Source organism: Bradyrhizobium genosp. SA-3, from assembly GCF_004212635.1.
Classification (GTDB): domain Bacteria; phylum Pseudomonadota; class Alphaproteobacteria; order Rhizobiales; family Xanthobacteraceae; genus Bradyrhizobium.
Genome location: NZ_PSRT01000032.1, coordinates 1 through 57,671 on the forward strand (window position 1 = coordinate 1; position 57,671 = coordinate 57,671).

The window sequence follows — 57,671 nt, forward strand, 5'->3', positions numbered from 1 at the left end:
CATGTCGCCGCGGCGATAGGCTGCCTCAACCTTATCGGACACCGTGTGCGCCAGGGCCATTTCGGACGTCTCGTTCGGGCAGCCGGTCTGCTCGGTGCACCAGTCCTTGAAGGTCGACCGGAAGCCGTGCAGCACGGCGTCTCTGTGGAGCTTGGAATCCGAGCGCGGCCGCCCCTGCTCGCCAACCGGCCCCGAAAGCGTCTCCAAACCCGCCTCGATGGCTGCGATATCCTGCTCGACTCGGGCGATCGACGAGCGGTCGTCGAAGCCCGTCCTTGAGTTCGAGCCCACCGCCAAGCCCCGTGCCGACCGCCCCTCCGGCCTCCGCCTTGCTGCGGCGCACCGAAAGCCTGCGCCGCGCTGGACACGAGGTGCCTAGCGGTACCCAGCGGCCGACTTAGACCTTTTGACTGAGGACCGCGGATCTCCCGCGCGGAAACGGCGCTTGCCCTCGCGCGTGGGTTGCGCTTGCATAGCCCCTTTCGACGGGGGGCATTTCAACATGCGCGTTTTGGTGATTGTGGCGGCCTGCGCCACGGTGGCTGGCTGCATGACAGCCGGCGAGACTGTTTCGTTCAAGGCGTCTAATCCGCAGCAACAAGCTCTCATGCGGGATGGACAGCCTGCCCTCGTCTCTCGGCAGAAAAGCTCTGTGGTGCTCGTTCGACCAGCGTCCCGTCAGTTACAAGCGAACGGCCGGCCCGTGTTTGTGGTGGGCATCAATAATCTGAGCCGACAGCCTGTCGAGTTTCGAGTCGGGCAAGTAGAGGCCGTTCAACATGCCGCCTGATCGGACTTCGAAATGAAAATCGTGACCTATGAGATGCTGGTTCAGGAGGAAAAGAACAGGCAGGTTGCCGCTGCGCTTCTGACAGGCGTGGCGGCCGGCGCCAACGCATACAGCGCCTCTCGCGCTGGTTACGGCAGCTACACGACACCGAGCGGCCGAACCGGCACCTTCTACAGTCCGACGGCCGCGGCCATCGCTCAAGGCAACGCAGCTGCTCAGAATGAAGCCATGATTTCCGCCACCATCGAGACAGGTCAGCGCAACATGGCCGTGCTCGAGCAAGCGGTAATCAAAGACAACACGCTCCTGCCCGGCGAATGGTATGGAGGCCAACTGCACCTTGCGCCGCCGACGGATCAGGGCGGAGCCCAAAAGAGCTACACGATCGTGATCACCGTGGGGCCCGATCGCCACGTCATTGACGTCGCTCAAGGGCCGGCTGGGGCATAACTGTTCGGACGCGGGCGATGTGCGAAGGATTGAGACCAAAATCCTCAACCGGGCTCTAGCTGGGGTAAAGGCGTACGCGCGAACTTCTCTCCTCTGAGGGAGAACGAGTGGGTAGCCGCCACCGGATCGGCCCCGGGAAGCTATTGGCGATGCTCAAGGCGCGCTCCTCGTCCGTTTCGAGAGCGATCTTCTGGGCGAGCATGACGTCGCCCTCGACCAAGCCACCCAGCGGGACGAAGCACCACCCGGTTCCGAGCCGCTCGTATTCGTCGACTTCGTTGACGTTACCGGACGTTCCCCGCCGGATGCGGTAGCGCTTCCCGGTATCGCATCCTACGACGTCGAAGTACCCCCTCGCATCGAACTGGACACTTTGCTGGGGCGAAAACCAAGAACGCAGCAGTCGCAGCGCACGACCCTGAATCGTTTTCTCGTCCTTAGCTGCTTGATAAAGCTTTCCAACAGCCAGGCTTCGAAGTGTCCACCGGCCGATGCGACCAAACTTTCTCTTCACTTGGTGATCACCCACCGACAAGCCGCGGAAAGAACAACGTCTCTTCGGCGGTCGGATCGAACGTCGTGATCTGGGTTACCTCACCCGGCCCGCTCCGCACCGCAGCGGTGTATCCTTTGCCGCTAAATTTCAGAAAAAGCCTCTCCGCTTCTGCCAAGGCATCTGCACTGGAGTTGTCGAAGAAGTGCCGGCTATCGCCGCTGTGATCCATCACGATTTGCACTGCCATGCTGAGGCTCCCGATTACACCTCAGAAGGAATGTGGAAGCCGAGACCTCGTTCCTAAACTCGCAAACGCCCGTGAGAGTTTTCATCACGCTGCATCATTCAGCGCGGGTTCGAGCCCTAGTTTTTGCTTGATTGAACGTACCAAAATCAGACTCTGAAGTTCGCTCCCTTCGTTCGCTTCCGATTTGCCGGCGCGCTTGGCTAGTTGGTCGTAGCTCTTGGCGGCCTTGCGGAGTGTTCCCCTGGTCTGCGGATGCTCCGCATTGTCGGCCTTGGTGCGGAATTTCTCCGCCTGCATTCGCCAATACTTTGCCTTTCGATACCGCTCGAGCCCCATCTGGCCACTCCCTGCACTGCTGAGTTCGCCAAACCAAGTATAACTTAGGACAATGTCAGCGAGAGAGGCAAAGGCGGACCAGTGAAGCTGCCTTAGAATGACAGATCGTCCCGAAAAATTTCGCCGCTCTGGATCATGCGGCTGCGCTCGTCCGCAAGAAGCCGGTAGCACGCGGCAAGATCAGCATAACGGCGCTTCAGCGAAGGCTGAGACGCCTCTTCGGCCTGCCGCTCGAACTCAAGTGCCCGGTTTTGATGCTCAATGACGCTTCTCATGCCAGCCACCCGATGTGCAGTGTAGCCGCTGGAATAGCGAAAAGCACTACATCTATTAACCTCAGGTCTGCAGAGCTGCTCTCCAGAGAAGCCCCAGCTCCAGGGGCGGCGAAGCTGGGGCCCGTTGAAGCTGCCCTCAGGAAAGGCAGCAACTGGCCCCGGGGGACGGCATCGGGAAAACTTAGCAATCGGCCAAGCGTTCCAGCGGCGGCGTGGGTCGTCCCAAGTCTCAGCGATCTCTGTCGTTTTTGCCGTTGGGGCTGCCATCTCCGCCGCCGTTTCCCCCGCCATTATTGCCGCGTGCATGATGGTGGTGGGCGTCACCGTCGACGGCACCTGCACCTGAACGCGCGATCGCATCCGAAGTAAGCGAGGTGGACAACAGGAGAGTGATGGCGGACGGCGTCACCGAGCCGATCTAATTAACTCGACTGCGCTCGACCCGGGAGCTAACCTCCCACAATCTGTGAAGCGTGGTTAGCATGCGCTATCCGATTGAGATCGCACCGAGGAACGGGAGCATCGTCGTACTCGAGGACGATGCGACCGGAACGATTGAGGCCGCTTACTGGTCGCCCACAGGTGAATGGATAGGAGAATTCGGGCAACCGAGCGCCTTGAATCCGTCGCATTGGCACCCCTGCTATAGCTTCTTTCAATCCTCATCGCGGAGAGAAGCGCCGCAAACTCCGGCTGCCGGTGAGCCGATGGCCCTTCGTTCGGCGCACGCGCGGCGCGGGTTTGTAATTTCCTGCCTTGCCCTATTGGTCGTCACGATCATGCTCGCCGGCACCTTTGTCCAGCAGGTGCTTCTGCAGCCGTATCTAGAAAAGGAACGTGGTCGCAGTGCCGCGCTTGGGAGCGCCTACGCAACGGCGTCACGCGGCCCCGAGACAACTGGGATAGCAATGTCGCACAACACGAGCGCCGACGAGGCGGAGCGCGCCCAGGCGCTGCAGGCGATGGAACGGGCACCCCCTACTGCGGACGAAAGGCCCGCCGCAAAGCAATCGGAAGACGTTGCGCCAGAGAACAGCAAGCCAGTTAGCAAAGCGGTGGAAGTAGTTCCACCAAACGCGTGGACCGCGAACATGTGAAGGGCGCTGCCGACAAGGCAAAAGGCACCATCAAAGAAGGTGTGGGTAAGCTCAGTGGCGAGAGGGACATGGAAACCGAGGGCAAGATCGACAAGGCCAAGGGATCCGCCCACAACGCCGCTGGCGATATGAAGGATGCAGCGCGGGATGCCGCTGACGCCCTCAAAAAATAATCGTAAGAATGAAGACTATGACCTAGCCGCCTCCGGCGGCTTTTTCTTTGCCACTGAGCGCCCTGGCTGAGTGTGGCGAAGTCCACTTTATCCTAAGATTCGACTTTCAGCAGGACGTAACGCCGTGCCGGTTTGGGGCAGAAGAACGTCGCGCGAGGTCCGCATCGCCCTCCTTACTGGACGTGTTCGCCTAGGCCAACTCGCGACATCGCGGCGGACTACTCAATCGCCACCAAGTTGACGAAGCTTACAATTGGGTTACTAAAAGTGTAACGCACGCGATTAACGTTGCCGTGCTGAGAGTCACAACGACGAGAGCTTGTTCGCTGCGAGCTTGCAGATTGTCATCGTCCATTGATCACCCCGACGCCAAGATCACCCATCGGTTTCCATCTACAGGGAAAGACCGCTTGGCTGTTTCGGCTCTCGAACTGTCGAGTGCGCTCCGAGTTACATTTTCTTTTACAGGCGCTGCGGGCAACAGGCACCAGCTCAGAGGGCAATGTGTGGGAAGTCCGAGCCGGTGCCTTAGGCTTTATGCGTTTGGGAACAAACGCGAGGGAAAAACGTATCTCTCGAACGATAGTTTCCGAGGGCCATTCCGAGGTTCGCCCCTCAGGATTACAGCGGGGCGACCTCGACAAAGCTGGCACGGTGGCATTTGGTGAATACTGGATCATCCATGCGCGATTTGAACGCCTCGGCTATTGGTTAGTTCACATGCACTGAGCGAACAGCAGCTCGCATGAACGCTCGCCCGCAAACCGGGCGGGCTTTTTTTTGGACGGTGAAGGCTCGATACTGCGGTGGCGGCTTCTCCCGATAGAAAAAAGGGCCCGGGGGGGCCCTTTCTTCGTGAGCTCTCCTCTCACTAATTGTAGTCCGAGTATTTGAACTGCGGGAGCGCCTTCAATTGCTCCTTGTTGGCATTCATGACTGCGTGGTCCGGGACCCAATCGTTCGCGTTGCGGTTGGTCGTGTTCGTCGAAGCCGCGCCGGTGGTTGTGTCGCGCGAGGTGGTCGAGGTGCTGCTCGAGCTGGTCCGGACCGGCTCTTCGACAAACTTCAGCTTGTCCATCGAGACGGCGATGTCGTGCTCGCCCATGCCGAGAAAGCCGCCGACGCCGATCACCACCGCATTGATCTTGCCGCTCTTGTCGATGAGCAGTTCGTTGATGTCGCCGAGCTTCTCGCTGGCCTCGTTGTAGACGTTCAGGCCCTTGAGCTTCGAGGCGCGCCAATTGCCCTTGAGGGCCATCTTGGCGTCGGCCGGCTGGGCCGCGGGCGCGGCCCGATCGGCCGGCTGAGTGGATTGCGCGAACGCAGCGCCGCCGATCACGGCAGTGCCAAGCAGAGCAACGGCAAGAAAGCTTTTCATCGATATCTCCTCCAGCGTGAGCCAGCACCCCATCCAGATGCCGGGCCCAACTCCCGCGATTGCCACTTGTTCCCGATCTCAGAATGAGGCCCCGGACGCACTGCGGCTCAAGCGTCCAAGCCGAACGGGAATTCCCTTACGTCATGAAGCGAAGACGAGCCGGCGTAGCGGCCCGCAAGGATCAGGACGCCTTCGCGGGAGCCCGTGCACGTGCCGCTCGGCGCCGATGCAGGCGTTGGCTTCGGCTAACCCTGGTGGAAGCGAAAAGTCGCGGCGGAGGCTCCGCGGACGACAGTTGTTCGACTGGAGCATCGCTTGCCGGATCCGGCTTGCCAGGCCGGGCCTCCATGAACTCTAACCGTCCGCGGCCCTTCTCGGTGATGCGCCAACCCCCGTTCAGGCGCTCGACCAGTCCTTGCGAGAAGATGTCCAGATCCGGCACGCGCGCGGCCAGGCGCTTGGTCCGCTCGGCCCAGTCCCGTCCGCTCGTCGCAAGGATTGCCATGTCGCGCTTGAGGTCCGCCATGACGGCGAATCCGTCGGGATAGCTCACCAGGATCTTGAGCACCGTGACCTGGAAGTTCACGCCCCCGCTCCCTCCCGCTACCGCCACATCGTCGGCGCGCCGTGAGGAGCCTCGCGGCCGACCTCCTTCAGCCTCTCGGGCGAGGTGTCGCCATTCGTCATGCTTCCAAAATCCTCGAAGCCACACGGGTGCGTGCGCCGGTCTCATAGCGCGAAACGTCTTCGCAGACCTCGTCGAGGACGGCCCGCAAAAGCGCGGTCGTGGCCGGATCGAACATGGAAGACCCCCAAAAGAAAAATGATCGAACGCAATCTCACGGGCGCCGAATTCAACAGTGTTAAGCGCTCTAATATTCCGCCAAGTCTACACGCGAAGTCCAGCTCGGCAAGCTCCGAAAGTCGCCGCACCGCACGCGGGTTGGCGTCTTCGTTCGCAATGTTTGTTCCAAGCTCGAAAGTTTTCGAGTGACGCCGCCCTGGCGCCGAGGTGTCCCATGAAGAAGATTGCAATGGTGGCGGCGACGGTCGGCACCGGACGTCGCAGGTCACCACCATCCGCCGGTGAAGAAGTCGTGCCGATCGAAAGCGAGCCGTGGTTCGGCTGGCCTTCTCGCCGATTTCGCCCACCGCTTCGCCTGCGGACGGGCTTCCGCGCGTTTGCGCGCAGGGGACTCTTTCTTCGCATCGGGAGGTGGTGCTGCAGGCATCGAGGCCATCGCCTCTCGAGCCGATTGCTGCGGTTCTTCCCGCATCGGATTAGCCTGCGCCATCTTCGGAACGTCCGTGCGCGGACGCGTGTCGAAGACGATCTTTTCCGGTAGGCTCCTCGTCGACCGGATCCGCATGGCCGTCCTGTCGGGATCGGTCCTGTCCGCACGCTCGACTGGCGTCGGCAGGTACCAGTCCGCCGCGAAGAGCAGCGCTAGCCCGGCCACAAACACGAAGTAGCGGATGATCGGCATGGGACCGCGGCTCGCAAATCAAGGGATCGTTTGTCGGCGGTGCCGGACTTCGGCATGAGGCGGGCCGTCTCCTCCACGCGGCCCGCCTCGGCGGCCTTAGTCCACCTCTTGGACCACGGTGCGTGTCGACGGATCCACCAGCATCACGTGCTCGCCGGAGTAGACGTAGCGATACTTCGTAAGCGAGGGACCCCAGTCGGCAGGCACCGCCTCGAGCTCGACGTCCCGCGGCACTGGCTGGCCGACGACGATCTTCTCGCGGGTCTGCACCGGGCGGATCTTGTGCTCGGTCACGTAGGTACGGATTTTGGTGCGGTATTCCGGCTCAATCTGCACGGCGGCGTGGCCGGCACCGGTGGTTGTGACGACCGTGGACTGGGCCATCGCGCCCGTCGAGATCACCACGGCGGCCGCAGACAGCAGCAACAGCTTCTTCATCAGTATCTCCTTGCCGCTGAATGCGGCCTGCGTGAACCCGCCAATGATGGCAAGGTTCCGCGAGTTGGGGGGTAGGATGATTGCCTGTTTTTCCCGGACGAAGTGCGGAACCTGAAAGGCACGCCTGCAGCGCTGACATGGGCATGTCTGGATGCGCGCGCCGTGGGGCGAGGCGAAGGCGCTGCAGCGGCCCTTGCTTGATGAAGCCCTCAAGATAGTGGCACGAGGCGAATCGAAGGAAGATCAGGCCGCGGCATAAAGCACGTCGAAGCCCGCGCCTACGCCGACCCGGAAACCGAAAGGATGGGCACGCAAGACCGATAATTGAATTGGCTGCGGGGGCGCTCGTTCCTATCGATTGCTGACGTATTAGGAACGATATGCGCAGAGCGGCCATTGTTTTCGCAGCGTCTCACCGGTACAGCTCCCCGCCCTCCCCCGTAGACCTCCTGTCCAGCCGAGCCGCGTCGCCCGTCGAAGGAGCAACGTCGATTATGGGGGCCGCCCCTACCCCGGGAATGCTGAGGCGGTTGCGGCACGCACAACTGTACGGCTATCTGATCGAACGCGATGGCCTGCTATTTCATCCAGGAGGCGACCGTCCACTGTGCGGGTTCTACACTGCAAGGCGTATGCTTAAAGCACGCTGGTTGAAAAAGGTGGGGACTCGATACGAGCTGACTCCGGAAGCTCTGCAGCAATTGCGCTGATCATAAGATCGGCGCGAGCTTGGAGCGATTCGCGATGCGCCTTCTCATCTGAGGAACGTCGAGGTCACTGATTGCATTGAGCTGAGCGCGGCTTCAAGCAGCCGCCTCCACCCTTAGGAGCGAACGGTGTCCTTCGGGCTCGAACGTCTCGATTTTGGTCGCCCCTTCCCAGAGCTCTACAGCGTGCCCGTCAACGAGCTGCTTGGCTCTTTCCCTTGCGGCTGCCTCGTCGCGCACATCGAGGTCAATCCGCAGTTCGATGTGTCCATCAGCACCGATCATGTAAGCGCAATATACGCTCATCATCTTGCTCCAAAACAGCCGTTCCGAAGCCGGAACCATCTTAGACCGATCTAGATTCGCGTCACCATGGGATATTCACTTCGGGGACTGGGACCGGGACCTTTGAGCTTTCTCCGCCATCGCCAACCACTCTTCCCTCAGCTTTAGCCAAGCCTCCTTATCGACCGGGCTTGTGGCCTTCTCTGCCTCATCGAGGCAGTTCTTCGCCAGGCGGAAGTATCTCGCGGCGTCATCGCTCATCGCCGAATAATCTGCCCGCGTAAAGAAGGTGCCATCCAAACGGAAGCCGCAGGCGCCGATCTGGAACGGCCCCTGCGGCCGGTACCGTGCCGTTCCGCACGATCGCCACGGCACCTCCTGATTAACACATAGCTCTGCCAGCGTGCAGTGGCGGCCCGTCCGTCACTCCCTCAGCTGGAGCTGCTACACCCTCAATCACTCGGAGGTCCTCAAGTAGCGCATCTCGAGACTCAGCCGGGTCAATGCTAGATGTGGACTGTAGTTGTGCGAGCAACTGGCGGCGAAGCTCTCGCATATTCTCCAGGGCTTCCCGATTCTTTAGACGTACATAAGCCGAAACGATCGTTTCAACGCTTGTTGCCAATGAGTAGCTCCAAATTGAAAATTCTAAAATAGGTTGCATCGTAACCCGTGCGGGAGATAACCCGCAAGGCGCCGTCATATAGACTTTGGCTCGACAAGATTGCCCTGGCTGCCCAAAAGGACGGCCTCAGTTGATCGGCAGCTGAGGCCGTTGGCTGCGCTCCGGTTTCGGGGGGCGTTGGGGGACGCCGGAGCAAGGAAGAAATTCGCTAGATTGCCACTTGTTCCTGGCTCGTAAACGCCGCGGGAAACCTTATCTTCGGCCCATGCGTATGGCGTACGAGCTCTGCCTGGCGACCGCCGGCAAGCAGGTCCCCGACGGACCGGACTGGATTCATGAAGTAAAGCACGACGGCTATCGGATGCTGGTCATCCGGGAGAACGAGCGCGTGCGCCTGCTCTCTCGCAACGGCACCGACTGGACGAAGCGCTATCCCTGGATTGCTGAGGCCGCGCTGAAGAACAGGCAGAAGCGCTTTGTGATCGATGGCGAGGCCGTGATCCTCGGCGTGGACGGCATCAGCGACTTCAACGCGCTGCACAGCCGGCTCTACGACCATGAGGTGCAGCTCTACGCCTTCGATATCCTCGTCATGGGCGGCGATGATTTGCGCTCGCTGCCCCTTCACCCTGCGCAAAGCAAATCTGCAGCAGCTCTTGGCGCGCGTCCGGACGGGATCAGCGTGGCACCGTTCGAGCGCGGCGAGATCGGGTCCGACCTTTTTCGGGCCGCCTGTCGAATGGGACTTGAGGGCCTGGTCTCCAAGCATCGCGATCGGCCCTATCGGGGCGGTCGGCAGAAGCACTGGATCAAGGTGAAGAACCGGAGCCATCCTGCTATGGACCGCGAGCTTTAGTTAGAAGGCAAAGTTCTAAGATGCAGTTCCGGCCAAGATCTCAGGGTTGGAAGAAACACGAAGATGAACTGCTGCGGGAGCTCGTAGATATCCGCGCCCCCGTCGCCATCATCTGCGAAAAGCTCCAGAGGACCGAAGACGAGCTTCGAAGGCGGCTCGGCCTCCCCATGAAGTGGTTTAAGACAAGCACCGCGTAGGAAGCTATACGGGCTAGTAGCGCCTACGCTCAGACCGTAGGTCGAGATATTTTATCATCGCGAACGTGGCGCACACCGCCAAGACGCAGATACAGCCCGTAATCAATAACCCCGCCAGCATACCTGATCAGTATTCTTACGGGCATCAGGGAGGCAATTCACAATGATTAACAGCGGAAACGCTGAGTTGATCGAGGCTCAAGGAAGCCGAAAACGGCCACCTTCAACAGGTGGGCCAAGGGAGTAGAGACTGTGTGGCTATCCCTTTTCGCCAGCTTGAAGTTGCCGCACTGGCTGATGATCGCAGGGGCCCTCCTAGTAGCGATCGGCTGCATTGGCGTCCTCGTCAACGGAAGGAAGATAGAGGAAGTTGATCCCTCTCCCGACGAACGGATCAATCCTCCGCACCAGCAGATGCCGCCTTTGCCGAGGCTTCTCAACTCCGAAAGAAAACGCCGTCAGCGCGACGATAGCGGGACGGTATAAAAGCCAAGCCCACCAGAGTGTCACCATTCTCGGGGGCGGCACTGCCGAGACGGTGAAGGCACATAGGCCGGGAGTTCTGTAAATCGAGGCCGAAGCGCAACACCAAGCTGGCCTCTTGCCGATCTGTCCCGGTTCCTATTGCGCTCGCCTTGCGGTTGCTTGAAGACTCAAGCACCTTAACGGGGTGGGAGGTCAAGACCTTGACTGAAAAGCACTGGTTTCGACTCACTGTCCTTCTGATGATCCCATCATTCGGGATGAACGCAGCTACGCTGGTTATAGTCGGAGGCTTCCTCGTCGATCCCAAGAAACGAGACGATCTGGATCCGCGCCGCTTTGATACTCAGATTTCCGACCTCATGATTTCGACAGCCAGGAAGATGCGGCAGGAACAGGCAGATTCAAATGCCGAGTTGAGACGTACGATAAGTGAATACCTCGAGAGACTTCCAAAGAAAATCGAGGCCGAGGCGCGGCCCATTCGTTAACCGCAGGTGTGCATGAGCGAGCGCGGAGAGGCCCGCCAGCGCGAACCCGGCGGGCCAGGATCCGAGTCGTGATTCGTTTGCCGTGATTTTGGACTAAAACAGAGTCAGATCAGCGCGTTAGACCGCGATTCCACCGGCGCTCGCCAGATCAGGCGTACCCATCGAGTTGCCAGCTCTGCGATCCCACCTGCTCAAGCAGCCCCTCCATGTCGCCGATGCCCGATTCGGCGGGATCATTTTCAAGGTCTCGCGCGCTGCCGGCGGCCCAATTGGATTGGTCGCCCGACTAATTGCGGCCATCTATGCCATAGCAGCTAGGGTGCCGCTCGACGCTACCAAGCGACGGCTCATAATCGCTGGTATCCGCTCCCTCGTCCTCGCAGTCTTCCTCGCCGCCGCCGCCCTCGCACTGGGCGCCTTCGTCCTCGCACGCATCCTCAAGTTCGGTCATCACGTAGGGGTCGGACGCGTCCAGGAAGGCGATAAGCCGCTCGATTTCGGCCGATGCCTCTTTCCTGAGTCTGGCGAGGCGCTGGAGCGACGTTTGCCGCTCCCGCTGTTGGATAGCCAGCCCGCTCAAAATCGCACGGGTGGAGTCCGTATTAAGTTCTCTGACGTTTTCCGTGGTGGTGCTCACTGGTTTCCGGCTTTCGACAGCCGCGCCCCGTGTCGGACGGGGCAGCCGGGGGTCGAAACCAGCCAGTGAGACTGGTCGGACGCTTTTAGGCTTTCGCCCTGGACAGCACAGTCCGCCCCCGGCCACTTGCCGTCGGAATCCGAATAGGCAATAAGATTCAGGTCGGAGCCGCACCGCCAAGTGCGTCCGTTCCGATATCGGAATACCCATATCGAATTCAGCCGTCACCGCTCGACGCCAATCGAGTGGACATGCATGACCAAGCATGAAGCGGCTTATCACTGGTCCGGGTTTCGACACCCACGGACATGCTGAACCGATTTGCGTTAAAAATCCATCCCCCTTTTGGGGAGACTCCGACTCTCGCCCTGAGGTAGAAGGCCATGGCTGGAGCCTAGAGGAGTGCAAAATCATGTCGAATATCGAAAGCAAATCAATTTCGAACCGGACGATCCTGATCGCTCTCCTGATATTCAATGTGGTTGGAATTGGTCTCTCGGAGATCCAGCGTAGGCAGCTCGGCAATCAGAGCACGGAGGCTGTGCTCGAGCTGCAGGCAATCGAGCGTAAAAGGATCGCAGACGCGGCGGCGGATTGGGAACGAACCTACAAGCTTCTTGCTGAGATCAATCAGCGAGTGAACAACGTCGAAATCGCGCTCCAGTCTGGTCCACTCGCCGGTGAAGTCAGGGATATCTATGAGCGGCTCAAGGCTGTCCAAACCAAGGTGGAGGCGACGACAGTCGCAAAATAAGACCCTGCAATCCAATCGAATCATAAATCCGATCGAGATTTTCAAACCCATCACCGCCCGTGCGCGAAATTGCGCTGCGGAAGGGCGCGCAGGAGTCGAGGCGGGTCAAAGGATGAATGGTGTCAATCCACCGCTAGTCTCGCTTGCGCTCATCCTGCGGTTGCGGAATCGTATTTGCCACAAGGAGGGCGCATGATGGCATTTGCAACGTTTGGCGGCGAAAACGGGCGGCCGCTCTACATTAACCCCGCATTGGTGACGCATGTCATTGAGCTCAATGACCGATTATGCACCGTCTTTTTAGGCGGGCAGCACGCGGTGAATATTCCTCTGCCGGTCCACGTGGTTGTCCGCGGATCTGGAGAAGGCGGCTGAGGTTAGCCGCTAGCGAGTTTATGCATTTATAGCGAATTTCTACTATAATCGGATAACTTTCCTATGGATCCCTTTAGAAACCCGTACGCTCCAGGCGCGGGGACCCCGCCACCTGAGCTTGCGGGCCGCTCCGAGCTTATCGATGAAGCGACGGTAGCCCTTCGACGCACGCAGGTGGGCCTTGTGAGTGCGAGCCGAAGATAGGTCTAACGGGAAGCTCTCTCGCGCGCAGCATTCAGGTCTGCTTTTATGCCTGAGATTGCTGCATCAGCCGGCTGTCGACTTGGGGGCGGTTCATTGAGGTCTCGCGCCCACGGTGCCCCTGATCGAACTGTCGAACCGGAAGTGACCCGATCAGAGCTCACGCAAGCAGAGACAAGTAGGCCAGGAAGGCCGAGCAATACCGCCCGCGTTATCGCCTGGATGCCCATACTCGCCTAACCGAGATGACTCCGAATCGATCCTCCAGATCATCGCCATGAAACGATTTTCCCTGCGCCGCTCTCGATTAGCCGGCAAGCCATCTGCTCGTTGTCCAAGCCTAAATCCGAGACTGAGCGAACGCGGGACCCAAGCCTGCGACCTGGGTTCATCCGGCTGTTGAACGAAACGCGACGAGGCGATAGAGGCCGCAGTCTGGGCTCCAGCGGGGCTCACTCCTCACCGCCTCAGCCGGCGGGCGTGCGCCGCCAGCCGCTACCGGTTGCGGGGCCGCTCGATAGACGCCTCCGGGGCCGACAAGTCCGAGGCATTATCCTGTCAGCGGAGGATCGTACTGACGGCGGATCTCAGGTCGACTAGGACAACTTTATGCCAGTGTACTCACGTCCCTTCTCAGAGACAAAATTCCGAATAGCTCTGCGGCATGATGGAGTGCTGCGACGCTTCATTTCCTATTGGGTTGCGATACGCAGCGACGGATCGCTTTATCTCCTTTTCGACAGGAAGGGCAAAACAGACGACTGGAGCTGGACCGCGGGGCCGGAGGGCAATTCGAACAAGACATTGTCGACAGAGCAAACCAGGGGTTTCCGCCTGAGCTACCATACAACAGGCATGCTAAACCCTCATGGGCTAGACGGAGAGCCGACCTACTTTGAACCGCTATTCGGGATAACGAAGCTCCACGCACTTGTCGCGCTTTCGATTCCGTCTGCCGATCGACTAGACATCTACGATTCCAACGAGGCACCTCAGCGCATCATCGACGTGCCGAATTCCACGAGACTCGACTTTTGCCTTGCAGTGGCTCCTGCAAATTGTGACGATCCAAATTTTACAATTCTGGCCGACAATTTTGGCGGCATGTTCTCTCTTCAGCTGCTGCGCGAGAATATACAAGGACTGATCACCGCCGATATTGCTGAGCATTTTCTTTTTGTGCGGCCCGCTGTTGGACATCACGAAACACAGCAAATTCGAAAAGATGAGGCATTCATCAGGTTTCACCAGACCATCCACGGCCAACGAGACTTAATTATCTATGGTCCGAATGGAGAAGGCACCTACCTGATGATCTTCTCCGTACCCATGAGAAGCGCCCCTGTAGCAACGATCACTCCGCAGCTTCCCAATGGGACCGCGGAGATTATCGAAGCCACGAATGCTTGGCTCAAATATCGGATCAGACAGGGAAACAGGATCGTCAAAGAACCTACCATGATCGATGGGATCCTCAACGCCCGCATGTAAGCAAGGGAAGAGGTAAGGGAATGAATCATTCCACACTCAAGCTACGCCCCCCGCGCGGCCACCTGCTGCATAATCCGTTGGTTCCGCGCGATCAAGACTCTCAGTTGTTCGCCACGATCGGCAGAAGTTGCTCGGCGACGAGCTGCTAGATCAATTGACCCCAAATCATTAAGTGCTGAGTGAGATAAGCCCAATCAGCTGAGCGCCGCATTTAGGAGCCATCATGTTGCAAAAACTGTCTGCCGCGGTGGCCTGGGCTGCTCTTGCATTCATCACCTACGCTAGTCTTTCTCCAATCCGCGATAGGCCGCAACTGAGCAACGTTGCTGATTTAGAGCATCTCGCCGCTTTTGCGGTTTTAGGCTTCGCATTCTGCCTCGCGTACCGTCATAGAATGACATTCGTATGCAGCATCGTGCTTGGTAGCGCAGTCGTGCTCGAGTTTTTGCAAACGCTGACGCCAGATCGTCACGGAAAATTACTGGACGCCTCCGAAAAGATCATTGGCGGCTTGATAGGGATATTCCTGGCCAGTTTAGCTTTGCGCGCAATGAAGCGTGCTGGATGCGCGCCTTCCATCCTTAACAGTCGGTCCGATCACTGAAGCCACGAAGCGGAGCCTAAAACTCCGGGACGGTGCAGGTCACAAGGGCGGCGGTGGTGCTCGACGGCGAATGCCCACCGTACCACCTCGCCGGTGTCACGTTCCTTGCCGCAGGGATGCCTGTTGGTTAGACATCGGCGTCGGCACCAACGGCGGAACAGGCCTAATCGCCCGTCAATCCTATGGATTGAAGGCGGATCGGTGGCCTCGGGAACAAAGCCCGGCCGCCTCGATTGCCGCTCCATGAAGTGGCTCGTAGGCATCGTTGCGGTCCTCCTGCTCTGCCTTGTGGTGTATGCCGGATCGGCTTTCGTTTCCGCGTTGGATCTCGTTTCGGCCGTTCGGAGCGGAGACGCCTCTCAAGTCATGGCCCGAACGGATTTGCCGCGTGTCCGCCATTCCCTGGTCGAACAGGTTGTGTCCACCTACCTCGATCGAATCGCCCAAAAGCGGCCGGTGCGCCCATTCGAGCGAATGGCCATAAACGCGTTCGGCGCAACGATCGCCGATGACCTCGCGATCAAGCTCATGACGCCGGAAAATCTGTCCGCCCTTTTAAAGAGCGGCACTGTTCGCAACAGCGCGGAGAACATCACCTTCGGAACGATGTCGTCATTGGCCGAGCTCGACATCTCAAACATCTTCGTTTTCACCGGACGGATCACCCTGGTGAAGCCTGTCGAGTTTGCGTTGCGGCTTGGCGAGAGTCAGGACGCGGGCAGCGTCAGCATGCATCTCGACGGGACAACCTGGAAGCTCTCGCGGATTGGGCTACCGCCGAAGGTCTTGGCGAATATGGTTGACCGGCTGCCGACGCGGTGAACCCGCCGGCGTTCCCGCGCTCTCGTGGCTGATTGCACTTCGCTGGGCGGTCCTTTCCAACTGAGGCGGCCTTACTGCTTTCTGATACCCGCAATCTCGACGGTGAACCGAACGCGCATGACCGGCCCCGAATCGTCGCGGACCTCGATTGAGGACTCGCTAGGCTTCATTGGCCGCTGGAAGTTCTCCGCAGCCGCGTCGGCCATAGCCCGCGCGGCCTCTGCTCTGCGGCGTCCATGTCGGAGAACTCTAGACCTTCCTCGTCAACCACAAGGCCATCTTGGTCCAGCAAATCGAAGTAATAGCGTGACATTGTCATAGGATCGGCCCTGCCGCTGGGCGATCAATTAACGCAAATTTCGTTCCTAAGCTAGAACAGTCGAAAACTCATCGTCCTCAATAACCGAAGGCTTTTTCGGAGAAGCCCGGTTCAGCCGTTTCCTGCCGACTCGCAGGATGCCGCGAGCTAGGACCTCGTCCCGTCGCCCACCTTGACCGCAGGCGATGGCGGCCCCTCAATTTGGTCACTGCGATATTCCTCCCCGTCAATCGGGGACGACCGGCCGCCTGCACGGCCGGCCTGTGCCCAGTGGGGGCCTAGGTGGACCTGAGCACGCCGTTCATTCCGTTCGGATAGAAGCCGCCTTTGCTGACGCCCTGCTTCTCGGTCAAATAGACGATATGCAGCACCTCCTGCGGGGTGCGGCGAAAGGCAATGGCATCGGGTGTTGACGGAACGACGTTGGCTTTGCCGTTCATCCGGATGCCCTGGTCCTTGTCCTGACCACCATCGAGCTGGTCGCGGGCGTCGGAAATGCCGTTGGCCGCATTCCAGGCCTTTTCACCCATCAAATACAGCTGCGAGCGCGCCATCCCCATGTGGTACGCCTCGACAGCCAAAATGCCCGCCGCAGCTTCGACGAACTCCTTGCTCTTAATCAGCGGCGCTGCCCCGGCATACGCCGTCACGCCGACGTCCTCAAACAGCATGCCGCCCAGCAGGACACTCATGTCATCGGCAAACGGATCGAAGTCGGCGGGGAGACCGGCTGCCTGGGCGGCTGCCTTGAAACCCGCATCGAAATCGATGGCCGGGCGCGATACCGCCGTCCTGCCCAGCGTCTTGCGATAGAAGCGCACATGGGCAAGCTCGTTTTCGGCTAGCTCCTCGACAAACTCGCGGATTTCCTTCCTGTCGAATTTGGCTTCGTGTCCGCCAGCGACCCTCGCGGCGTCGGGGCCAGCGTCGGAATCGTCGATGCCCTTGCCGGCCGTGGCACGCAGATAAAACTCAGCCTCCATGTATTCCAGGTTCAACGCGAACTGAAAGATGTCCTCATCCTTCACTTCGGCGGCGTGTATTCCAACTCCAGTGGTCTCCTGATGCTTCTGTGCTTTGTGTTGCGCATGGGCGGTGGGGATCAACAGCCCGCTCAGTCCCAGGACTGATAGGCCGGCGACGGATTGCCGTCGGGAAATACGGGACCGATCCGCGTTCATAGCTAACCTCCTCTTCATGATGATGTGGCGCGCTTTCCGGAGCGGCAAATCGCGGTCCGCTATTCGGCCGCTCGGCGTGGCGTGCGATGCATCAGAAACGGGAGGAGCTTGCTTCCGTTCCGACTGCGCGCAGCTCCGAACTGAATGTCACTATGTCAGTTGTCACGCGCGATCCCAGAGGCGGACGAGTTCGCGCAACTCAAAACCGGCAATACCCACATGAGCGGAGAGCTTCTGCTCGGTCCCAAAAAGCGGACGTCTGCGCCTATAAGGACACGGTCGAGTTTGAAGAGAAAACCCTGCTCCACCCAGCCGCGCGAATAGTAGGAGGCAGGCCCGGAGAAACGCCGCTCTCAACCGCTAGCGGGCATCGCCGCGTGCACGGCGAAGGCCGCGCCAGGACGGCGCCGACCAAACCCAGGGCGAGCCAGCCGACCGCGGCCGAGATGCCGCGGCGCGGCTCCTGCAGTGCGGCCGTGCCGATTAGGATCTCGATGTCGCCCTAAGTCGACTCACCTAGCCCAGATACGACACGTCCCTCGCGCGCGACGCCAGCTCGGCCTCGATCTTGTCGCGCGGATTACATAGTTCCCGCACCTCGCCCGCCGCTATGTTTGCTGGACGAGAGAATGCAATGCCTTAACCGCAGCTTCCCGGTCCTGCACAGGGACAAAAAGGCTGACCGAATGCGGCGACAACACATACTTGGCGGGGACAATCCCGTGATGTCCGAGAACCTGCAGTACTCTGAACGGCAATTCTGACGAAACGCCGCCGAAGCAGGTGAGACTCACCGAGCTTGAAGCCTCGCGCTGCTTGCGCAGGTCCTTGCGTTGCTCCAGCGTGCGCAACAGCGCGTCGAGCCACTCTGAATCACAGGCCACGGTCATACTGGTTTTTCCCATGGTGAAGCTCGAGGCGAGGAGTTGTGGCCAGGACAGACTGTTTTCCTTGAGATGCTGTGCGAATTTCTCGAAACCCTGATTCAGATCCTTGGAATCGATTTCCACATGCTCAATGCGAGCCATCGAATTGACGGCTAGAACCTTTCCATTTTCCATACCTGCAACCTCTTTCGTCACTTGCGTGCCGAGTTCAACGCCACCCCACCGCTTGAGAATCAGAGGCACATCCTGACTTTGCGCCAGCTCTACGCTGCGAAAATGCAGGATTTTTGCACCCCAGAAGCACATTTCAGAAAGGGATGCGAAGTCCACTCGCCGCAGCGGCTTTGCATCCGGCACGATTTGCGGATCGGCAGAACAAATTCCATCGACCTCTTTGATGATTTCACAGCGCTCCGCCTTCAGCGCCGCAGCCATTGCAACGGCAGTGGTGTCGCTGCCGCCTCGGCCGAGCGTGGTGATTTCCCTGGTCGCCGGGTTCACGCCCTGAAATCCTGCCAGCACCACAACGCGCCCGCGATCGAGTTCCTCACGCACGCGAATTGGGCGTACATCCAGAATGCGCGCCGAGGAATGAGAGTCATCGGTCAACACACCGGCCTGGCTGCCGGTGAAGCTGATCGCGGGCACTCCGAGATCGGAAAGCGCCATGCTCATCAGGGACATGCTGATGCGCTCACCAGTCGTCAGCAGCATGTCGAGTTCACGGCGATTGGGACCAGGGCTCACCTGATAAGCCATCTGGATCAATTGGTCGGTGGTCGTGCCCATTGCGGAGACGATCGCCACGACACGATGACCACGGCCGTGCAGGTCGGCGAGACTGCGCGCAACCGCGCGAATCTTCGCCGGCGTTTCAAGACAGACACCGCCATATTTCTGCACGATGATGGGATGGTTGCGCATCTAACCTCGGTGAGAAACCTCGCTCGCCTCGCCCGAGCCGGCACCAGCTATCCATGTTCCGACGACTTCGAAGTTCGGATTAAAGGCGACAAAGTCCGCGCGGTAGCCGGGCGCGATCCGTCCAAGCTCGGACTCAAGGCCTAGAAATGCCGCAGGCGTCCGGGAAGCCATGATGAGGGCGTCGACAAGGGGGCTTCCGACCAGCGCAACGGCGTTGCGCACCGCCTCGATCATGGTGAGATGAGCGCCCGCGAGTATGCCATCGAGGCCGGTCAGGCGATTTTCGTGCAACGCGATCAGCCTTTCTTGCAGCAAGAATTGCCGGTCGTTCGTGCCCACCAATGGCATGGCATCGGTGACGAGCATCAATCGATCGCGTCCCTTGCAGCGGGAGGCAACACGCAAGCCGGCGCGGTCAACGTGGATGCCGTCGCAGATAATCCCCGCAAAGAGCCGATCATCAGCTAGCGCGGCGCCCACCAAGCCCGGCTCCCGGGCGTTCAACTGCGACATGGCGTTGAACAGATGAGTCACCCCCGAGATACCGCGATCGACCGCCGGCCCGATTTCGGCTGCGGTGGCGTCGCTGTGGCCGGCCGCGATACGCAATCCGGCGTCGATCAATTCATCGATCATGGACGCGGGCACGCATTCCGGGGCCAAGGTCACAATGGAGCGGCCGCGGTGCCCGAAACTTTTGATCGCGGCGAGATCGCGCCGATCGGGCACGCGTATCTCGGCTTCCGGATGAATACCCTTGCGAGACCTGTTGAGGGCCGGCCCCTCCAGATGAAAACCGAGCACGCCGGGAATCATCAGACAAGCCTCGGCGACTGCGGCCAACCGCTCGAGGACCTCGATGCGGTCGGTAATGAGGGTCGGCAAGCAGCCTGTGGTTCCTGCCTTCCGGTGCGCTGCGACGATGCGTCGAACGCCCGCCTCCGTTGGCTGGTCGTTGAGAAGAACACCCCCTCCTCCATTCACCTGGATGTCGATGAATCCAGGCGCAAGGATCGCTTCTGCCGGAAGGTGGATTGAGGCGCGCCCGTCCGCCTCGCCGAAGGCGATGTTTTCAATCCGCCCCTGCGCGATCCTGACCGACCCCGGCCCGCGCATCTCGGTACCATCAAAGATGTGCTGAGCGGCAATCGAGAGAGAGACGGAAGACTCAGCGTGGCCCATCAGTATTGATCCAAGAATAGCAGTCACGGGCTCGTGAGGTGAGTCCCGTCCCCTTCAGGACCTTATATGTACCAGGAGCCTCGGGGACCCGGAGCTGACCCCTTGCGTTAAATTTCCATGGGACCAAAAGGTACCACGTATCTCGGCATTGATGGCGGTGGAACCCGTTGCCGTGCCCGGATCGAGGACGAAAACGGCAGGCTGCTCGGCGAAGCCAGCTCGGGATCTGCGACGACGCGGATTGGCGTCGAAAAGGCCTGGCGTTCTATCTTGGAGGCAACCGAAGTGGCGGCCGCACAGTCCGGCCTGACGCAAGAGGATTTCGCGCGGATGCGCGCCGGAATTGGCCTTGCCGGACTTGGCCGCCGGGGCGCGGAAGCGGCGCTCAAGAACATCGCGCATCCCTTTGCGTCCGTTATCTTCATCAGCGACGGCCTCGCGGCCTGTCTCGGCGCCCACAGCGGCGCGGATGGGGCCATCGTAGTCGCCGGCACAGGCTCGGCGGGTGTCGGCCTGCTCGACGGCCGCGAAATCCGTCTCGCCGGCTACGGCTTTCCCGTGTCTGACGAAGGCAGCGGCGCCGACATCGGCCTGCAGGTTGTTCGACTGGCGCTGCGGGCCGCGGATCGCCGCGGCGAGCTGACCCCATTGCTTTCAGAGGTGCTGGGCGCATTCGATCATGATCCTTATCAAGCGGTGGCCTGGTCTGAAGAAGCCAAGGCCACGGACTACGCCGCGTTGGCGCCGATCGTAATGCGTCACGCCAATCAGGGCGATCCGATCGGCCGTCGCATCGTCGAACGCGCGGCCGATGCAATTGGCGATCTGCTCGATTTGTTCCTGGCGAGAGGGATTGACCGGCTCTCGCTGGTGGGCGGGCTCGCGGATCCCATTACGCCATGGCTGACGCCTGATCTGCGCGCCCGCCTGAGGCGTCCTGACGCCGATGCAGCGGCCGGCGCCTTACTGGTGGCACGAGGACGGCTTGACCTGTCCAAGAGAGAAACTGAGCATGAACAGGCTTCGAAGTTCAGCGTTTGATGGCGCTTGGATCAACAATATGGCTACCGAAGAAGTCGATCCCCGTTTTGCCGATCTTGATGCTTGGCCGCTGCCGTCAGCGATGGAAGCGATGTGGGAGGGCCAGCTTGCGGCAGTCGCCGCGATCGGCCATGCCCTCCCCGCGATCACTGCGGCGACTGAAGCGGCCAAAGTGGCCCTGGGCGATCGCGGTCGCATCGTGTACGTCGGCGCCGGCACCTCAGGCCGCGTAGCGGTGCAGGACGGCGCCGAGCTGACGCCGACCTTCGCCTGGCCCCGCGAGCGCGTCCGCTTCATCGTCGCCGGCGGAGACAGCGCGTTCATCACCAGCATCGAGGGCGCGGAGGATGCTGTCGATGATGCGGTCACGCAGATCAATGCCGCGCGGCTCACGCCGCGCGACGTGGTGATTGCGGTAGCCGCCAGCGGGACAACGCCATTCACAGTCGCGGCACTGCAGCAGGCAGGCTCATTCGGTGCAGTGACGATCGGAGTCGCCAACAATCGCGGCACCGCACTGCTGGAGGCGGCAAAATTTCCGATCTTGATCGAGACCGGCCGCGAGCTGATCGCCGGTTCCACGCGGATGAAGGCCGGCACCGCACAGAAGGTCGTTCTCAACCTGATCTCCTCGGGAATCATGCTGCGCCTTGGCCGGGTGTATCGCGGCATGATGGTGAACATGCCGCCGACCAATGCCAAGCTGAAGCGGCGCGCGGAAGCCATGGTCGCACAAATCGCGCACTGCGATCCCTCGCGCGCCGCACGATCGCTTGAGCAGGCCGAGGGAGACATCAAGACGGCTGTCCTTCTGGCGTTGGGTGTCGACAGGGTTGATGCTGAGACCGTTCTCAAAAACTGTGACGGCAACCTTCGGCGCGTATTTGTCGAGCTCGCCAGGAATCGTGACCAGCATCCCGCGGGAGCGGCGCGCAATCGAGGCGGAGCGGTTGACCCGTGATGACATCCGCGATGGCGAGCGAAATCGGAGAAAGCGCGGATGTTGTCGCCAACATCGTTCGCAGTCGCCCCGCCGCGCGCGACATCACACAGCGAATTGGGATTGGCTCCACCCCCCTGTGCGTCGTGTGCGGCCGGGGAAGCTCTGGGCACGCCGGGGTTTTCTTGAGATACCTTGTCGAGACGCGGCTTCGCCTTCCTGTTTCAGCCAGCGCTCCTTCGGTGATCACGGCATTTCGCACGCCCTTGATGCTGCGCCATGCGCTGTTCATCGTGATCTCGCAGTCCGGGCGCAGCCCGGATCTCGTCGCGGCGACCAGGTCGGCGCGCGCCTCGGGCGCCCGCACCATTGCCATCGTCAATGCGACGTCGTCGCCGGTGGCTGACGAAGCGGAGTTCGTCGTTCCGATCGAAGCCGGCCAGGAGCATTCCGTAGCTGCGACCAAGACCGTGGTCGGCTCGATGGCTGCCAGTGCCGGACTCGTTGCCGAGCTGGCCGAAGATCAGGCGCTGCGGTCGGCTCTCGAGAGGCTGCCCGAGCGCCTGCATCGCGCGCTGGCGCTCGACTGGTCTGAGATTGCCGCTGATCTCGCCAAGGCGTCAGCCGTGTTTGTGGCGGCGCGGGGCCTTGGCCTGGGCTCGGCGAAGGAGATCGCGCTCAAACTTTCGGAAATCCTGCGCCTGCCTTCGATTGGTCTAAGCGCCGCAGAGCTGCAGCATGGGCCGCGCGCCGCGCTATCGTCGCGCACGCCGGTTGTCATGATGCGCCTCATGGATGAAACGGCGGCCACGGTGGACGCGCTGGCAGCAGAAATGCGCAAGCAAAAGATCGCGCTGCATCTCTGCGGCGGACCACATGGGTCGCTGCCCTGGTTGGCGGAGGATGACCCCGCGACTGATCCGATCACCATGCTCGTTCCGGCCTATCGGATGATTGAGCAGACAGCGCGCGCCTGCGGGTTTGACCCGGATCATCCCCCTCGCCTGAGCAAGATTACCGAGACGTTCTGACAGCTGACTGATTGCTGGCTTGCGACCGAAAGCTGGATTGCACCCCGGGCAACGAAGCGGAGCGGGCAACGGAACGCTCGGGCCGCACCGCCGAAACAATCATGTACTCTACGATCGCAGACGCCAAAGGAATGAATGGCGTGTCACGCGAGTACTTCGATTTCGTTCGACAGCAGATCGAGAGGACCATGGGCCGCATGAATGAACCCTGGCGCTGCCGAACTCCTCACGATTTGGCGGCTGTGCAGACTGATCTGATGCGCGACACGATCAGTGGCGCCTTGGATACCAGCCGCCGGATGGCGGACATGTCTCTGAAGGTGGCTGACAATGCCGGAAACCATATAACCCAGAGTATCGAACGCATGCGGCAGGCTGCCTAGCGCGCCGGCACAATCATAGCGCACGTGCGCGGCTGAATCTCAGCCGCTCGCGTCTCTATGTCTGTGCCTGCTGGACAAGTGAACGCAATACCTTCAGCTCGCGGCTCTCCCCGGGGACAACCCGCATGCCCAGAGATGCTCGATGCCGACGAAGGAATTTTGGACGCTACGGTTCAGATGAGCTCATCCAGCTTAGCCCGGTTCGCAGCGCTGTCCCAATTCTACGAGTCCTATTTCGGAAAGACCAGATGACCTCAGCAAGCTAGCAGACGCGCAACGAGGCAAATGGACGTGTCTGCGGCTCGTGAAGGTTCCTGAACTCCCGCCCCTTCAACCATGGACGGAACAACCCTATCCTGGTCGGGTTCACCGATGTGTGGACGCGGCGCGTCTCGATCGCCGCGAACTGCTCTGATGATGTAAGAAGGTCCGATGCTCGGACGCGTCGACTCCCCGCAAGAGGCCCGGAGATGCGCGGTCAAACAGGAAGTCGTTAGGTTGTTATCCTAATCAAAGTTCACTCCTTTTCGCGTCGAACATCGACCGGCTGGAGCTTTGCGCACGCTTCTTCGTCGTGAAGTCCCATCTCCGCTCTACGTTCTGACGCTACGGTTTGTGCGCTGATCACCGGTGACATCAGGGAACTAGTCGCTACAGCCGTTGTCGCGTGACCGTTAGATTTGCTGTCGGGGGTGCCTTTCCCACACCCGCCAAACCTACGATATCTCATCCAATCCTTTGCACAACGCAGTTCACGAGCCCGGTAGCGCATTCAGCTCTTATGCCCTTCGCGACTTTGAAAGGTCGCGATCTTAGTATCGGGCGCCAAGTGCGCTATCGGACATGGAACCGGCGCTATCGGTCGAAGAAATCGCTCTTGCGTTACCATTCGAATCGCGTGCCGACCCCGACGGATGTCGAGCCCTTCGCATCAACATCCGACTCGACGCGGATGTGGCGCGTCACGTCGACATTGGCCGACACACCTGACTGGCTGGGGCTCACGCCCGTTCGCACACCCACGCTCAGCCTATCGCCGATCGCGCGCGAGGCTCCGACCATCGGACCGCCCGCCCCGGCGGCCACGTCCAGATTGTCGACCCCAAGCGAGCGGCGCATGCGGTCCACCGTTCCCTCGCCACCGCTTGCAAACTGAGCCGCGGCCCCTGCGAGCTGCACGGCCTGCGAGGTCGTCAGGCTGCCCGAAGCTTTCTGAAAGAGAATGCGCGACAGGATCTCATCCTGCGGCAACTCGGGCTGCGAGTGGAAGGCGAAGACCGGCGCGGCCGCCGGTCCCGAGATTCCGACCTGCGCGGCGATGTCGGAGGCCTGTATCTCAGCCGCGAAATCGAGCTCGGGCGCGAGATCTCCGTTGAAGGAGAGATTGCCCTTGGTGAAGGTCAACGTCTTTCCGAGCACCACCAGCTTGCCCTGGAAAAGCGAGAAGGCGCCCTTCGGCACCGGAGCGTTGGTCGTGCCGCCCACGTGAATGGAGCCGCCGAGCTCCGCCGTCGCCCCGCGGCCATGGATGAAGACGTGGTTCGGCGCCGAGACCGTCACGTCGAGGAAAGCGTTGAAGAGCGCCGGGCGGCTCTTGTTGCCTTTCAGCGTCTCCGCCTTGCGCGCAGCCGCAAGGCGTGCAGCGGCCTGGCCCGAGGCGTTCACATGGTTGATGCCGTCGATCGGCTTGAGCGTCGAAGGCAGGCGGTCTGGAATATCGACACTGACGCGGGTCAAGTCGATGCGACCGGCGATCCGCGGATCGCGCGCCAGGGCGCCGGTGACGTCGAGGGCGAGATTGGCCTGAGCGGTCGCCAGCACGCTGGCGGCGAGGGTCGCCTCCTGGCCACGGATCGAGACCGTGCCCGGGAAGCCTGCTTCCGGGGCGACCCTCACCTGGCCGGAGCCGGACAACGTGCCGCCGTTGGGCGTCACCGCGGCCAGGCGCTCCACGACGATCCGCTCTCCTTCGGCGGTGATTTTCGCCTCGATGGCATCGAGGCGCGTGCCGAGCACGCTGTCGCGGAAGGTGCCTCCGCTCATGGTGGCGACACCGCTGATCTGGGGCTTCGCGCGCGTGCCGCCGACACGGGCATCGAGCGCGACGCTACCGGACACGGTGCGGCCGGAGGCGGAGAGCATCGCATTGGCGACGGCGGCATCGAGGCGGCCCTTCGCGGTCAGCGCAATCGGGCCCGTGGCGTCGAGCGGCAGCGTGCCCGACGCCGTGAACGTGCCGGCTTTTCCCGCGGCAACTGTAGTGTTCAGGCTCGCGCGGCCTCCATCGAGCCGCCCATTCACGGCAATGTCGATCGGCGGCAAGCCCGCGCTCCTGGTCTGCGGCGCCGCGAGCTGCTTGACGGCCACGTTGTATTGACCCATCGGCGCGCTCGCGGAGCCGGCGATCGCGGCTGAAGCGTCAAGCGTCCCGGCGAGCCTCAAACCGGGCATCGCGACATCGGCCGCGCCGAGCGGGATTGCGCTTGCCACGGCCTTGAGGTCGAGTGCCTTGCCGGCCTTACCATCGACGGTGAAGCGGCCACTCCCAATTCCGAGGGCCAGATGCTCGATCAGCACCGTGCCGTCGTCGAGCGTGAAGCCTGCGGGCCCCTGCAGCACGATCGCGTTGGCGCCACGCCGTGCGGTGAAACGATTGAGGTCGAATCGCGTCCGCTCCTTGGACGTCAACGCACCCGCGGCATCGAGATCGAAGCCGGCAGCCTTGGCGGAGAGACCGATCGCGCTCGTATCGGCATTGCCCCTGGCCGTTAGCGCGATGCTCGAGACGGTCTGACCGCCGAACTCGGCATCGTTGACCCGGGCATCCGCATTGAGCACCGGATGGCTGTAGAGATCGGCGCCATCGGCGCGCAGATCGAAACTGCGGATGGCCATACCGGCGGCACGGATTCCCGCGCCCTTGCCAACGAGACGGACGGACTGCTGGCCGCCATCAGCCGAAGCGGCAAGGTCGAGTGAAGCCGAACCGGCGAGTTCTGTGAGAACAAGCGGTGAGAGGTCGGCGAGCGCCCCAGCTGCGAAGCGAATCTGCCCGCTTGCGAATCTCTGCGCGTCGACCGTTCCTGCGCCCTTCAGGGACACCGAGCCGATCGCGATGTCGAGGATCTTTGCGTGCCACCCGGCAAAGGCGGGAGCTCCGCGATCGTCACGCTCCGACGATCGGCGGCTCACCTGAACAATCCCGCGCGCCGGGTTGCCGTCGACGGAGCCGTTGAGCTTGGCGTCGACGGCACAGAGCCCGTTGATGTCGTTGACCGTCGCGGCGAGCTCCAGATGCGGAATGGGACGCCGCATCGCGGTGGCGCGATCCACCGAGGCCCCGAACGAAACGCCGGGATGCGCGAGCCCGCCGGTCATGCCGACGTCGAGAGCTCCCGCACCGGTGAGGCGCGCATCGACCGCCGAGAGATCTGGCAGGTCCACATGGGCCGACAGGTCGCTCGAGTCGCGCGTCACCGTTCCCTTGACGCGAACCGCGACATTGGCTCCATCGAGCGACGCGCCGCGGACCGTGTAAGTGTCGCGGCCATCGGCAGAGAGATCGGCTGCGAGTGCGAGCCGCGCCCCCGCGAGCCCATCGAGCGCCGCAAGTCCCGTTGCAAGCTTCTCGCCAGTGCCTGACATTCGGGCGTCAAAGCTGCCACGCTGGAGGTCCGCGTCGAGATCGAGGCCGAACGCCACCGAGCCCTTGAGCTTCAGCCCGGCAAGCTCGGCAAAGTACCCGAGGTCGGGCACGGTTCCGGCAGCACGGCCATGCAGGCGATCGGCGCTGACATCACCTCTATAGGTCGCCTGAACCGTGGAAGTGCCGATCTCGAGACGCTCGATCCTGGCGCGGCCGCCCAAGTCCGTATCGCCGTGGAGCACGAGCGATGCGGTGTTGCCGATCGCGGCCGCCAGACTCGCGTCGCGTGGCGCAATGCCGGAGGCGCGCAGGTTCGCGTCAAGGATGATACGCGTTGCGGGATCGCTGGCTTCGGCGCGAGGGAGGGCCGTGAGCGAAGCGTCAAGCGTCTCGACGTCTCCGTCCGGCAGATGAGCACCCGACAGCGCGAGCTTGACCGATGCTGTGGGAGCCTTGATCGGGCCGGTGACGTGGCTATCGAAGACGAGGCTGCGGATCGAGCCGTGGTCGGTTTCGGTCACATCGCCGTTGCTTGGCAGGGCGCGGATGGAAGCCGCGAAATCCATCATCTTGTCGGCTCCGAGCAAGCCCTTCGCGTCGAGCCGGGCGAGACGGCTCGTGAGCGTCAGCCCGTTCAGGGCGACGCTGCCGTCGTCACCAATACGCGTCGTGCTGTCGAGCTTGGTTTCACCGGCAAAGACCGGCGCGGCAATTGCCGGCAACAACGGCCCGAGATGGCTAGTAAGGCGCGTTGCAAACACTCGGCCCGCCCCGTTTCGGTCAAGCGTAATCGTGCCGGTCGCATCGATCGTGGGGCCGGCCTGCAACTTCAGGGCACCACGGAAGCTGTCGAGCGTGCCCTGGCCGCCCAGTGCGAATGTGACGGGCGGCTCGCCCGGCAAATGGCCGAGCTTGGACATGAGTCCGTGGGCCGGCTCGTCGAGCGTGACGTTGAGGGTCAGCGCATTTCCCTGCGGAACGTAGGCGAGAGCGGCCTTGAAGCGGCCCGGAAAATCCTTGCGAATGGCGTCGAGATTGAAGACGAGCCCTTCGGCGGGCGAGCCGAGCTCGGTATTGCCGGTCGCCGCGACACTCAGGGCTTCACCCAGAATGGACTGCCCAAGCGTCAGGGCTCGCAGGTCGAAAGCCTTCACCTGCACCTTCACCGGAAGCTCGGGCAGGATCGGCTGGTCGGACTCGGCGACAGGCTGGTCTGACGGCAGAGGCTTTCGTCTGATCTCAAGGGAGCCGATCTCAAGACGGTCGATCTCCAGTCGCCCCAGCAGCAGTGCGCTGCGTCGCCAGACGAGGCGCGCCTTGTCGAGTGTCAGCCAGACTCCGTCCTTGTCGGTGATGCTGACGTCGCGAACCGTGGCATCCGAGGACAACACTCCATCGACGGCGCCGACATGGACCTGGGTCGCCGGCGTCGAGAGCGTTCGCGAGACAAGACTGGCCAGCACATCCTGCTGGTTCTCGCCACTCTCGCCCGCCATTTCGTAGACTACGAGGCCGAGCAAAGCGACGCAGACGAGCCCGAGGACGGCGACGGCGGAACGGACGATGAGCGGCCGTCGGATGCGCATCAGAATGCTTGCCCAATGCTGACATAGATTGCGTAGCGGCTGTCGCCGGGGCGTGGATTCAGCGGCGTCGCAACATCGAGGCGGATCGGGCCGACCGGCGTGAGATAACGCAAGCCAAGTCCCGCCCCATAGCCCACATAGTTGTCGAAGCCTGGCACGGATGATCGGGAGGCGGTGCCAAAGTCGAAGAATGGCACGAGGCCGATGGTGGGCGTGATCCTCACCCGCACCTCGGCGGAGCCCTCGATCAGGCTGCGACCACCCGTGATTTGGCCGAACATCATCGGCGAAATGGTATTAAACCCGTAACCGCGCACGGATCCGCCGCCGCCAGCGAAGAAGCGATGGGCATCCGGGATCTCGGCGAGCGGCGCTCCCGCAAGCGAGCCTGCGGCCAACCGGCCCGCCAGAACATAATTGGCCTGCTCGTCGAGCGCATAGTAGGCCGAGCCCGCGATCCGCCCTTCGAATAGATCGATCGTGGAGCCCATCAGCTTCGGATAGGCATTGACGGTCGCCGAGAGGCGCACACCGCGCGTGGGGTCGAGCGGATTGTCGGTGGTGTCGTAGCGGCCGGTCGCGGTGAAGCCGATCAGCGTCGCGTCGACCCGCCCCAGCACGTCCAGCGATTTCGATTGCTCGACCTGAAGACCGGCCTGCAGCGAAGCCGCCTCCGAAAAGCGGTGGATCACGCCGAACGTGCCGCGCACCGTATCGTCGGCGTAACCGCCGAGGTCGTTGTTGCCGACACGCTCGCGGAACGCAGTGGCCTCGACCAGAAGATCATTGGCGGTACCGAACATGCCCGGCTTGATGAAGGTACTGGTTAATCGCGCGCCAAAATCCGACGCGTGGAGATTATTGAAGCCATTGAAGGACGTGCCGTCGACCCGTTGCAGAAGCGAGGCCGAGGCTTCGAGCCTCAGGCGCTCGCCGCCGCCGAATATGTTCCGATCCTCGTAATAGCCTGCAATGCCGGGACCATCGACGGTGGAATATTTCGCCGAGAGACCCACCGCGTGCCTGGGCCTTTCCGTCAAATCGATGAAGACCGGCAGGTTGCCATTGGCATCGAGCTTGTCGGCCTCGCGGATGCGAATTCCTCCGATGGCTGGGATCCTGGCGATCGAGGTTTTCGTCAAGGCGAGCCGCTCGGGCGAATAAGGCTCGCCTTCCCTCAGGTGGACATGCGTGGCCACTACCCTCGGGTCGACATCTCCGCCCGAGATCGTGACGGCGCCGATGCCGGCCTTGGGGCCTGCTTCGACCCGCAGCCGAAAGTCCATTGCGGCGGCCGCATGATCGACGGTGGCCTTGACGTCGGCGATCTTCGCAAGCGGATGTCCGTTGCTGCGGAACCAGTCCACGAGCTTCACCTGCGCGGCGCGCAGGTCGGCCGAGATCGCTGGATCGCCGGGCTTCAGCGCAAAGGCGCGGCGCGGCAATCCATGCGGCGCTTGGTCGTGCGGGTAGTCCACATCGACGGTGCGAAGCTTGAACAAGGGGCCGAGTCGCGCGGTGACCTTGATGGGAACCACTGTCCGATTGCGAAAGGTGTCGGCCCGACGCGCCGCGGCGGTGAGCCCGGTCTCGTCGGGGGACACCGGAACTCCGTCCACGGTTACATCGATCTGGGCATTATAGCGGCCAAGCCCCCAAAGGGCATCGAGCAGCGGATTGATATCGGCCTGAAGCCGGCGCACGAGACCTTCGCCGTCCGGCGGTGGTTCCTGCCGGAGGCGATAGGTGCCGGAGGCATCGCGCAACACCTGCTCGGCGTCACTATCATTGTTGCCATCCGGCGTCTTGGCTTCAATCTTCAGCCGATAGGACAGCGTCGTGGCGCTGACCGGCGGCGGATCGTCGGAACCGACGAGGCCAAAGAAATCGAGCGCGTGAGCCTGCTCGCACAGCGACCAACCAACGACGGCGACACACCCCGAACGCAGGATGCGTCGCGCCGCAGCGACAAAATATCCTCGCCTTGCCCGCCGCAGCGGCAGGCATCGTCGCAACACGATTTCCTTGATTGTTCCGCTCCGTACTCGCCTGTTGACACAACTCGAGCCTCTGCAACCCAGGCCCGGCGATCCCCTGTCTCCGCATTCAACAGGCACCACACGCGAAATTGATAGACATCATGATGGACAATGTAGGGCACAGAAAATCGGCTTCGTGATCTTCTATTGATTCAACAAAGACCACGACGTTCAAGAAAGCTCCACTGTTGAGGTGCGCTCCACGAAAAAAATGCTCTAGAAACTGTGTGCCCCATCCGAAGAGTTCCGCGCGCGACTCTTTGCCATTATTGTGCTTGGACGGCATTCCGGTAACGAGTCCTCACAGAATTTCTTGCAACGGGGAACATCCACATCGGAATCATGATCGGGAAATTTCAAAGGCGAGATTCCGGCGCCCCCTTGAGTAGCTGCGCAGCAGCCATGGCAAGTTCAAGCGCTCTAGCCGCGCTGCACTTCCCCAAAGGCGTCCCGGCTATCGCCACCGGCGATGCGCGAGCTATTTCGATCACGACAAGTTCGAGCTCTTCGCGCTCGTCTCACATCACCATCGACGTCGATGAGATGATCCAAACAAAGATCCTGAGTGCGTTTGGATTGGGGAAGCGATCGATGAAAAAACGTGCCCGCTTCGCCATGAACTGCCGCTAGATATGCGTAGGCTCCTCGCCCCGCCAGGGCGCGTTTGACGTGGAGATCAAAGGCCCCTTGCGACCGGGCTCTCGACGGTTGCGGCCTGGGTCAACAACCAGAAGAGTCCTGTCGATTGGGTGAAGCCGGATGGCGGCGCATTGTGCTGCCTTCGATTGAACCCGGACGCGCTTGATGTCGTAGGAGCGTTGGGCTCTTCTGGTCGGCACTCCCGAAGTCGGAGCTTCAATTCGGTGACGGCGCTTGGTTTGGAGATTACTCGCCGTTCTACGCCTCGGCTTTGGCGATCTGCCGATCAATGTTCTTCCGGCCGCCTTGGATACGCGTTCGGAGACGGTAGAGGCAGCGGCGGCGGTATCGGCTCAACCGCCATTGGTCCAGCGCTGGCGACCACCCGTGCCGCGGGCCCGAAGCGCACCATCGAGCGCATGGTGTCGCGGAAAATCGTAGCTTGGCGGAGAACTTCGTACGATTGGTAGCGGGGGAACGCTACCGCTTTTCCCCACACCCATCAAACCTGCGATATCTTCTCCAATCCTCTGCATGAAGGAGCCAGTCGGAGCTTGAACGAGTTCGGCATTTTTAGCTCGCCGACATGCATTTCGAAAGACCATACGCGGCGATATCGTGGAACATCGAAGCGACACGCGCTTTCGGCCGCATCATTCGCGACGGCAACATCGTAAACCTCCTTTTATCAGAACGCGAGCAGTCGCTTCGATAGGGCGTCAACCGTCGTGCTCGATCCCTGCCGAGAGGCTATTTTTCCGGGAATTCTCCAAGGTCGACGGCCATGTGCGCGATTCAGGAATACGAGTATGCAAAGCGAGTCGTTGCTCATCTTTTGTCTGCACGGAACGAAAAAAACATCGGCGCCGGCACAACGGGGCTTCGAACATGAACTCGCGCGAACACTATGGCATCGACGCTCCCGGGACGGTTCGTGCGAACATTATTCTCGGGGGCCTCTTCGCGTTGGCAGCAACCGTTGGCCTGGCATGGCCCAGCCCGAATCCGGTCACTGCCTGGTTGTACATCAGCGTTGCAATTGTCGCGACCCTTCTACTCTTCCTCGCGGCGATCATGTTGTGGTCGAGCCTCCGCGTACGCGACCGCCTGGTTGCGGCACTTGCACTTTCGGGAAATGAGCGCGTGCTCGACGCAGGATGTGGCCGTGGATTGGCGCTTATTGGTTGCGCAAAAAACTGATCACCGGCACGGCGATCGGTATCGATCTATGGGCCGAGAAGGACCTGTCAAATAACAATCCCGAAGCGACCTTAGTCAACGCGGTCGCCGAGGGCGTGGCGGACCGGGTCGAGGTGGAAACTGGGGACATTACCAAGCTGCGGTTCCCCGACGCTTCGTTCGACGTGGTTGTCTCGATGACCGTGATTCACAACATCCCCTCGCGCGATGCGCGCGATCAAGCGCTGCGCGAATTTGTCCGCGTCCTGAAGCCGGGCGGTCGCGCCGCTATATTCGATCTCTTGCACACGTCTCGTTACGCGGAAGTGTTGCGGGAGGCTGGCATGACGGTTCGGGACATTGGCCATGACCGCCTGTAGCTTCTATCCGGTCGCTCGCTGCTCGCGCAAAAGCCAGAAAGTACCAGCTGAACGGATCCGGTTTTACCATCAAATCACCAGAGGACCCATAGCTGTGGACATGCGGGTTTCACCTCACTCTCTCCACCTTCAGCTCGACCATAGCTTTCCCATTTCGATCAAAGACGGTGCAGTCACCCTTCGCTATCATTTCGACCAAATGACGATCGAGCGGCTTTTCAGAAGCGGTCTTCGGTATTTCAGAGACGATCTGCAGGAAACCAGGGACGCTGGACTTCCCCAGACGTTCGTTGCACTCAGAAAAGATTCTTGCGGTGTCGCCCAAGCCGCGACGGCTCACGACCGCGGCGATGACTTCCTTCTCGCCGGGGGCATTGGTCGCCGTCGCCACACCGTAGACATAGACGTCATCGACGTCCAACATGGTGGCGAGCACGGTCTCGATGGCTCGGGGATCGATAAAGTCTCCGTTCCGCCGGATTGAATAGCCCGCACGGTGCGAGAAATAGAGCCAGCCTGCTTCGTCCTTCCAGCCCATATCCCCAGAGTGGAACCAGCCTCCCCTCGTCTTCTGCTCGCTTGCCTCCTTGGCACCAAAATAGTTCACAGGCGAGACCGTTCCGTCAGCGTTACGGAAGCATATTTCGCCCAGCTCCCCGGCGGGCACGGTCTGCATCGCCTCGTCGAGGATCTCGCAGACCGTACCCGGCAAAGCCTTGCCGATTGATCCGACAGGTCCAGTCCCGGGAGGATTGAGGGTGAGGCCGCCTTCAGCGGTGCCAAAGAACTCGAAGATATCGGCGCCGAAGCGCTCCTCGAAGGCCTGCCACATCGATGCCGGCATTCCGGCGCTGAGAACAAAGCGCACTTTGTGCGCGCGGTCAAAACGATCGGGCGGTTCGGCGAAGATTGCAGCTGTCATTCCGCCGAGCAGGTTGAAGGTCGTGCAGCCGCAGTGCGCAAGAATCTCCCACAGCCGGGATTTGGTGAATTGCTTACTGAACACGCAGGGCAATTTTGCACGAAGAGAATTCCCCAGAGTGATAAATTGGGCGTTGGCATGGGTGAGAGACAATCCTGTGTACAGGCGGTCACCTGATCGGTATCCCATGAACTCGCTGACGCCCGCTGCGAAGGCGAATCGTCCGTGGGGAGCGAGAATTGCTTTGGGATGTCCGGTCGTGCCCGATGTGAACAGCATCTGCATCGGCGCATCAAGCGGCCTTGGTTCAAGTTCGCCCGTCGGGGTCGCCCCCGACAAGATGGACTGGAGGCTTCGGCAAAGACCCGGAGGCGCTTCCGCACCGATCGTCCAGATCCATCGGAGGTCCGGCAGGTCGGATGCAAGATCCAGGATGTGAGGTGCAATTTCGGGCGATACGATCGCGCCATTGCATCCGGAAAATCTGAGCATGTACGCGAGCCGCTCCCCCCGCGTACGCGGGTCGACCGGCACGAACACGGTACCTGCTATCTCCGAGGCGATCATCGCCTCGACAAATTCAGGCTCGTTCCGCATAATGATCGCGAATGCGTCGCCTTCCCGCGTTCCGGCATCGTTCAAGGCCCCCGCCAGCAACTGCGCGGTAGACAACAACTCGCGATAAGATCGCCTCGTTTCAACGAGCCCGCCTTCAGCGCCTATATCAACAAATGTGAGAATTGGATCGCCGTCGTCGACGCCGACTCCGTCCTTCACCATCTCCAGGAGAGTACGCTGATTCATCATTTTGCCAACACAGTCATCGTCAGAGCGGCAGCTTCGCCGCCGATGAAGCCTCCGCCGTTTTCGGCCAATGCCAGCCTGGCGCCCTCGATCTGGCGCGATCCTGCGCGTCCCTGCAGTTGGAGAACGAGTTCATAAATCTGGCCCAACCCGGTAGCGCCTATGGGATGCCCCTTTCGCACCAGACCGCCGGAAGGGTTGACCGGCACGCGTCCGCCCAATTCTGTCGCTCCCGTCGCCAGAAACGATGGTCCCTCACCGTCATCGCACAGGCCCAAATCCTCATAGTACATGAGCTCCGCCGGCGATGTCGCATCATGTAATTCGACCGTACTCAAGTCGTTCGGATCGATGCCGGCCTCTTCATAGGCTTGACGTGCGGTTGCGCGGGTCAAGCTCGGCTTCCCCGGACCCGCATCAAGACCGCTCGCCAGAATCGAAGACAGAACCCGGACCGATACGGTCAAACCAAGAGACGCAGCCATGCGCTTCGAAACGATCACCGCAGCGGCGGCACCATCGCCGATGGGCGAACACATCGGCAACGTGAGCGGCGGGGAAATCGGCCGCGCCGCAAGAACATCCTCGACCGTGAGGACATCCCGGAACTGCGCGAGCGGGTTTAGACTGCCATGACGAGAATTCTTCGCGGATATCCTGGCGAAGTCTCGCTGAGTGGCGCCTGTCTTCGCCATGTAGTCTCGCGCCAGGCGCGCGTATATGTCCATAAAGAGGGATCGGCGCTCGCGCGGTGCCGTCTTGACCTGTTCTTTGCTGAGGTCCTCCGCCAGAAATTGCTCGAGCAACTCCGGCTGCTCGACATCGACGCAACCGGCATAGACAGCTAGCGGCTTCTCTTTGTCGACGTGGTAGAGCTTCTCAACGCCGAATGCGAGAACTGCGTCATAGGCCCCAAGCGTCACCATGGAGCACGCTTGTTGGAATGCCGTTGACGCCGTGGCGCAGGCATTCTCGACGTTGACGATCGGGATGCTGCCCGCGCCGAGCTTGCGCAGGATCGCTTGCCCGGCGACGCAGACCTGTCCTGTAGTGAGCGCGGCGCCGGCATTCCCTGACCATGCCGCCTGGATTTGATCGATCGACAGTCCTGCATCCATGAGGGCGCAATTGATCGCCTCGTGGGCTAGACTGGACAGTGACTTGTCCAGATGCTTTCCGAACCGGGTCATGCCGATCCCGGCAACAATGGCTTCCTGACGCAAACGCCCTCCTTTTTGGCACGCGTGATTCTGCTGCGCCGCAAGTCGCATATCCGTCCAATAGGACGCGCCTCTGACGCTTCAATCGCATGACCGCGGATGGTTGAGAATGATCGATAGCGCCAATTCGTTGACCGAGGCTGCCATCGGCGATAGCTTGAGCGTTCAATTCATTCCACTGAACGCTCATGCGATACGAAACCCTTGGCCGGGCGCGCCTTCCGGGGCAAAGCGCGAAGATCATGGCGTCCGTCCTTCGCGACGCAGGCGTCGACACCGGCGCTGTATTCGTGCAGGCCGGAGTCAACCCGGGCATATTGAGCCATACAAATTTCGAGGTGACGGGCATCCAGGAACTGGCGCTTCAAACTGCTTTCGCCCGCACTACGCGGTGCATCCCGGGGGCATGGCTGAGAGCCGGACTCAAATATCGTTCGATCTCCTACGGGCCGTTCGGGCTGGTCGCGCTCGCTGCCGCTACGGTGGATGAGGCATTGACCGCTCTCACCAAGTATCAGGCGTTGAGCTACTCGCTCTTGCGATACGATCTGGTGGAGGAGCGAGGAACGACCGTCGCGCTGGTGGCCAACGATACCGACGCGCCTGAAGAACTGCGCGAGTTCATGCACGAACGCGCCCTCGGTTCGGTGACTAATCTATTGCACGATCTGCTCCATCCAAGTTTTCCCTTGGAGAGAATCGAATCTGTTCTGGATCGTCCCGTCGGCTGGCTCGGATGCGAGGCGGTGCTAGGTGCGCCGGTTGTCTTTCGAGCGTCGGCTACGCGCTGGGTTTTCAGGAAAGGTGTCGGGAGCATGCGCCTGCCCATGGCCAACTCCGACTTGGAGCTGACCTATCGGAGCTGGTGCAACAGGCTGATCGAGCAAGGGCCGGGCCAAGAACGCGATCTCGTCGCCCATGTAGCGGAAATCCTCTTGCAATCCGGTCAATCCCTTCCGTCGGCAGCCGAAGTGGCCGCCAAGTTGGCGATCTCGGAACGCACTCTTTATCGCCGGCTTGCCGACGCGGGGACCAGCCTGACCAGCCTTATTGACGACGCGCGGCACAGGAAAGCATCCGAGTTGCTCTCTCGGTCGTCGATTCCGATCGAAGAGCTCGCGCATCGGCTTGGATTCAGCGAAGCATCCAGTTTCTCGCGCGCGTTCCGTCGATGGAGCGGCTTGTCCCCCCGGCAGTTCCGGGAGAGACACTAGCTCAGCGCATTTCGTCAAGCGAGACGATCGACTCCGCCACAAGCTACCAAAGCCAACGGGCATTTACGGATCGATCAGGACCCAGGAGTTGCCGTCGAAGCGTGCGAGCCTCAAGTCCTCGATCGGGAAGAAATCGCTGGGGCCTGTATCAATGCGGATGCCCGGCAACAGCATTGGCAAGTTCATGCCCTTCAGCGACGCGGCCTGTCTCATGACGTTCTCGCGCGTCAGATCCTCCCCGCATTGTGTTAGCACCTGAACGACCGTCTGCGCGATCGAGTAGCCGTACACGTTGTTGATGTCGATGAGGCTACCCCGAGGGTACCATTGCTTCATGAACGCAACCCAATCGAGGTAGCCGCTGTCACCCTCCCAGACCTTGTCCGTCGGATCTTTGAGATAGGCCGCGGTAACGGCGCCGATTGCTTTTTCAGAGCCGGCTGGCGCAATCACCGACTCCACCGAAGCTGCGACACTCGCCAAGACGATGTGCGGCCTCCAATTGATCTCGTATGCCTTGCGGATGGCCTGCGCCGCATATTTTGGGCTTGCGTGCAGGAAGAACGTGTCAGCACCTGAGCTCTTCAGCGCCATGATCTGCGAGTCAACGGTCGGATCGGTCACTTGATATGACAGCTCCTTGACGATCTTTGACTTGGCCTCTCCGAGGCCATCTCGAAAGCCCTTCACATAATCCTTGCCGGAATCGTCGTTTTGATAAAGCAGCGCCATCGTCGAATTCGGATGGGCGTTAAGCGCGAAGCGAGCCAAGGCACGTGCCTCGGACTGGTAGCTTGGCTGCCATCCCATGGTCCAGGGAAAGCTCTGCGGATCGCCCCATCGGGTGGCGCCACTCGCCACGAACAACTGCGGTACCTTCCTGTCGTTGAGGTACCGTTGCGCCGCGAGGCTCGGGACCGTTCCGAGAGATGATGCGATGAAGAGAACCTCATCCTGCTCGACAAGCTTTCTGGTCATCTCGACGGTCTTGCTCGGCTGATAGCCATCGTCCATCGAGACGAAGGTGATCTTGCGCCCGTTAACGCCGCCTTCCGCGTTTATTTTATCGAAATATGCGGAAATCGCTTTGCCAACGCTGCTGTAAGACGACGCCGGACCAGAGTACGGCATTGTATTGCCGATCTTTATCTCGGCGGCCGATACGCCGGGTCCATACATCTTCTGGCCGGCAGCCGGCGTGGCCACCGCCATCATCGCGGCACAACCCGCCGCAAACGCAAAGAACTTGGTCATCGTTTCTCCCCCAGACGACAGAGCTCACGCCCAAGCGACGGCATCAACACCGCGATCGTTCGGCCGGCCTTTGCCTCCCTTCGTTTGTTCAAGGCATCAGATTCCATCTCCGCGCCTCGCGGAGAATGACGCTCGCCGCCAAAGTTTTGACCGAGACTGCCAACTGCTGTTGCGGTGCGGAATTCGGCTGCGGAATCCGATCAGGGAATCGCGAACGCCTATTTGCTACCCGAGCGCTTGATCTGGCGGGGCATCAGATATCCGACCACGAGATCAGTGGCCTCGTCGACGAGCGTTGCAACGGCTTCATCCGATAACATTTTAGAATGGGTGCAAGACCGCAGTATGCGCCAGCGCCTCGATCGAGTTCATGCACACGAATGCGGCAAGCTCCACGTCGACCATGCGAAGTTCACGGATGTGGCCATCCCGATAGGCTTTGAAAGAGCATAGGTTTTGCGATTGAAGGCTTCTACATTCTCAAGACGTCCCGTGCGCGGGACCTGCTCCGCAAGAACGCGATGCAGCTTGGGGGCGATGCGATGCGCCTCGATCGCCACTGTGGCACCAGACGCTGTGACGCGCGTGACTACCGCAAGGCTTTCGATTGGCTTCGTTCCAAGCGGCTGGCTATCAGAGAGCGTACAAAATCGTACGCTTGGTAGCGGGGGTCCGCTACATCGCGAAACCCACTATTTCGGAAGCTCTAATTTCGTACCGGCGAGCAGCCTAACTCGGACGGTCGCGTCTCGATAGCCGCCAAAAACAGCCGGCGAATAGGTTCAAATCGGGGAGGCGCAACTACCGATACCGACATTCGGTTCAAGTTGCGATCTGACTGAGGGAAGCCCTGCGTCCCGAACGCAGTGAGCATCTTCTAAGTTATTGATATTTCTTGGTGTAGCAGTCGTTCCTATCCCGTTTTGTTCACGGTCGTTTCACCCAATTCGTTGCGATTTCGTTGCGGCGGTTCTCTGGAGAACGGCGCTCGATGGGGCCATGGTTTACCTCGGATCAGGTATGCTGGAATGCACGGCGCGCGCGCGCTGGTTTGAACTATGGCCGCTGATTGAGAGGCGTTTGTCAGAATCACCGCGCGGTCACGCAGGGGAAACCGCGAGCCCTGACGGCGCATCAAGAGGCAAGCGAAACAGTCGATCGGAAAGCGAGCATCCAAACGTGTAAATCAGCCCATTTGTCAGAATGAATCCGATCTCTCGCTAAGTGAAAGGCTGGAGCGGGTGAAGCGCTCTGCTTCGAAATCACCAATCCAATTATGTTAGCAAACACAGCGACATAGATCGATTCATCCATTTGCATGTTGGACGCTTTGTTGGACGTTTCATTGGATCGTTTTGCGCCAGACAACGGACTGTATGTAAGTCAACACCAAGGATGTCGCGATTTCTATCGGACGCATCGCGCTCTAGAATTTTCGGGGCGCACGAGGCACCTTTCTCCCGCGTCACGTTACGAACGACCTTGCCTGGGCGCCGCTTATTCGCACTGCCGATTCACCTCGCCGAAGCGCGACACATTCGACGCACCCCGACGACGCAATCAGCCTTAGTCGAGCCCCTCGCACTTTAAATCGCGCAGCTGCCTGTCGACCCAGGACGGATCGTGCGTGCCGGCCTGGATGTTGGCGATCTGCTTCTGCTCGGCTTCGAACTTCGCGGTCGCCGCCTTGAACACCGCATCGGTCTGGTCGAACGGCACGCAGAGCAATCCGTCGTCGTCGCCGATGACGAGGTCGCCGGGCTCGATGACCATCCCGTCGATCGCGATCGGGACATTGATTTCGCCGGGACCATTCTTGTAGGGGCCGCGATGCGTGACTCCGGCCGCGAAGACCGGGAAGTCCTGGCCTCGGATGAAGCCGGCATCGCGGATCGCGCCATTGATGATCAGGCCGGCGACCCCACGCTTGATCATCTGCATCAGCATCATCTCGCCGGTGATGGCGTTTGTGAGATCACCGCCGGCATCGACCACGATGATGTCCCTGGGCTCGGCGAGCGCAATCGCCTTGTGAACCATCAAATTGTCGCCGGGCGGTGCCTTCACCGTCAATGCAGGACCTGCGAGCCCACCAGTGCGATGCATGGGGCGAAGCCGCGCGCCCCCGCCCGTCATGCGCGACATGCTGTCGCTCACATTCGCCACCGGCAGGCGCGCGAAACGTTCGACAGTGCCGGCGTCGACCTTGCGTTGCCGTTTCAGGATTCTGAATCCTACAGACATGATGTCCTCTTGGTGAGTTGCAGATCAATGTGGATCGATTAGAAGCCGAACAGCTCGGCCGGATTTTCGACCAGGATACGCCGCCGCGTCTTTTCGTCCGGCGCCCAATCGGCCAACAGATCGACCAGCAGCGCGTCATCCGGCTTGGTGCCGCGCTGCGTCGGATGCGGCCAGTCGGTGCCCCACAGGATGCGCTGCGGCGCCGCCTGCACATAGGCTCGCGCAACTTCGCTGGAGTCCGCGTAGGGCGGTCCGAGCTTGCTGTCCTCATAGGGTTCGGTGACCTTCACCCAGGTACGCCCTCCGTCCAGCATGCGACGCACCGCCGCGAAGGCGGGATGCCGAATGCCGTCCGGTTGTGGGATGCGTCCGAGATGATCGATCACCACCTTGGTGGGCAGCGCCCGGATGACGGCTTCATGCGTTGCGATCTGTTCGCCCGTCATCAGGATCTGGACATGCCAGCCCAGCGGATGAATCCGCTTCGCCAGCGTGGTCAGCATCTCCGGCGTTGTCGTGCCCCACGTCTGCGGCGACACGAAATTGACACGGATGGCCCGCACGCCGGCATCGTTCAGCGTTCGCAGTTCCGCATCCTGCACGTCGGTCGCAACGACGGCGACGCCGCGCGTGAACGATCCCAATTGGCTCAGCGCATCGACGAGACACCGGTTGTCGATGCCGTACGTCGATGGTTGCACCACCACGCTCCGCGTGGTGCCGAGGCGTCGTTGCAGCAAGCGATAGTCCGCAACGGTTGAACCGGGCGGAAAGCCCTGGCGCCAATGCGGCGACACCGGAAATCGTCCATCATAGATGTGATGATGGCAGTCGCATGCGCCGGCGGGCACGTCGAGTTTCGGCGGCGCCGATCCGATGCTGTGCGGGACGGCCTGCTCGACTCCAGCCGCCCATGCGCTGGTGCTGCAGGCGAGCATCCCCGCGAGAACGCCGCGTCGACTGAAGGAATTGATGTGCGCGCTCATGGCTTCACCGCCGCCATTTCCGCCGTACGCGCGGCGCTGCGCCCCATGACAAGGACGCTGACCGCGGCCGCTGCGCAGAGCACCGCCAGCGGCAACATCCCGAGCACGAAGCTGCCTGTCGACTGTTTGACCATGCCGACCACGTTCACCATCAGACCCCCACCGATCAGGTTGGCGATCGCGTTGATGCCGGCAAGGCCCGCGGCGAGCGTGCTCGCCGAAAGCCAGCTTGCCGACAACGCCCAGAACGGCCCCTTGAAGGCATAGGCGCCGACCAGGCAGCACGTGACCATGATGATGGTCGGCAAGACGGCGGTCCCGGTCATTCCCAGCGCAGTGAAGCCGCCCGCGGCGAGCAAGAGCGGGATGGCCGTGTGCCAGCGGCGCTCGGACGTCTTGTCCGAATGCCGTCCCCACAACACCATGAGCACGGTCGCGATCCCATAGGGGATGGCATTGACGAAACCGGTCTGCAAATTGGTGAGGCCGAACGACTTCAGCAGTTGCGGCTGCCACACCGACAGCACGCTGCCGGTGGCAGAAGCACCCGAGCAGACCAGCGCCATGACCAGGAAATACTTGTTGGTGGCGAGTTGCCACAGCGACAGATGTCCGACCGGCTTGCGCAAGGACGCCTCAGCCTCCATGCGCCCGGTCAGCCATTCGCGTTGCTCTGCCGTCAGCCAAGACGCCTCCGCCGGCTTGTCGGTCAGCACGAACAGGCAGGCAAAGCCCAACAGCACCGTCGGCAAGCCCTCAAGAATGAACAGCCACTGCCAGCCGCGCAGACCGAGTACACCGTCGAGCTCGAGCAGAATCACCGACAGCGGCGAGCCGAGGAAGGTCGCGAGCGGGATGGATACCGTGAACGTCGCCAGGATACGCGCCCGATACTGCGACGGCAGCCAGTAGGTCAGGTACAGGATCGCGCCGGGGAAGAAACCGGCCTCCGCCGCGCCGAGGACGAAGCGCATCGCATAGAGCGAATACGGCCCGACCACGAGCGCCATGCAGGCTGTCACCAATCCCCAGGTGATCATGATACGGGCGATCCAGCGCCGGGCACCGACCTTCTGCAGTGCCAGGTTGCTCGGCACCTCGACCAGAAAATAGGAGACGAAGAACAGGCTGGCGGCGAAGCCGAACATCGCCGGCGTCAACCCCAGATCCTGGTTCATCTGCAACGCCGCGAAGCCGACGTTGACGCGGTCGAGCAACGCGAAGAAGTAGCAGATCATCAGGAACGGCACGAGGCGAAGCAGCACCCGGCGCATCGTCACCTTCTCGATCTGATCGAGGTCTGTCCGAACGGTCGTCACATCAGTCTCCCTGATCGTGTTTGGTTATTCGGCTGCTTTGGCCTTGGGCATCCTGGCCACGATCGCGTCGATCGCGATTTTGTAATTTTCCGGCACGACGCCGTTGAAGTGTTCCTTCAGGCCGAGGCTGTTCTTCCAGCGCAGCCGCGCCGCCGTTGCGTTTGCCATCAGCGGTTCGATCCCGGCATCCGCCACGGCCTCGGCGGCCATCTCGACTTCTTCAGTGCGGCGCTTGGCGTGGATGACGCCGGAGGGCGTCAGGCTCTCGACCGTATCCATGAACGGCCGGGTCAAAGTCTTGGAAGCGGACGCCAGCACGGTCTCGTCGAGACCGTAACTGCGCGCCGCCAGCAGCGTCTCGTCGATAAGCGCTTCGATGCCCTTGATCAGGACTGAGCGGAGGATCTTGATCCCCGAAGCCGTGCCGAGTTTCTCTCCGACATATTCGATGCTCATGCCCCAGGGCACCAGCAGATCGACCACGCGCTGGCCGGCCGGACCGCTCGACATCATATGCATCGAATAGCCGTTCTTCGGCGTGCCCATGATCGAGCCGTCGCCGAGCGTGGCGCCCGTCTTGGCCAGACGCTCGGCGACGCCGTATTTTACCTTCGGCGTGGCGGAAGCAAAATCGAGGAAGGTGTGACGGCCATCGAGCACGGGCGCGAACGCGTCGGCGCTTTGCAACGATGCGGAGCCGGGCGTCACGCTGAAGATCAGCTCGGCTGCGTCAGCCAGCTCCTTGTTGGATTTGACCAGCGTGACGCCAGCGGCCTTGGCCCGCCCCTGGATCAAATCGGCATAAGGGCCGTCGAACGCGTATTTGTCGTAGCAGAAGATCTGCCGCAGGCCGGCTTCGCGCAGGCCCTTGCCGACGGTGCTGCCGATCTCGCCATAGCCGACCAGGCCGAGACGGAACTGTTGCTTCTGGCTCATTGTGTTCTCCTTCGATGGGTTTGCGGTCACGCGCGCGCTGTTTTTGGCAGGGCGGATGCGCTGCCCTGTAGGCTGAGGCCGACGATCCGGATGAGGATGGCTCCCAGGACAAGGAATCCAGCGACCGAGATCAGCGCCCAGGAGAAGCTGCCGGTCGCCTGACGGATCTCGCCGATCAGATAAGGACCGACGAAGCCGCCGAGATTGCCGATCGAAACGATCAGCGCGAGCCCGCCCGCGGCGGCGCTGCCGGTGAGGAAGCTCGACGGGATCGGCCAGATCGTGGACTGGTAGCACATGATTCCGACGACGGCGCCGCACAGCGCGATGATCGAGGTCAACGCCGACGAAGTCGCATAGCCGCACACGATCAGCGATGCCGCACCGAGCAGCAACGCAGAGGCGACGAACCAGCTTCGCTCACCTCCCCGGTCGGACAGCCGCGCCCACAGCATCATGGTGATGGCGCCGCAGACGTAGGGGATCGCGGCGAGGAAGCCGACGGTCACGACGGAGAAGCCGAACCCTTTGAGGATTTGCGGCATCCACAGGCCGAGTCCGACCGAGCCGATGATAGCGCAGAAGTTGACGGCCGCGCAGACGAGAACGCGCCAGTTCGTGAAAGCATCTTTGAGCGACGACGAATGTATGGCGGCGATGGCCTGACGCTCGCTTGCAAGTGTCTCGGCAAGCCAGGCCCGTTCCTCAGTGCTCAGCCATTTTGCCTGCTCAGGCTTGTCCGTCAGCGTGAACAGGCAGACGAAGCCGAGGATGCTGGCGGGAAGGCCTTCGAGGATCAGCAGCCACTGCCAACCATGCAGGCCAGCGACGCCATTCAGGGCGAGCAGCGAGCTCGAGAGCGGCGCGCCGAGGATGTTCGCGATGGGAATACCGAGCAGGAACGCTGCGGTCGCCCGGCCGCGGATGCGGGCCGGAAACCAGTAGGTGAAGTACAGGAACACGCCGGGCGTGAAACCGGCTTCGCCGAGACCGAGCAGGAAGCGCATGGCGCCGAAGCTCACTGGCCCGACGGCGAATGCGGTGGCGGCCGACAGCAAACCCCAGGTGATCAAGATGCGGGCGATCCATTTGCGCGCGCCGACGGCTTGCAGCGCAAGATTGCTGGGAACCTCCGCGAGGAAATAGCCGAGGAAGAACAGGCCGGCGCTCCAGCCGAACTCTGACGGCGAGATGCCGAGATCCTGGTTCATCGTCAGGCTGGCGACGCCGACATTCACCCGGTCGAGATACGCAAAGATGTAGCAGAGCAGCAGAAAGGGAACGATGCGCCACATCACCTTCGAGAGGACGCGCTCCTCTTCGGACGTGAAGCCTTTGCCGGCCGAGGCGGCGGATGTCGTTGCCATGTGTTCCTCCAGATCGGCCATTGTGTCCCGGCCATGGCGCCCGATAGCAAAAACAGAACGCCGTTGCAATTTATTTCAAAACGACGTTTCATTTTTTGGGATGCACACGAAAGCGCTTGCGTCCCGTCCATCAGGGCGTTCCACTCAAAAAGTGGAGCGCCGGCCGTCGGTTACGGCATTCAGCCGGCCCGGGGAGAGATCATGCTGCCACGCATTTCCGATATGCCGGCCCCTGCTCCGTTGCATGCCGAGCTCCTCGCAGAGCTTCGCCTGCGCGGGTTCGAGGGCGATCTGATGCCTGATTATGCCGATCGGATCGTCTCGGCGACCGACAACTCGATCTACCAGCTGCTTCCGCAACTCATCGCTTTTCCGCGCAACGTCGACGATCTGGTGCGCCTTGCGCGTGTCACGGCGGACGAGCGCTTCAAGACCATCGTGTTCGCGCCACGCGGCGGCGGAACCGGCACCAACGGCCAATCGCTGACTGAAGGTCTGGTGGTGGATGTCTCGCGCCACATGAACCGCATCCTCGAAATCAATCCCAGAGAGCGCTGGGTGCGGGTGCAGGCAGGCGTCGTGAAGGATCAGCTCAACGCGGCGCTGGCCGAACACGGCCTGTTCTTTCCGCCGGAGCTCTCCACCTCCAATCGCGCCACGATCGGCGGCATGATCAGCACGGATGCGAGCGGCCAGGGCTCATGCCTGTATGGCAAGACGCGCGATCACGTGCTGGAGCTCACGACCGTGCTGCTGGACGGCACGGTCTGGACCTCGCGCGCAATCGAGGACGAGGAACTGCGGCACATCAAACGGCGCGACGACCGCGTCGGCGCGATTCATCGGCTGGTCGACGCGATCCAGCGCGAGCAGGCGGACCTGATCGCGGCTCACTTTCCGAAGCTGAACCGCTGCCTGACCGGCTACGACCTCGCGCACATCCGCGATGAGCGCGGACGTTTCAACCTGAATTCGATCCTTTGCGGCAGCGAAGGCACGCTGGCGCTGATCGCCGAGACCAAGCTGAACGTGGTACCGATCCCGAAACACAGCGCGCTGGTCAATGTGCGCTACGGCAGCTTCGACGCCGCCTTGCGCGATGCGCAGGAGTTGATCCGGTTCGGCGCGGCCTCGATCGAGACCGTGGACTCCAGGGTGCTCGGCCTCGCACAGGACGATGTGATCTGGCAGTCCGTCCGGCAATATTTTCCCGAGGATGACGGACAGCGCGCCAGGGGCGTGAACCTCGTCGAATTCGTCGGCGACGTCGAGGCCGATGTCGAGACGTCAGTTCGCAAGGTGAGCGATGCGCTGGCGTCCACCGGGACAGCGCGCGGCCGCCGCGGCTTCACCGTGGCGCGCTGCGAAGCCGATGTCGGCGCGATCTGGGACATGCGGAAAAAATCGGTCGGCTTGCTCGGCAACATGCAAGGCGACAAGCGGCCGATCCCCTTCGTCGAGGACACCGCCGTCCCGCCGGAACACCTCGCCGACTACATCGCCGAATTCCGCGCCGCGCTCGACGCCCGCAACCTCACTTACGGCATGTTCGGCCATGTCGACGCCGGCGTGCTGCATGTGCGGCCGGCCATCGACATGAAGGATCCGGCACAGGAGTTGCTGATCCGGGAGATCACGGAAGAGGTCGTCGGGATCACCAAAAAGTATGGCGGACTGCTGTGGGGTGAGCACGGCAAGGGCGTGCGTTCCGAATTCTCGCCGCGCTTCTTCGGCCCGCTCTATCCGACCCTGCAATCGATCAAGGCCGCCTTCGATCCGCACAACCAGCTCAATCCGGGCAAGATCGCCGCGCCCGAGAATGGAAAGCTGCTTGCAATCGACGGGCTGACGACGCGCGGCCAACTCGACCGGACCATCCCCCGCTCCGTTCGTGCCGCCTATGACGAAGCGCTCCACTGCAATGGCAATGGCGCATGCTTCAGCTGGGACGCGGATGAGGCGATGTGTCCGTCCTACAAGGCGACGCGTGATCGCCGGCATTCACCGAAGGGCCGGGCCTCGTTGACCCGCGAATGGCTGCGCCAACTGGCGGCGCGCGGCGTCGATCCCGTTGCCGAAGCGGCTCGGCTTCGCAGTGGCGCGCCGTGGCGGAATTTTCCCGCGCGGTTGCGCAACACGTGGTCCGGTGCGCCCGACTTCTCGCACGCCGTGATGGATGCGATGGACGGCTGCCTCGCGTGCAAGTCCTGCAGCGGGCAGTGTCCGATCAAGGTCGATGTCCCCACGTTCCGGGCAAAATTCCTCGAGCTCTATTACGGCCGCTATCTGCGCCCGCTACGCCACCACATGGTCGCTTCACTGGAAGCGATGCTGCCGATGCTCGGCAAGATCGGGTGGCTGTACAATCTGCTGCTCGACAATCCAGCGGGTCGCGCCGCGATGCGGACTATCGGCCTGGTGCACACGCCAAAATTCTCCGGTGCTTCGTTGCGACGGGAACTGGCAACGCGTGGAATCGCAATGGCAACGCCCGCGACACTAGCCGCGCTGCCGGCCGAGCAGCGCGCGCGCAGCGTGGTGCTGGTGCAGGACGCTTTCACGAGCTGGTACGAGACGCCTGTCGTGCTGGCGGTGCTCGATCTGATGCAGGCGATCGGCTTCAAGCCGTTCGTCGCGCCCTTCCTGCCGAATGGCAAGCCACTGCATGTGCATGGCTTGCTCGGCGCTTTCACTCGCACGGCATCGCGCAACGCCGCCATGCTGCGCGAACTTGCCGCGGCCAGCGTCGAGCTCGTCGGCATCGACGCTTCGATGACGCTTACCTATCGTTCGGACTACACCATGCTGGCGGAAGCGGACCGTCCGCCACCGGTGCTGCTAATCCAGGAATGGCTCGCCCGTCACCGCGATGCGATCCCCGGAAAGCCCGGCGCCAGCGACGAATATCTCTTGCTGCCGCACTGCTCGGAACGATCGCTCGCCGTATCCAGCCTGAAGGATTGGCAAGCAGCGTTCGCAGCGGCGGGCGCGACGCTGCGCGTGCTGCCCTCTGGCTGTTGCGGTATGGCGGGGACCTATGGCCACGAGGCTGAGCACCGCGCCACCTCAGAGCAGATCTACGCGATGAGCTGGAGCCAACAGGTGGCGCGATGGGCGCAGAGCGGCCGCCTTCTCGCCACCGGCTACTCCTGCCGATCGCAGGTCAAGATCGTGGATGGACGGGCCCTGCGCCATCCCGCGCAGGCTCTGTTGGCTTGCTTGCGCCGACGCTGACCTAGTCGGCATGCGAGAACATCGGCAGGCCCGGTGTCTCGAGCTCGGCGCGGATCAGCGTTCCTGTACGGCTTTCAGTGATGAACAGGCTTTTGCGCTCCGGTCCGCCAAACGCGAGATTGGTGTTGCCGACGCCGGCGCAGGACACGATGCGATCGAGCGGCTCGGCCAAAGGCGACAACCGCCACACCGAACCGAAGCCGGTGTGACAAACCAGCAGATTGCCGCCACTGTCCAGCGCCAGTCCGTCGGGGCCACCGGGGCCACCATGGAGATGCGAGAAGATGCCGACCTTGGTCGTCAGGCCGCTGGCCGGCAACGGCACGCGCCAGATCTGGTTGGCGCGCGTCACCGCGACGAGCAGAAAACTCTCCTCCTGATCGACGACGATGCCGTTCGGACTGGGGATCGTATTGATCAGGCACGTCAGCCGGCCATCGGGCGTCAGCTTCCAGACCCGTCCCGTCGGATCGTGCATCCCTGTCTGGCCCTGGTCGGTGAAATAGAGATTGCCCGATGGCGCGAAGACGAGATCGTTCGCGCCCTTGAAGCTCTCGCTCGCCGCCGTCTCCAGGAACGGCGTTACTGTGCCGGTCGCGGGATTGAGCAGCATGATCCCGCGCTTGTAGTCGGTGATGAAGATGCGGCCGTCGCGATGAATCTTCAGGCCGTTCGGCCAGCCGTCATATTCGGTCACGAGCTCCCACGCGCCATCCGCGCTGACGCGGAAGATGCGGCCATACGGAATGTCCGCGACATAGAGGCGTCCCTGGCGATCGAAGGACGGACCTTCGAGGAAGGAGTCGATCTCGCGGCCGCCCTGGTTGGCATCAGCCCAGGATGTGCGACGGGGTTTGCGGAACTGGTCCGGAAGCCGCGTGAAGATGGTCGTCTCGATGCGGCGCGGCGGGTTGAAGAATGTCATTGGACACCTCGCGCAAAGCCGTACAGCTCGGCCGGATTGTCGACGAGAATGCGCTTGAATGCAGCCTCTCCCGCCCATTGATTGAAGAGATCGAACAGCCGCGCATCGTCCGGCTTCTGTTCCCTCTCGGAAGGATGCGGCCAATCGCTGCCCCAGACCAGTCGCTCGGGCGCAGCCTTGACGTAGGCTGCTGCAACTGCGCCGGCATCGGCAAAGTCGGGGGCGCCCTGCTTGCTCGACACGTAGGGGCCGGACAGCTTGACCCAGGTCCTGCCGCGGTCGAGCAGGCCACGGATGACCTTGTAAGGCGCGCTTGCCAGACCGTCCGGTTGCGGCACCTGCGCCAGATGATCGAACACGAGCCGCCCGGGCAACGCCGCGAGCAACTCCGCATTGTCCTCGATCTGCTTGGGACGCATGTTGATCTGGCAGTGCCAGCCGAGATCGGCCAGCCGCGGGGCGAGCAGTTTGAGCGAGCCGACCGACAGCACGCCGGGAAAGCCGAGATTGAAGCGAACGCCGCGGACACCCTGCGCGTCGAGCTGCCGCATTTCTTGATCCGAGACGTCCTCGGCCACAACGGCGATCACGCGAAAATTCTCGGCGCCCAGTGCGTGTCGCGATGCGATCTGCAGCCGGTTGTCCGTCCCGTAAGTTGAGGGCTGGACGATGACGCCGCGCGTGGTGCCGATCCGGCGCTGCAGAGCGCGATAATCGTCGGGCAAGGCGTCCTCGGGCAGCAAGGTGGCGCCCTTCATGACCGGATAGGTCTTGTCATACGTGTGAAAGTGGCAATCCGTGGCACCGGGCGGCGCAACGAAACGCGGCTTCTCCGAGCCGCTCGACCAACGAACCTCCTCCGCCCGCGCTGCCGTCATCGGCGCAACAGCGGTTGCAGCGAGGCCGGCCAGCACTGTCCTTCGCGTGAGCGATGCTGATGCCACGACGTTCGTCCTCCCCATTGCTTGTTATGGGGAGGCTTATAAGCCCGCCGCGGCGAAGCGGCAAGCTATAATGAAACGCCGTTTCGTTTCATGTGGAGGCGTTTGCCGGTCGGGCGGCGCTGCGCTTGCGCGGGCTTTTCCCCGCACCGGGCGGTGTGCCCCCGCATGCCAATGTCAATTTGTGCGCAGCCTCGACCAGCGGTCCCTTGACCTGCTCGGCCCGCGCCTCGGTCAGCCGGCTGATCGGGCCGGAAATGGCCAAAGCGCCGACCAGGGAGTCCGCAATGCCGAACACCGGCATGGCAAGCGCAGCGGCGTGAGGATCGGTAACACCAGACGTGAAGAGCGGCAGTTCATCGTCAGGACCAGGCGGACCGGCTTCGTACCGAAGCAGCGTCCGGGCGATGGCGGACTTGTCCATGGGCCTGGTATCGCCCGGCTGAACGGTCATCCTGATCCGGTTGGTGCTTTCCACGCGAAACAGGCAAAGCCTCTCCTCGCCATTCCGAACATAGAATGACGTCGTCTCCCCTGTCTTCGCCGCGAGTTGCTCGAGCACGGGCATGACATGATCGGAAAGACGGAATGCCTGTTGATAGGCGGTCCCGAGCCGCAACGTCTCGGCATCAAGCCGATACGAGCCGTCCGGCAGCCGCGCTAGTAGCCGGTATTGCTGGAGCGACAGAGCGAGCCGCAAGATCGTACTCTTCACCAGGCCGGTCCGTTCGGCCAGTTCGGCCAGGCTCAACGCGCGGTCGCCCCGACGGAACGCCGTCAATACCGCCAAAGCGCGTTCGGCGGCCGACACGCCCTTCAAGGCTGGCATCTTCTTCTCGGGTTGCTTAGCCATCTCGAGTCCTTTTCCGGCCACTTCCTACGTCATTCCAATGGAAGGTAGAAGGGGAGCACCGGAAGGCCCAGCAAACAGCGGACACGGCGTTCAAAAACGCAATAGAACGCACACAATCGCAGAATATCGTAGAAAATCGTGGAGCGGTGAAGCGCTCCGGCGCAAGTATTTCTATAGATTTTTCTTTTTAATTGCAGGCACTTACACCTGCCGGCCAAATTCCGTGTTGGACGCTTTGTTGGCCGTTTCATTGGACACTGCTTCGCGGGCTAAGTTGGCTCGTGTGCCGCTCGAAACTCGCTACTGCCCCCTAGGAAAACCGTGAAGTAGCGGTAACGCCTGTATCAGCAAAACGGCGCTCCCTCCCAACACGCTGGCCCCCACGACGAGCAAGGACAGGACGCGGTCTCGAAGTATCTCGTTGCTTGCGACGTCATTCGAATTTTGCATCGGTGTGCACCCGCTTTTTCGTGCGACGAAGGCGTCATAGACTGAGTCGCGGGATCGACGATCGGCGAAATTTGTCAGAAAATTAACTCGTGATTCACCGACTCGGGCACCGTCGGCTGGCCGGGCCACTGCAGCGGCTCTGCGCGGTCAGGTCTCAGCTGGCCCAGACGTTTGCGTTTCATTTTGAGGGCTCTCGCCGGCCTGGGGACCCTTCTCTGTCTTGGTCGGTTCGAAAAACGATTTCGCTTTTCGATGATTTTGCAAGGCGGCGGGCCTGTACGGACCGAAGCTCGTGTAGTTGCGTACCGATTTCATCGCGAGTCGTTCATAGACCGTCTCGTGAAGTTGCGCGGTGTCCGGCACGCTACGGACCGCTTTCGACCAGTGGAGCGCGGTCCCGCCCATCCCGACCATGCATTCGTCGTGCATCATTCCATCGGCCGACGGATAGAGCCGCAGCAGGCTCTTGTCGACGATCACGCGACCAGCCTCGGGTATCTTCTCGGCGATGAATTCCACCATCCAGTGGAGCGTGATGTCTGACAGCCGAGACTCGTTCTCAGGATAGCTTCCGCCGATGTCGGCGTGGTTACCCGCGAACCAGATCTGATCGAATTGCTCCGGCTCGTCCTGTCTGTCGGGCCACTTGACGGTCCCGCTCCCTCCCCATGGCACCCGCTTGAAGTCCTTCCGGCCTTCGTCGATCGATTGCAGATGCCGCGCGTACTGGACGTCTGAAGTGAAATGCCTATCGTACGCCCAGTCGGGAAAGAAGCGCTGCCACCCAATTGCAGCGACAGCATCCCAGATCCCGATGAAATAAGCGGAGGCACCCGCGGCGCGTCCGACTTCCGATTTGTAGGCGGAGCGGAACTGCTCCGCTCGCTTGTCCGCATCTGCCCCGTCCCGCGGCATTCCAAGCCAGTAGACGGAAGAGACCGCCTCCCTGGCGACCCGTCGCAACGATTTGGGATCGAGGCTGATGAATTCGCCATTCCGATCTTTCCGCGGAACGCCGCAAAGTTGGAGCACGTGTGCGAGACATCTGGCCGTGTAGGCCCCCCGACTGAATCCGAACAGATAGATGCGGTCTCCCGGCTCCCACACGCCAATGATTGCCACGTAGCAATCGATGATCTTCTTTGTGATTCCGAAGCCAAACATCTGTTGAACGGTCTCCTTGAGACGGTCCCAACCGTTGTCATGCCTCGGCGCCGGCGTCCCGATGCCGGGAACATAGAGTGCAAGCTGCTTCTTGGGGTCGATGATCGAGTCAGGCCCCGTCCGCGTCGCCCGGTATAGCTTATAGACGTTGGTTCGACTCTCGTCCGGCAAGAGGCCCCCCTCGTTTCCAGTACCATCAGCGAACAGCAGGATGTTCTTAGGCATGCCGCCTCCCTCAATTGACGACCGGCTCGAGCGATGTGTCAGCGACGACGATGCCGGTCGCATCCGTGAAGATCGCGGCGACATCCCTCGCCTGCTGTCGATACGCGTCGTAGGCGTCCTGCCCAATCAGCGGAATGGCTTCCGCCAGGCTTGTTACTTGTCCTTGCTTTTTCGCGACTGCGGCTGCCTTGAGCTTCTGTTCGTCGGTGCGAAGACTGGCGATGGAAGCGTTTAGATCGGAAATGTTGGTGGGCGTCACGAGCTTGCCGCCGATGTAGACGACCTGACTCAGCCCCACGATGCCAAGGATCGTGTTCGGGACGACGAACGTCGATAGCTGATTGACGCCCGCCGCGATCAATCCGCCGATCACCACAAGTCCAAAGATGAAGCTCTGGTACCGGTACACGTCGAAGACGCCGTCCGTAGAGAAAAAATCGCGCCACGTCGCGTTCGACGAGTCGACAACGGTCTTGGCCATCGGAATCCAGCCATGTCTGAGCAGCCATGCCCGATTGTCGGCCGATAGCGTATTGCGCTGGCTATCCGTGCCCTTGGCGATCGTGGCTCCGATTCCGCTGATGCCGAGCAGTGTCAAGATCGAGCCCGAGAGGTCCACCAAGGTCCCCGTTTGCAGCAGCAGCAGCGTGATCAGACCGGCGACTGCCAGCGAAAAGGCTAACGTCTGGAACGTCGAAAGACTGCCCTTCCCGTCCGGCCCCGCGGAGACCTGGGCGGGGTTCAATGCGCGGAGGAACGACGCGAACGTGTGATCCTGCTTGCGGAGCGCGAAGCCGATCCAGAGGTAGAGGATGAGCACCTCCGCGATGACGGCGAAAATACTGAGCCAGTACGGACTGAGCCTGACGCTCACTGACGAGACCCGCCAGGGGGATTGCCCGACTGGACTGTTGCAAGTGTAGAGATAGAGATCGACCCGGCTCCAGAACCAAGCCAGATCGTCTCCCATGTTGAGCGTGACGATGGTCTGATCGGGTTCGAGCAGATGCTTCTGGACCAACGGATCGGATTCCGTCGCGCGATGAGTGACCGCGTCCTGCCGCTTGAAGAGGTAGGTCTCATCGCCGTAGTCGATCCCGGCGAAGTATCGGACGCCGTCGACGAATGGCGCACGCACGCCGACGTCGACGCGCTGGTTCGTCGGCAGAAAATTCGTAGCGAGCACGATGGGGGCGCCAACCGGATTGCGCCCGGATCGAAGCTCTACCGCAAACTCGTTAGGCTTTACGCACTGCTTCTGCGGATCGCCGGGTATGGCCGGCTCGGCGCCCGCAAAGTCGGACTTCTGAGCTGCCTGGTCAGCGTGCGATTGATCGGGCATGGTAGCCGCCGGTTCTGGACCCTTGGGCGGCAGCGTCTGCTGCTGAGATTTGGCCGGCACGAGAGGGATGGCGCTCGCGAGTGCGATAGCGCACACCGCAAAGATGCGCGATCTAGACATTGCCCCCCCAAAAGCCGAACGATCAGGAAGCCATTTACCGATGGTTGCATCTCACTCGCAAGCCAACCATGCGGGATGGATGCCGTTGTCCCCGGCTAAGCGTGCCTTTCGGCTTCGGGGGGCTCATTCGCCATCGGCTTTTGGATCGACAACGCGCCAACTCCGGTGACCCGCCTAAAGTCCGGCCGGTCCGAGCGGTAGGAGGCTCAATCCAACACGGCTCTTCCTTGGGGGAAGAAGAATACTGTTTCAGCCTGTTGTTGTGTCGGTTGCTCGGGATAACCAGATTCTCACGGATGAGGAGGTTGGCGCCATCCTTCAAGCTGCGTGTGAAGTCGATCAGGAGCAAGGATTTGATGGCGATCTATATCGGATCGTCGTGTGTCTTGCCGCGACCGGCGCGCGGTATGCCCAGGTCAGGCGAATGCGCGTGGGCGACGTACAGGTTTCTGCACGGCGTCTGATGGTGCCGGGCTCCTACAAGGGGCGCGGCGGCAATGGCGGCTCAGACCCGGTCCCAGTGGGCGACGACGTGATTGAGGTGCTTTTGCCCGCAATCGCCGGGCGGCCAGGCGAGGTTCCTCTTTTCGAGCTGGATCCATGAACAGGAGCCGGGGGGCATCGCGTGGAAGAAGTCTGAACGCGGTCCGTGGAAAAGAGGCGAACTTGCACGTCCCTGGAAGGCCATTCGCGAGCATGCCGGTATGCCGGAGGTGATTCCCTATGCTTTGCGGCACTCGAGTATCGTGCGCGGTCTCCGAAAGGGCTTGCCCATCCAACAGGTCGCCAAACTGCACAACACCTCAGTCAAAATGATCGAGCGGCACTACGCGAAATATATTGCGACCGCCTTGGAAGACCTCGAAGGGCGGCAGTCGTGTCCTTGGTGCCGCGGAGTAATGGAAACGTGGTGCCGATGGGAAAACGCGCGTAAGGGATTATCCTTCGGTCTTGATCGAATTCATTCATCTGATGGCGCCGGTACCCCACGCGTTACCCGTGAGCTTCGCGATCACTTGAAAGCAAGAGTAAATAAGAGCGATTTTCGAAGCGAATTAATGATGCCTCGGGAGGGACTCATACGCAATCACCGACATGAGGAACCGCTGTTTATCCTTACCATGGTGGCTTAAGTGCTTGGCACGGTGCGGAGGTTCAGCGACCGCGTCCCTGGCACAATGTCGCCGCCGTCCGGGTGCAAGATGCCGTCATCCTGGAGTAGAATTGGTTCCATAGGTCGGCTCAAGGCCAACTTGGGAGCCCTGCATTGTCAGCTCTTGCCGAAGCGACGATCGACCGGTCAGCCAGTGTCCAGATCGTTGATCCCCGACTGCTGCAGCCAGGCGACATCATCATCTCGTCGGGATCTCGTTTCGAAAGCTGGCTGATCAGAACCGCCACCGCGCACGATGCAACTCACGTTGCTGTCCACATCGGATCAGGCATTGGCATCGAGGCCAATGACCCTGGTGTGGTGCCTGTCTACTTTCCGGCGATGGCCTACGATCGATCGGCTAAGCTGAGGGTGAAACGCCATAGCGGGCTTTCCCCTGACCAGCGAGAAAAGATCGTGCGATTTGTGGAGGCCGCACTCTATCGACCATATTCAACCAGAGGGGCAGTGGCGACGATCTTGCCCTTGCTTCGCAAGCAGAGTGATCCGGGCTATTTTTGCTCAATGCTCGTTGCCGCCGCCTACGCCTCGGTTGATTGCGCCATCAGCAGGAAAACTCCTTTTGAGACGACGCCAGGTCACATCGCGGAAGCAGATAATCTTGCCGATGCTCCAGACGTGATCAAGGATGTTCCCGCGTTTCATCATGGGGGCGTCGCTGGGGGGCTCCAGCGCGCGTACGAAGCGTACCTGGCCTCGGGCAATCATTTCGAGCGTTCAATCCTGCCTGAATTGCGGAAGATCTCACCTGTTTTTGAAGCGACCTTCAACGTGTTCGATACGGCGCTTCGCGTGGAAGGGCTGTCTACGTCATCTGAACGAGACGTCATTGACGGTGCGATCGCGCGGATATTTCGCTCTCTCGGTGAAAACGGCCATGCGTTTCCCTCGATTAGCATTGCGCGAACGTTCGGCCTGTCCGGAGGCAACCTCGCTGGCAACTTGATTTGGACAGCCGCCGACCTTCAGGAAGATGTGCACTTCCGCGTTTACGAGGACACGTTTTGGCAAGCGTTGATATCGGCTATGAGCTGGGAGCGCGATCGGCGCAACGCGCAGATCGCGGCTGTTACCGCTCGAGCAAAGGACACTCGGCTTCGCACCTACATTGCTTTGCTTGGGTGGGCCCTGCAGACAGTGAATGCCGAGAGGAAAATCGGGCGATTGGCGCACGCGGTTGTTTCCACTGACTATATGCAACAAAAACTTCAGCAGCTTGATCAACGGCAGAAATCTGATTTGGAGCTATCCAAAAAGGATGATCCAAAGTCCTGATCTCCAAGTCATTCGAACGGCACGAACTGCGGCCTGCCCTTCCGGGGCTGGGCGCTACCGACCGAGCACTCCCGAATTCAGATCCGCTTCTATGGCCGGAAGGGTCTTCGGCATCCGCTGGGATCTCGCCGGCAGTTTCAAGGGCCAGCACTTTTTGCATTATCACTTCTGCGAATTTGGCAAGGTGGCTCGTTTTGATAGATTCATTTCGCGAAGACAGGTGAATAGATTTCCATGATCTGCGCGGAGGCGTCAGACGGCTTCGTGTCGCCAAAGACTTGGAGGGGATCGATGTCCTCCAGGCTCTTCTCGGAAGGGAAGAACGACTTCCAGGGATCGTTTCTCCAAGCCGCGATCTGAGCGTCAGTAACCGAGGGATTGCCCGCGCGTGCCGTAAGGATTCGACCGATCAGATTCGAACCGTCGTCCAGTGCTCGCGGCGTACCGCGATCGAACCATGTCAATACCACGGCGCTCTTGACGGTGTCGTAGCCGGCTGCCGAATGATACAGACCCACATAAGCCTCTTCGTCGGTGCCTGAAACACTGGCGACCCGCTTCGTCACCAGCAACAGATTGAATAGGCCCTGATCGTCCTTTCCGCGCTTCGTCTTCAGGGCATCGGTTGCGAGCCAGGCGAACGCCTGACC

General features: G+C 61.2%; 50 protein-coding genes and 4 pseudogenes (1 of these 54 running past the window's edge). 22 read left to right on the forward strand and 32 right to left on the reverse strand.

Annotation, left to right across the window (positions count from 1 at the left end):
* Positions 1–297, reverse strand: a pseudogene (locus tag CWO91_RS45430) (integrase); the annotation flags it as partial.
* Between the two features lie 505 nt (positions 298–802).
* Here CWO91_RS45430 and CWO91_RS13335 point away from each other — a divergent pair.
* Positions 803–1,240 (forward strand): hypothetical protein, encoded by a 438-nt coding sequence (locus CWO91_RS13335; protein ID WP_130213872.1) that lies wholly within the window; start codon positions 803–805, stop codon positions 1,238–1,240.
* A gap of 55 nt (positions 1,241–1,295) precedes the next feature.
* On the opposite strand, the gene CWO91_RS13340 is transcribed toward CWO91_RS13335, so the two are convergent.
* The 4 genes from CWO91_RS13340 to CWO91_RS13355 form a co-directional block, all read right to left on the reverse strand.
* Entirely contained in the window at positions 1,296–1,754 is a 459-nt protein-coding gene (locus CWO91_RS13340; protein WP_130213873.1) for a hypothetical protein, read from the reverse strand.
* Between the two features lie 7 nt (positions 1,755–1,761).
* On the reverse strand, positions 1,762–1,983 hold the full coding sequence (locus CWO91_RS13345) for a hypothetical protein (RefSeq protein ID WP_130213874.1): 222 nt from the start codon (positions 1,981–1,983) through the stop codon (positions 1,762–1,764).
* An 84-nt stretch (positions 1,984–2,067) separates the two neighbouring features.
* Entirely contained in the window at positions 2,068–2,319 is a 252-nt protein-coding gene (locus CWO91_RS13350; RefSeq protein ID WP_130213875.1) for a hypothetical protein, read from the reverse strand.
* A gap of 92 nt (positions 2,320–2,411) precedes the next feature.
* Complete coding sequence (locus tag CWO91_RS13355) at positions 2,412–2,594, reverse strand: hypothetical protein (RefSeq protein ID WP_130213876.1); 183 nt, start codon at positions 2,592–2,594, stop codon at positions 2,412–2,414.
* Positions 2,595–3,076: 482 nt separating this feature from the next.
* On the opposite strand from CWO91_RS13355, the gene CWO91_RS13365 reads away from it, so the two are divergent.
* Together CWO91_RS13365 and CWO91_RS13370 are read left to right on the forward strand one after the other, a co-directional pair.
* The gene (locus tag CWO91_RS13365) at positions 3,077–3,691 is read left to right on the forward strand and encodes a hypothetical protein (protein WP_130213877.1); all 615 of its coding nucleotides are present in this window, start codon (positions 3,077–3,079) and stop codon (positions 3,689–3,691) included.
* Positions 3,673–3,864, forward strand: coding sequence for a CsbD family protein (locus tag CWO91_RS13370; protein WP_130213878.1), 192 nt, complete (start codon positions 3,673–3,675; stop codon positions 3,862–3,864). The genes CWO91_RS13365 and CWO91_RS13370 overlap by 19 nt, the downstream gene beginning before the upstream one ends.
* A gap of 871 nt (positions 3,865–4,735) precedes the next feature.
* Here CWO91_RS13370 and CWO91_RS13375 read toward each other — a convergent pair.
* From CWO91_RS13375 to CWO91_RS13395, 5 genes and pseudogenes are all read right to left on the reverse strand, one after another.
* On the reverse strand, positions 4,736–5,242 hold the full coding sequence (locus CWO91_RS13375; RefSeq protein ID WP_130213879.1) for a PRC-barrel domain-containing protein: 507 nt from the start codon (positions 5,240–5,242) through the stop codon (positions 4,736–4,738).
* Positions 5,243–5,423: 181 nt separating this feature from the next.
* Positions 5,424–5,828, reverse strand: a complete 405-nt coding sequence (locus CWO91_RS13380; RefSeq protein WP_130213880.1) for a hypothetical protein — start codon at positions 5,826–5,828, stop codon at positions 5,424–5,426.
* Positions 5,829–5,845: 17 nt separating this feature from the next.
* Positions 5,846–6,045: pseudogene (locus CWO91_RS13385) on the reverse strand (hypothetical protein).
* Positions 6,046–6,312: 267 nt separating this feature from the next.
* Positions 6,313–6,729 (reverse strand): hypothetical protein, encoded by a 417-nt coding sequence (locus CWO91_RS13390; protein ID WP_130213881.1) that lies wholly within the window; start codon positions 6,727–6,729, stop codon positions 6,313–6,315.
* 96 nt (positions 6,730–6,825) lie between these two features.
* Positions 6,826–7,167 (reverse strand): DUF1236 domain-containing protein, encoded by a 342-nt coding sequence (locus tag CWO91_RS13395; protein WP_130213882.1) that lies wholly within the window; start codon positions 7,165–7,167, stop codon positions 6,826–6,828.
* Between the two features lie 145 nt (positions 7,168–7,312).
* Here CWO91_RS13395 and CWO91_RS44240 point away from each other — a divergent pair.
* Positions 7,313–7,426: pseudogene (locus CWO91_RS44240) on the forward strand (SOS response-associated peptidase); the annotation flags it as partial.
* 544 nt (positions 7,427–7,970) lie between these two features.
* Here the strand turns inward: CWO91_RS44240 and CWO91_RS13405 are convergent.
* Positions 7,971–8,219: a hypothetical protein gene (locus CWO91_RS13405; protein WP_245471238.1), complete on the reverse strand. Its 249-nt coding sequence runs from the start codon at positions 8,217–8,219 to the stop codon at positions 7,971–7,973.
* Positions 8,220–9,055: 836 nt separating this feature from the next.
* Between CWO91_RS13405 and CWO91_RS13415 the strand changes: the two genes are divergently transcribed.
* Together CWO91_RS13415 and CWO91_RS13420 are read left to right on the forward strand one after the other, a co-directional pair.
* Entirely contained in the window at positions 9,056–9,640 is a 585-nt protein-coding gene (locus CWO91_RS13415) for an RNA ligase family protein (protein WP_130213885.1), read from the forward strand.
* Between the two features lie 883 nt (positions 9,641–10,523).
* Complete coding sequence (locus tag CWO91_RS13420) at positions 10,524–10,811, forward strand: hypothetical protein (RefSeq protein ID WP_130213886.1); 288 nt, start codon at positions 10,524–10,526, stop codon at positions 10,809–10,811.
* Between the two features lie 286 nt (positions 10,812–11,097).
* Here CWO91_RS13420 and CWO91_RS42920 read toward each other — a convergent pair whose 3' ends face one another.
* A complete protein-coding gene (locus tag CWO91_RS42920; protein ID WP_165405425.1) occupies positions 11,098–11,448 on the reverse strand; it encodes a hypothetical protein in 351 nt (116 codons plus the stop codon).
* Between the two features lie 412 nt (positions 11,449–11,860).
* Between CWO91_RS42920 and CWO91_RS13430 the strand changes: the two genes are divergently transcribed.
* From CWO91_RS13430 to CWO91_RS13450, 5 genes are all read left to right on the forward strand, one after another.
* Positions 11,861–12,202: a hypothetical protein gene (locus CWO91_RS13430; RefSeq protein ID WP_091899043.1), complete on the forward strand. Its 342-nt coding sequence runs from the start codon at positions 11,861–11,863 to the stop codon at positions 12,200–12,202.
* Positions 12,203–12,394: 192 nt separating this feature from the next.
* Positions 12,395–12,577 carry a hypothetical protein gene (locus tag CWO91_RS13435; protein ID WP_130213887.1) on the forward strand — a complete coding sequence of 61 codons (183 nt, stop codon included), beginning with the start codon at positions 12,395–12,397 and terminating at the stop codon, positions 12,575–12,577.
* Positions 12,578–13,450: 873 nt separating this feature from the next.
* On the forward strand, positions 13,451–14,269 hold the full coding sequence (locus CWO91_RS13440) for a hypothetical protein (RefSeq protein WP_130213888.1): 819 nt from the start codon (positions 13,451–13,453) through the stop codon (positions 14,267–14,269).
* Between the two features lie 223 nt (positions 14,270–14,492).
* Positions 14,493–14,873 (forward strand): VanZ family protein, encoded by a 381-nt coding sequence (locus CWO91_RS13445; protein WP_091899040.1) that lies wholly within the window; start codon positions 14,493–14,495, stop codon positions 14,871–14,873.
* 243 nt (positions 14,874–15,116) lie between these two features.
* A complete protein-coding gene (locus CWO91_RS13450; protein WP_130213889.1) occupies positions 15,117–15,695 on the forward strand; it encodes a DUF2939 domain-containing protein in 579 nt (192 codons plus the stop codon).
* Positions 15,696–15,766: 71 nt separating this feature from the next.
* Here CWO91_RS13450 and CWO91_RS45435 read toward each other — a convergent pair.
* The 4 genes and pseudogenes from CWO91_RS45435 to nagA form a co-directional block, all read right to left on the reverse strand.
* Positions 15,767–16,014 (reverse strand): annotated as a pseudogene (locus CWO91_RS45435) (DUF6894 family protein).
* A gap of 278 nt (positions 16,015–16,292) precedes the next feature.
* The gene (locus CWO91_RS13460) at positions 16,293–17,195 is read right to left on the reverse strand and encodes a ferritin-like domain-containing protein (protein ID WP_130213890.1); all 903 of its coding nucleotides are present in this window, start codon (positions 17,193–17,195) and stop codon (positions 16,293–16,295) included.
* Between the two features lie 608 nt (positions 17,196–17,803).
* Positions 17,804–19,006, reverse strand: coding sequence for an aspartate kinase (locus CWO91_RS13465; protein WP_130213891.1), 1,203 nt, complete (start codon positions 19,004–19,006; stop codon positions 17,804–17,806).
* Positions 19,007–20,188, reverse strand: a complete 1,182-nt coding sequence (nagA, locus tag CWO91_RS13470; protein WP_130213892.1) for an N-acetylglucosamine-6-phosphate deacetylase — start codon at positions 20,186–20,188, stop codon at positions 19,007–19,009. It abuts the gene before it with no gap.
* A 117-nt stretch (positions 20,189–20,305) separates the two neighbouring features.
* Here nagA and CWO91_RS13475 point away from each other — a divergent pair, with 117 nt between their 5' ends.
* From CWO91_RS13475 to CWO91_RS13490, 4 genes are read left to right on the forward strand one after another with little or no spacing between them, the layout of a single operon-like run.
* A complete protein-coding gene (locus CWO91_RS13475; RefSeq protein WP_130213893.1) occupies positions 20,306–21,229 on the forward strand; it encodes a BadF/BadG/BcrA/BcrD ATPase family protein in 924 nt (307 codons plus the stop codon).
* Positions 21,230–21,248: 19 nt separating this feature from the next.
* Positions 21,249–22,190, forward strand: coding sequence for an N-acetylmuramic acid 6-phosphate etherase (locus CWO91_RS13480; RefSeq protein WP_130213894.1), 942 nt, complete (start codon positions 21,249–21,251; stop codon positions 22,188–22,190).
* Between the two features lie 11 nt (positions 22,191–22,201).
* On the forward strand, positions 22,202–23,200 hold the full coding sequence (locus CWO91_RS13485) for an SIS domain-containing protein (protein ID WP_245471239.1): 999 nt from the start codon (positions 22,202–22,204) through the stop codon (positions 23,198–23,200).
* 11 nt (positions 23,201–23,211) lie between these two features.
* Positions 23,212–23,583 (forward strand): phasin family protein, encoded by a 372-nt coding sequence (locus tag CWO91_RS13490; protein ID WP_283810956.1) that lies wholly within the window; start codon positions 23,212–23,214, stop codon positions 23,581–23,583.
* Positions 23,584–24,465: 882 nt separating this feature from the next.
* On the opposite strand, the gene CWO91_RS13495 is transcribed toward CWO91_RS13490, so the two are convergent.
* Together CWO91_RS13495 and CWO91_RS13500 are read right to left on the reverse strand one after the other, a co-directional pair.
* On the reverse strand, positions 24,466–28,815 hold the full coding sequence (locus CWO91_RS13495; protein ID WP_130213896.1) for a translocation/assembly module TamB domain-containing protein: 4,350 nt from the start codon (positions 28,813–28,815) through the stop codon (positions 24,466–24,468).
* The gene (locus CWO91_RS13500; protein WP_245471241.1) at positions 28,815–30,830 is read right to left on the reverse strand and encodes an autotransporter assembly complex protein TamA; all 2,016 of its coding nucleotides are present in this window, start codon (positions 30,828–30,830) and stop codon (positions 28,815–28,817) included. The genes CWO91_RS13495 and CWO91_RS13500 overlap by 1 nt, the downstream gene beginning before the upstream one ends.
* Before the next feature lie 426 nt (positions 30,831–31,256).
* Between CWO91_RS13500 and CWO91_RS13505 the strand changes: the two genes are divergently transcribed.
* From CWO91_RS13505 to CWO91_RS13510, 3 genes are all read left to right on the forward strand, one after another.
* Positions 31,257–31,484 (forward strand): hypothetical protein, encoded by a 228-nt coding sequence (locus CWO91_RS13505; RefSeq protein ID WP_130213897.1) that lies wholly within the window; start codon positions 31,257–31,259, stop codon positions 31,482–31,484.
* An 897-nt stretch (positions 31,485–32,381) separates the two neighbouring features.
* Complete coding sequence (locus tag CWO91_RS42925; protein ID WP_165405426.1) at positions 32,382–32,693, forward strand: hypothetical protein; 312 nt, start codon at positions 32,382–32,384, stop codon at positions 32,691–32,693.
* On the forward strand, positions 32,678–33,052 hold the full coding sequence (locus tag CWO91_RS13510; protein WP_165405427.1) for a class I SAM-dependent methyltransferase: 375 nt from the start codon (positions 32,678–32,680) through the stop codon (positions 33,050–33,052). Before CWO91_RS42925 ends, CWO91_RS13510 begins: the two co-directional genes overlap by 16 nt.
* Before the next feature lie 109 nt (positions 33,053–33,161).
* On the opposite strand, the gene CWO91_RS13515 is transcribed toward CWO91_RS13510, so the two are convergent.
* The gene (locus CWO91_RS13515) at positions 33,162–34,781 is read right to left on the reverse strand and encodes an AMP-binding protein (RefSeq protein ID WP_130213899.1); all 1,620 of its coding nucleotides are present in this window, start codon (positions 34,779–34,781) and stop codon (positions 33,162–33,164) included.
* Positions 34,778–36,001, reverse strand: a complete 1,224-nt coding sequence (locus tag CWO91_RS13520; protein ID WP_208753022.1) for a thiolase family protein — start codon at positions 35,999–36,001, stop codon at positions 34,778–34,780. Before CWO91_RS13520 ends, CWO91_RS13515 begins: the two co-directional genes overlap by 4 nt.
* Positions 36,002–36,186: 185 nt before the next feature.
* Here CWO91_RS13520 and CWO91_RS13525 point away from each other — a divergent pair, with 185 nt between their 5' ends.
* Entirely contained in the window at positions 36,187–37,212 is a 1,026-nt protein-coding gene (locus tag CWO91_RS13525) for an AraC family transcriptional regulator (RefSeq protein WP_130213901.1), read from the forward strand.
* 63 nt (positions 37,213–37,275) lie between these two features.
* Here CWO91_RS13525 and CWO91_RS13530 read toward each other — a convergent pair whose 3' ends face one another.
* From CWO91_RS13530 to CWO91_RS13555, 6 genes are all read right to left on the reverse strand, one after another.
* Positions 37,276–38,466, reverse strand: a complete 1,191-nt coding sequence (locus CWO91_RS13530) for an ABC transporter substrate-binding protein (RefSeq protein ID WP_130213902.1) — start codon at positions 38,464–38,466, stop codon at positions 37,276–37,278.
* Positions 38,467–40,032: 1,566 nt separating this feature from the next.
* A complete protein-coding gene (locus tag CWO91_RS13535; RefSeq protein WP_130213903.1) occupies positions 40,033–40,710 on the reverse strand; it encodes an RraA family protein in 678 nt (225 codons plus the stop codon).
* A gap of 38 nt (positions 40,711–40,748) precedes the next feature.
* Entirely contained in the window at positions 40,749–41,696 is a 948-nt protein-coding gene (locus tag CWO91_RS13540; RefSeq protein ID WP_130213904.1) for an amidohydrolase family protein, read from the reverse strand.
* Positions 41,693–43,015, reverse strand: a complete 1,323-nt coding sequence (locus CWO91_RS13545; protein WP_130213905.1) for an MFS transporter — start codon at positions 43,013–43,015, stop codon at positions 41,693–41,695. The genes CWO91_RS13540 and CWO91_RS13545 overlap by 4 nt, the downstream gene beginning before the upstream one ends.
* 24 nt (positions 43,016–43,039) lie before the next feature.
* The gene (locus CWO91_RS13550; RefSeq protein ID WP_130213906.1) at positions 43,040–43,951 is read right to left on the reverse strand and encodes a DUF1932 domain-containing protein; all 912 of its coding nucleotides are present in this window, start codon (positions 43,949–43,951) and stop codon (positions 43,040–43,042) included.
* 26 nt (positions 43,952–43,977) lie between these two features.
* On the reverse strand, positions 43,978–45,318 hold the full coding sequence (locus CWO91_RS13555) for an MFS transporter (protein ID WP_165405428.1): 1,341 nt from the start codon (positions 45,316–45,318) through the stop codon (positions 43,978–43,980).
* Positions 45,319–45,519: 201 nt separating this feature from the next.
* Here CWO91_RS13555 and ydiJ point away from each other — a divergent pair, with 201 nt between their 5' ends.
* Positions 45,520–48,552, forward strand: coding sequence for a D-2-hydroxyglutarate dehydrogenase YdiJ (gene ydiJ / locus CWO91_RS13560; protein WP_130213907.1), 3,033 nt, complete (start codon positions 45,520–45,522; stop codon positions 48,550–48,552).
* A 1-nt stretch (position 48,553) separates the two neighbouring features.
* On the opposite strand, the gene CWO91_RS13565 is transcribed toward ydiJ, so the two are convergent.
* From CWO91_RS13565 to CWO91_RS13585, 5 genes are all read right to left on the reverse strand, one after another.
* Positions 48,554–49,477, reverse strand: coding sequence for an SMP-30/gluconolactonase/LRE family protein (locus CWO91_RS13565; RefSeq protein ID WP_165405429.1), 924 nt, complete (start codon positions 49,475–49,477; stop codon positions 48,554–48,556).
* Complete coding sequence (locus CWO91_RS13570) at positions 49,474–50,421, reverse strand: amidohydrolase family protein (protein ID WP_349643578.1); 948 nt, start codon at positions 50,419–50,421, stop codon at positions 49,474–49,476. The genes CWO91_RS13565 and CWO91_RS13570 overlap by 4 nt, the downstream gene beginning before the upstream one ends.
* An 88-nt stretch (positions 50,422–50,509) precedes the next feature.
* A complete protein-coding gene (locus CWO91_RS13575) occupies positions 50,510–51,271 on the reverse strand; it encodes an IclR family transcriptional regulator (RefSeq protein WP_130213910.1) in 762 nt (253 codons plus the stop codon).
* A gap of 597 nt (positions 51,272–51,868) precedes the next feature.
* Positions 51,869–53,110, reverse strand: a complete 1,242-nt coding sequence (locus CWO91_RS13580; protein WP_130213911.1) for a phospholipase effector Tle1 domain-containing protein — start codon at positions 53,108–53,110, stop codon at positions 51,869–51,871.
* Positions 53,111–53,120: 10 nt separating this feature from the next.
* Positions 53,121–54,452: a hypothetical protein gene (locus CWO91_RS13585; protein WP_130213912.1), complete on the reverse strand. Its 1,332-nt coding sequence runs from the start codon at positions 54,450–54,452 to the stop codon at positions 53,121–53,123.
* A 382-nt stretch (positions 54,453–54,834) separates the two neighbouring features.
* On the opposite strand from CWO91_RS13585, the gene CWO91_RS45235 reads away from it, so the two are divergent.
* Positions 54,835–55,176 (forward strand): hypothetical protein, encoded by a 342-nt coding sequence (locus CWO91_RS45235; RefSeq protein WP_349643579.1) that lies wholly within the window; start codon positions 54,835–54,837, stop codon positions 55,174–55,176.
* 663 nt (positions 55,177–55,839) lie between these two features.
* Positions 55,840–57,021 (forward strand): hypothetical protein, encoded by a 1,182-nt coding sequence (locus CWO91_RS13595; RefSeq protein WP_130213913.1) that lies wholly within the window; start codon positions 55,840–55,842, stop codon positions 57,019–57,021.
* A 203-nt stretch (positions 57,022–57,224) separates the two neighbouring features.
* On the opposite strand, the gene CWO91_RS13600 is transcribed toward CWO91_RS13595, so the two are convergent.
* A protein-coding gene (locus CWO91_RS13600) for a hypothetical protein (RefSeq protein ID WP_130213914.1) crosses the window boundary here: on the reverse strand, positions 57,225–57,671 show its end. Its footprint extends 5,373 nt past the window's final position; 447 of the gene's 5,820 nt are visible here — the last part of the coding sequence; its start codon lies off the right edge, out of view — the gene reads right to left on this strand; it ends in the stop codon at positions 57,225–57,227.

Bases quoted from the DNA above. Each gene is read 5' to 3' on its own strand.
- CWO91_RS13335 (WP_130213872.1), top strand. From the start codon at position 803: ATGAAAATCGTGACCTATGAGATGCTGGTTCAGGAGGAAAAGAACAGG.
- CWO91_RS13345 (WP_130213874.1), bottom strand. From the start codon at position 1,983: ATGGCAGTGCAAATCGTGATGGATCACAGCGGCGATAGCCGGCACTTC.
- CWO91_RS13350 (WP_130213875.1), bottom strand. From the start codon at position 2,319: ATGGGGCTCGAGCGGTATCGAAAGGCAAAGTATTGGCGAATGCAGGCG.
- CWO91_RS13355 (WP_130213876.1), bottom strand. From the start codon at position 2,594: ATGAGAAGCGTCATTGAGCATCAAAACCGGGCACTTGAGTTCGAGCGG.
- CWO91_RS13365 (WP_130213877.1), top strand. From the start codon at position 3,077: ATGCGCTATCCGATTGAGATCGCACCGAGGAACGGGAGCATCGTCGTA.
- CWO91_RS13375 (WP_130213879.1), bottom strand. From the start codon at position 5,242: ATGAAAAGCTTTCTTGCCGTTGCTCTGCTTGGCACTGCCGTGATCGGC.
- CWO91_RS13390 (WP_130213881.1), bottom strand. From the start codon at position 6,729: ATGCCGATCATCCGCTACTTCGTGTTTGTGGCCGGGCTAGCGCTGCTC.
- CWO91_RS13395 (WP_130213882.1), bottom strand. From the start codon at position 7,167: ATGAAGAAGCTGTTGCTGCTGTCTGCGGCCGCCGTGGTGATCTCGACG.
- CWO91_RS13405 (WP_245471238.1), bottom strand. From the start codon at position 8,219: ATGGTTCCGGCTTCGGAACGGCTGTTTTGGAGCAAGATGATGAGCGTA.
- CWO91_RS13415 (WP_130213885.1), top strand. From the start codon at position 9,056: ATGGCGTACGAGCTCTGCCTGGCGACCGCCGGCAAGCAGGTCCCCGAC.
- CWO91_RS13430 (WP_091899043.1), top strand. From the start codon at position 11,861: ATGTCGAATATCGAAAGCAAATCAATTTCGAACCGGACGATCCTGATC.
- CWO91_RS13435 (WP_130213887.1), top strand. From the start codon at position 12,395: ATGATGGCATTTGCAACGTTTGGCGGCGAAAACGGGCGGCCGCTCTAC.
- CWO91_RS13445 (WP_091899040.1), top strand. From the start codon at position 14,493: ATGTTGCAAAAACTGTCTGCCGCGGTGGCCTGGGCTGCTCTTGCATTC.
- CWO91_RS13450 (WP_130213889.1), top strand. From the start codon at position 15,117: ATGAAGTGGCTCGTAGGCATCGTTGCGGTCCTCCTGCTCTGCCTTGTG.
- CWO91_RS13460 (WP_130213890.1), bottom strand. From the start codon at position 17,195: ATGAACGCGGATCGGTCCCGTATTTCCCGACGGCAATCCGTCGCCGGC.
- CWO91_RS13465 (WP_130213891.1), bottom strand. From the start codon at position 19,006: ATGCGCAACCATCCCATCATCGTGCAGAAATATGGCGGTGTCTGTCTT.
- nagA (WP_130213892.1), bottom strand. From the start codon at position 20,188: ATGGGCCACGCTGAGTCTTCCGTCTCTCTCTCGATTGCCGCTCAGCAC.
- CWO91_RS13475 (WP_130213893.1), top strand. From the start codon at position 20,306: ATGGGACCAAAAGGTACCACGTATCTCGGCATTGATGGCGGTGGAACC.
- CWO91_RS13480 (WP_130213894.1), top strand. From the start codon at position 21,249: ATGGCTACCGAAGAAGTCGATCCCCGTTTTGCCGATCTTGATGCTTGG.
- CWO91_RS13485 (WP_245471239.1), top strand. From the start codon at position 22,202: ATGGCGAGCGAAATCGGAGAAAGCGCGGATGTTGTCGCCAACATCGTT.
- CWO91_RS13495 (WP_130213896.1), bottom strand. From the start codon at position 28,815: ATGCGCATCCGACGGCCGCTCATCGTCCGTTCCGCCGTCGCCGTCCTC.
- CWO91_RS13505 (WP_130213897.1), top strand. From the start codon at position 31,257: ATGGCAAGTTCAAGCGCTCTAGCCGCGCTGCACTTCCCCAAAGGCGTC.
- CWO91_RS42925 (WP_165405426.1), top strand. From the start codon at position 32,382: ATGAACTCGCGCGAACACTATGGCATCGACGCTCCCGGGACGGTTCGT.
- CWO91_RS13515 (WP_130213899.1), bottom strand. From the start codon at position 34,781: ATGATGAATCAGCGTACTCTCCTGGAGATGGTGAAGGACGGAGTCGGC.
- CWO91_RS13525 (WP_130213901.1), top strand. From the start codon at position 36,187: ATGCGATACGAAACCCTTGGCCGGGCGCGCCTTCCGGGGCAAAGCGCG.
- CWO91_RS13530 (WP_130213902.1), bottom strand. From the start codon at position 38,466: ATGACCAAGTTCTTTGCGTTTGCGGCGGGTTGTGCCGCGATGATGGCG.
- CWO91_RS13535 (WP_130213903.1), bottom strand. From the start codon at position 40,710: ATGTCTGTAGGATTCAGAATCCTGAAACGGCAACGCAAGGTCGACGCC.
- CWO91_RS13540 (WP_130213904.1), bottom strand. From the start codon at position 41,696: ATGAGCGCGCACATCAATTCCTTCAGTCGACGCGGCGTTCTCGCGGGG.
- CWO91_RS13550 (WP_130213906.1), bottom strand. From the start codon at position 43,951: ATGAGCCAGAAGCAACAGTTCCGTCTCGGCCTGGTCGGCTATGGCGAG.
- CWO91_RS13555 (WP_165405428.1), bottom strand. From the start codon at position 45,318: ATGGCAACGACATCCGCCGCCTCGGCCGGCAAAGGCTTCACGTCCGAA.
- ydiJ (WP_130213907.1), top strand. From the start codon at position 45,520: ATGCTGCCACGCATTTCCGATATGCCGGCCCCTGCTCCGTTGCATGCC.
- CWO91_RS13565 (WP_165405429.1), bottom strand. From the start codon at position 49,477: ATGACATTCTTCAACCCGCCGCGCCGCATCGAGACGACCATCTTCACG.
- CWO91_RS13575 (WP_130213910.1), bottom strand. From the start codon at position 51,271: ATGGCTAAGCAACCCGAGAAGAAGATGCCAGCCTTGAAGGGCGTGTCG.
- CWO91_RS13580 (WP_130213911.1), bottom strand. From the start codon at position 53,110: ATGCCTAAGAACATCCTGCTGTTCGCTGATGGTACTGGAAACGAGGGG.
- CWO91_RS13585 (WP_130213912.1), bottom strand. From the start codon at position 54,452: ATGCCCGATCAATCGCACGCTGACCAGGCAGCTCAGAAGTCCGACTTT.